This is a genomic window from Psychroflexus aestuariivivens, from assembly GCF_004010055.1.
Classification (GTDB): domain Bacteria; phylum Bacteroidota; class Bacteroidia; order Flavobacteriales; family Flavobacteriaceae; genus Psychroflexus; species Psychroflexus aestuariivivens.
The window spans coordinates 1-41815 of sequence record NZ_RQVT01000046.1 but is presented as its reverse complement, the minus strand read 5'-3'; the positions used below and the strand labels follow the sequence as shown (position 1 = coordinate 41815).

Here is a 41815-nt window from a genome sequence, read left to right as displayed (position 1 = left end):
AAAAACAATAAATTTGTTACTAGATTGGAATAATAAACAGTTCTAATTAAGGGTAGCTTACACTCTAACTCAAGAATTATTTACAATTTCAAACCTACTTGCAATTTCTTTAGATCACATTTTTTCAAAAAAATGAAGTTAGAGATAATTGACCAAGGCGGAAATTTATTGTAAAAAGATATGCAAATTTCTTCAAGCCATGGTTTTACAGTTTTCCTACTAAGCAATATTTTTGTAATATTTAAACGCAAGTTCTACTCTAAAAATCATAAATATTAAAATTAATCGTTTGTAATATTATACCTCCCTGAAAATCTAAAATTTACATTATGAAAAAGCTTGGAATTTTATTATTACTTCTGCTATTGATTATTTCATGTAATTCTAAAACTGAAGATAATACACAGGCTGTATCAATGCGAAAAGACAAGGAAACATCTTCTAACATTGATATAGAAAAACCAGAAGTACCGACGGATAGAAAAATAATTTGGAATGCGGATTTAGAATTCCAAGTAAAAAATGTAGATGAATCGACAAATGAAATTTCAAATTTATGCTCCAAATACAATGCATTTATTTCAAACATGAATTTGACTAGTACCAACTACGAAATTTCGAATCATATTACTATAAGAGTAGATAACTCAAGTTTTAATAAACTTTTGAATGACTTAAAAGGGACGTCAACTTTTATTCGTAAAATAGAAATAAATTCAAATGATGTTACAGAAGAATTTATCGATATAGAAAGTCGATTGAAAACAAAAAAAGAAGTTAGAGAGCGGTATATTGATATTCTTAGAAATCGTTCTGGGGAAATAAAAGACGTTATTGCAGCAGAAGATGCAATTAGGAAGATAACCGAGGAAATAGAAGCAAGAGAAGGAAGGCTAAGGTATCTTCAGAATAGAGTGAGTCAAAGTACAATTGACTTAGAAATTTATCAAAAAGTTGATTTCAAATCAGAACCAGAAACTTTTGAGAAAGGCTTCTTTACCAAGGCAAAAGAATCACTAGAAAATGGTTGGCATATAATTAAAGAAATTCTGCTATTTCTATTAAGTATTTGGCCGATAATATTAATAGTTGTAATAGTATTAATTTGGAGGCGAAAATGGCTGAAAAAGAGAATCCAAAAATAAAAATGCCAGCAATAAATATCGCAAGGTGAAAAAATGGTTTCATTCTGAAAACTGTAAATTGAAAAAATTTTAAGATATATCATTTTAAAATAAAGAAAGAGTTATTATATTTATAACTTAAACTGAACATTATGCAAAAATTTAAATTTTTATTTCTAATTTTAAGCCTTTTTTTATTAAGTTGTGAAGATGATGATTCTGAAAAAGCTATTGATCTATCTGTTGAAGGTAAAACATTCGAATTGTCAAGTTTTATTTTAAGCGAAAGTGTAGATTTAAATAATGACGGTGTATTTACAACTGATGTTTGCGATGAAGATGGAGATTGTTATTATCAAATTTCTTTTTCCGATGGCGGTACTGTGAAACATCCAGCCGCTGTTTCATATCACTTTCGTGTAGAGGAAAACTCAAACGGCGAATTGGAACAAAATTTTCGTTGTGGTCATTGGGATCATTATTTTCCAACTTGGAAACTAGATAACAATACAGTTAGTATAATCTATGATAATGAGGTTGACTTGGAGGGCACTATTACAGATGATGGTCAAACTATTACTTTCGATGTGCCTATCGAAAAATCTCCTTTTTTAAGTGATGGCTCTTATAGAAGTATCCTTACCGAATCAGGGGATGTTATTGAATATGAGGATAGCATGAAGATGATTTACACACTTTCAAATTAATATCAATCATCAGGCATTCATTATTTTTTAAATCCAATTAAAGGAAAACAATCTCATCGTGGATTTGTTTTCCTTCCATTTTTTTTATCACTTTCCTATCTTAGTTATATTATTGCGATTTAAGGATATTATACAATTCTTAGGTTTATTTCAAAGAAATTAATTCTCCTTTTTTGAAATAGATACAATAAAAAGAGTCAGTAATTTTTAAATCAAAAAATTGATTTTGAATTAAAAGAAAATCATCTATTTTTAGCTAAAATTGAAATATAAACTAAAAATAGTTCATTAAGACTTAAGGTTTTGCCTAATATAAAAATCTATTATGTCAATTAATCCGCTAAAAGAGCCAGGTAATATTCAAAATAAAAGGCTTACTGATTTTTATCGTCAATTTGATAAACTTTTGATTGAATTGAGAAAAAAGGAATTAAATACTGACGTCGTAAACTCTATTAATAATGGAATTGAAGAAATAAACGCATTTTCGGGATCAGAAAAAAAATTACGAAAAAAAATTAAAACGGAACAATCTCGGATTCTTAAATTAATTGAAAAGGAGCATAAACTTGTGACTAAAAATCATTATCGAAATATGTGGTTAGCAATTGGTATGGCTGCATTCGGTATTCCTCTTGGTGTTGCATTTGGAGCTAGCTTAGGAAATATGGCTTTTATAAGTATAGGTTTGCCTATTGGTTTGGCTGTTGGAATAGCAGTAGGTACAGAATTGGATAAAAAAGCTTTTGAAAAAGACAAGCAAATTGACTTAGAGATCAAATACTGAATTACTAGCTTAACTTTAAGCTGAAATATTTTTTTGAATCTATAAATCATTGATATGCAAAACTTGATTTTTATGATTTCACTTTATTGAACAATATTCTGAATGGAAATTTCTAATCCATAAAAATTAAGGATATTTAATCTAATATTAAGTTTTACCTTATCAAATTCTAGCTTATTGAAGACAGTAAGGGGAATATTTGGTTTTCTGCTGAAAATTTTGGCGTTTACAAATATGATGGAACAAAATTTACCAATTTCACCAAGGAAGACGGTTTAGCGACAAATACCATCCAAAATATTTTTGAAGATAATAAAGGACAAATTTGGTTTACCACTTGGGAAGGAATTAGTCTTTACGACGGGACGTCATTCATGAACCTTTCAGAAAAAGAGCCTTGGGCAAAATTTAGCCATTAGCCTGTTTAACCTGTGATTTATTTTAAATAACAGAATTCTTAATTTAGTTCTGAAAAATCAACTAAGAAATAATCCAAATTCATCCAAATAAATGAGATTGTTTAGCTTGAAGGCTCATAGTATTTTTCAACAAGTTTAAGTTAAAGAATGCTTAAACCCTTAAGCCAATTGACTTTGATATTTAACTTTAGAATACTTTGAAGTATTTTATTCAACGTTTTTTAAATAAAACTTAATAAGTAAGTAAATGTAATTTCATTTTTAATATGATTGATTGGCTCACTAAATTCAGTTTTTTTCACAAGGGAAATCTTTTCTGCGTGGTTACATTACTTTTCATTTTAAGTTGTGGTCCAAAGTTAGATCAAGCTGAACCTCCTATTCCACAGCCCCAAGCGTTTAGTTATTCTGGAACTGAAGCTATACCAGATCGCTGGTGGACTGCTTTCGAGAATGAACAACTCAACCAAATTATAGATACAGCACTTACCAAAAATCTGAGTTTAGAATCCATATGGCAACAATTCCAAGCTGCTAAATCAAATGTTCGGATACAAGGATCAAATTTGTGGCCGCAAATAGAATCTTCACTACAAAGTGGAATTAGTAGACCAGTGCCTGACTTTGCTGGAGGTGAAAACACACAAGCTGGTCTTTCTGCATCTTATGAAATAGACTTGTGGGGGCGGTTGAGTTCAGCAAAGGAAGCTGAAGCTTTTCGAGCCCAAGCAAGTTTTTACGATTACCAAGCTGGAGCAATGAGTCTTTCTGCTGAAATTAGTATTGCCTATTTCAGAGTCATCACAACCAAAAGACAAATTGAATTGGTAAAAGAGCAAATTGAAATCAACAACAAAATTTTAAAACTAATAAGAGCACGATTTGGCAGTGGTCAAGTAAGAGCGGTTGATATTTTACGGCAAGAACAACTCTTGGAATCTACACGTAATTTACAAATCACTTTTGAGCGTGACTTAAAATTAGCAAAAAATCAACTTTCTTTACTTATAGGAAAACCAGCTCAAAACGAGTTAGAAATCAATAAATTAGACTTACCCGAGTTAGGGGCGCTTCCCAAAAGCGGACTTCCTTTAGAATTAGCCCGTCGTCGTCCAGATATTAAAAATGCCCATGCACGTGTTTTGGCAGCAGATCGTGATTATGCGGTAGCAATAAGAAATAAATATCCAAGGTTGTCGATACGCACTTCTGTTCAAGCGCGATCCAATACTTACAGCAATCTTTTTGATGAGTGGGCTTACAATATCGCAGGTAATCTGGTTGCGCCTCTATTATATGGCGGACGTTTACGTGCTGAAGCAGACCGTTCAGAAGCTTTTAAGAATTCTGCGATGTCAGATTACGGACAGACCGTTTTACAGGCATTCAAAGATGTTGAAGATGCTCTAGTCAATGAGAAAAAACAAAAGGAACGCCTCGAAGTTCTGAAAAGGCAACTAAATCTGACTGATAAAACCAATAGCCAAATACGATTAGAATTTCTAAATGGTCTCAGCAATTACCTCGATGTTTTGTTGGCCTTAGATGAACAGCAGCAATTAAAACGAGACAAGATCGAGGCAGAACAGCGGCTACTTGAATTTAGAATTGGTCTCTACAGATCTTTAGCGGGAGGATTTGAAACTGAACGCGAAACCAAAGAAAAGTCTTAATTAACTAATATGAGTACAAAAAAAATACTATTGATATGCTTTGGAATCATTTTGGTTTCTGTAGCGATTGTTTTTTTAATTTTCAGCACTGAACCTACAGCTAAAAGTGAAGGCAGTGTTAAAGAAAGTGCTATGCTTGTAAGTCTTTCAACAGCAAAACGTAAAGATTTTACACCTAATATTCAGGCAACGGGAACAGTAAGACCCGTAGATGACGTAATGATAAGTCCACTGGTTTCAGGACCTGTTGTAAGTCGATCCGCAAATTTTATACCTGGTAGCTTTGTTGAAAAAGGAGAGCTTTTACTTCAAATCAACCCCGCAGATTATCGAAATCAGCTGGAACTTCAAAAAGGAAATCTTAAGCAACAGAAAACCAATCTGAATATTGAAATGGGTCGCCAGCAGGTTGCTGAGCAGGATCTGGCATTAATTGGTATGGATAGCCTCTCAAAAAATCAGCGGAATCTTGTTTTACGACAGCCTCAGTTAAATGCCGTAAAAGCGAATATTCAGTCAGCCCAAGCCAATGTAAATCAGGCTGAATTGAATTTAAGCCGTACAAGGATTCGAGCACCTTTTGATGCTCATATTCTAAGTCAGAATGTTACAGTGGGTTCACAGGTGGCGCCTGGAGATGATCTGGGAAGACTTATTGGTACGGATTATTACTGGGTAGAAGTCACAATTCCTGTATCCAAGCTGAGGTGGTTGAGCTTTCCAAATGCTGATGAAAAAGGCTCCAAAGTGATACTTCGCAATCAATCTGCGTGGCCTGAAAAAGCAATGCGTATAGGATATTTAGAAAAACAAATAGGAGCTTTAGACACTCAAACTCGACTGGCTCGTATTCTTGTTAAAGTTTCTGATCCTTTGAAAAGATCCAAAAGCATTGATGGTCCAGAATTAATCGTAGGTTCTTTTGTTGAAGTAAATATTGAAGGTAAATCTGTCTCTGATGTAGTAAGGCTTAACCGAGATTATGTCAGACAAAACAATACCGCATGGGTCATGAAAGAAGGGAAATTAGAAATTCGACAACTTGAATTGGAACTAGTGGATGCTAAATATGCTTACGTCAAAAAAGGTCTAGACGAAGGCGATAAAATCGTAATCACTAATTTGAGTACTGTTGCAGAAGGAGTTGCACTCAGAGAGGATAAATCTGAATCTGAAGAGAAATCGTCGAGTAATAAAGAGGAATAATGGGGGAAGAGCGTCAGAATACACCTAGAAAAGAAGGAGCCATAGCTTTTATGGCTCGTAATTCAGTGATTACAAATCTGATTATGATTTTGCTTATCAGTGGTGGAATCTACACCATGGTTAACATTCAGAAGGAAGTCTTTCCACAATTTCAATTGGATTTTGTAGAGGTAAATGTGACTTATCCTGGTGCGGCTCCAGCAGAAGTGGAGCAAGGTATTTTATTACCCGTTGAAGAAACTATTCGAGGTATTCAGGGAATTAAGGAAATTGTTTCCACAGCAAGTGAAGGTACTGGTAACATAACAATCGAGCTAGTGGCTGGTACCGATAGAATGAAAGCATTTCAGGATATCGATCAGGCGGTAAGCCGCATCAACACCTTTCCAGATGATATTGAGCAGCCTCAGGTAAGTTTACAGGCCAGACAGCGGGATGTCATGGAAATAGCGCTTTATGGTGAAGTAGATATTTGGACTCTTCGTAAACTCGCCGAGCAAATGCGTAACACTCTTTTAAGCAACCCAGAGATTACTCAGGTAGAAATAGGTAGTGTGCCCGATTATGAAACCATTATTGAAATCCCTAGGTATAAACTTCAGGAATATGGCTTAACCTTAGGTCAAGTCGCTGATATTATTTCAGAAAGTAGTCAGGATGTGCCTGCTGGAGCTGTGGAAACCAACTCTGGTGAGATCCTGTTGCGGATGAAGGAACGTAAGCAATGGGCAGACGGATTTGAAAAAATCACTATCCTTACTTCAGATTCTGGTGCAAATGTCACTTTAGGAGATCTTGCAGTTTTAAACGATACGTTTGAAGAATCCGGATTTCACGGAAAGTTTAATCAGACGCCTTCCGTAGAAATGGAAATTTTTAGAATTGGCGATCAATCACCTTTAGTCATCGCAGAATCGGTTAAGCAAATTATGGACGAATTTCCACTTCCTCCAGGTGTCAAATTCAGAATAGATAGCAATAGGGCAGAAGACTACAGGGAACGACTGTCTTTACTCACAGAAAATGGAATTCTAGCGATCGTAATAGTTCTGGTGATTCTCACTTTATTTTTAGAATATCGTCTGGCCTTTTGGGTGATGATGGGAATGGCTATCTCTTTCGTTGGAGGTATAATATTATTACCAATGATTGGGGTCAGTATCAATATGATTTCTATGTTTGGATTTCTAGTCGTACTAGGAATAGTTGTTGACGATGCAGTTGTAGTTGGAGAAAATATATACGAAAAACGTCAACAAGGTATGTCCTTTATGGAGGCAGCTATCGAGGGTGCCAGAGATGTATCCAAACCAGTTGTTTTTAGTATCCTTACAACTATTATAGCTTTCTTACCATTGTTATTTATTCCCGGTGAAACCGGTAAATTCTGGTGGCCACTACCTGCTGTCGTTATTGTGATTCTGGCAGTGAGTTTATTTGAGGCCTTATTTATTTTGCCTTCTCATTTAGCTCATCTTTCTACCAAAAAGAAAAAGAAATGGATAGTTAAACTAGAAGGCTATCAGCAATCTTTTGCTAAAGGATTTGAACACATCATTGAGACTTATTATCGTCCTTTTTTAGACTTATGTCTTAAGTTTCGGTACATCACCCTTAGTCTAGCCTTTTCGCTTTTAATTGTTGTTGGAGGTTTTGCATATAGCGATCACATGGGAATGATTTTAATGCCCCAGGTTGCTGCAGAGGAAATTGAAGCTGGTGTTAGATTACCAGTAGGAACGACCCGTTTGCAAGCAGAAGAAGTTGCTGAAAAAATTACTGCTGCAACTCAGCGTATGTTTGAAGAGAATGACCTTTATAAGATTGCCGAGGGTATCAAAACCAATATAAGAGGACAGAATTTTATAGATACTGAAATCGTGCTTCTACCGCCCGACCAGAGAGATATGTCAGCAGCAGAAGTGATCGCACTTTGGCGAGATAATATAGGAGATATAAAAGGGGTTGATCAAATCACTTTTGAAGCAGAACGAGGGCCAGGCAGTTATCGTCAAGACATTAGTGTAGACCTAAGTCATTCAGACAGGGAAGTGCTTGAAAGAGCGAGTATGGCATTTTATGACCGCATGGAAGCCTTGGAAAATTCACGTGATGTGAGTGATAATTACAATAAAGGAAAGTTGCAATACGATTTCAAAATATTACCAGAGGGAAGAATTTTGGGGCTCACCTCAAATGAAGTTGGAAGACAGGTTCGCAACGCTTTTTTTGGTGCTTTAGCACTTAGGCAGTTGAGGGGAATCAATGAAATCGAAGTTCGGGTTAAACTTCCATTAGAAGAGCGTAGAGATATTCAAAACTTAGAAAATTTTATTATCAGAACACCTGCAGGTGTTGAAGTGCCTTTATTAGATGTTGTAGATGTTAGTCAAAGAGAGGCTTTTACCAGCATAAATAGGAGGGATGGACGACGAGTGGTCAATATCGGGTTTGATGTTGAACCTGCAAATGCAGTGAATCGTGTTCTAGCTCGGGTTAAAGAACAAGAACTTCCAAAACTAAAAGCAGATTATCCTGGTGTGACTTGGACATTTGAGGGCGGTCAGGCTGATATGAGAGAATCTACCCAATCGTTGTGGAGTAATTTCATGCTGGCTATACTTATCATTTATGCCTTACTAGCTATGGCTTTCTCCAACTATATTCAGCCTATCATTGTGATGACCGCTATTCCATTTGGTATCGTTGGTGCAGTTTTAGGTCATATTCTTTTGGGCTATGATTTGTCTTTAGTCAGTTTGATGGGAGTTATAGCCTTATCAGGAGTGGTGGTGAATGACTCATTGATCATGATCGATTATGCCAATAAAAAGAGAAAAAAACTGAGCATTTACGAAGCTATACACGAAGCAGGTTTAAGAAGATTCAGACCTATCATATTAACTACTCTAACCACTTTTGGAGGGTTAACACCTATAATTCTTGAAACATCAAGCCAAGCCTTTTACTTAATACCAATGGCCATTTCACTGGGTTTTGGGATCATCTTCGCAACCTCCATTATTCTTGTCATCGTCCCATGTTTGTATCTTACCCTCGAAGATTTAAGATTATACTTGAAAAAAGGTCAAGTTATAAAAAGAGAATCAGATGTGGCAGAAACTTCATCATAGAAAATGTCTCAGGAACTTAGTCAACTTCAATAACAATCTTTGTGAAACTTAACAATTAGAATATAATTATAAAGATAAGTTTTCTCTCAATTTTCTATCATCAAATATCGAGTTAAGAAAATGAAGATTAAAAACAGTATAATATTTTTTGTCTTATGATTAGGACTCTAACACTCCATATATGAAAATAAAATTCTGAGTTTTTAATACGTAGGATTAACGTAAAACTTTCATTTCCATTATAATGATTTTTGTTTAAACATTATTAAATTAATATTAGAATTCTTTAAAACAAATGGTTTTCGTAGAATTTTATGTAAATTGATAATATGATAAAAGAAAACAATTATTCAAAAGTTTTGGTATTTTTTTCGACGCTATTATTTATAGTTGGTTGTGACCAAAGCAAAGAAAAAGACAATTTACAAACGATGACTGTGACTGCTACAGCATACAATTCAGTCGAATCGCAAACTAAAAAAGGCAACATTGGTTTAGCAGCTTGGGGTGATACTTTAGTTCCTGGTGAAAAATCGATTGCAGTATCTCGTGATTTGATAAAAATGGGTTTAGGTCATAATGCAGAGGTTAAAATAAATGGCTTAGAAGGTACCTACATCGTTAAAGATAAAATGAATAAAAGATGGGAAAAGAAAATCGACATCTACATGGGATTAGATGAAGAAGCTTCTAAAGAATGGGGTAAAAAAAAGGTTAAGATAAAATTTGATACAATCAAGAGGAGTGATTAACTAAATTGAATTATAAAAATGAAAAAGACTTTATTGTAAATGTTTAGCTTTTAGCAATAAAAAACATGTTCATTTAGACGAATTGAAAGCTCATAATAGAATAACAATTTATAAAATCAATTTCAGAGCAAAATTGAAATTGCGTCGCTGCTTTGCTAAAAGTTTAGCCTTATAATGATTCATAAGAAGCCTTTCTAAAATTTCAAAAGCCATTTACTTCCAATTTTTCTAAAGAGGAAAAGTAAATGGCTTTTAGATAAACTGTAATAATTAAGAATTTACATCACTCCACAACAATTTTTGAGGTGCCGAAATTTGTAGATGCGCTTGAGATGTTTAAGAAAATTAAACCAGGATCTAAATCTAAATTAAAAAGTAAAGAGTTTCGGCCTTCATCTAATTTTATCATTTCAGAATAAATTTGTTTCCCGGTGACATCATGTATTCTAAGTGTAGCATTTTCAGTGTTTTCACTGTAAAGTAAACAGTTGATGTTTCCTTTGGATGGATTTGGATAAATAACCAATTCATTGGTTTGATTATATAAATTTTGACTTGCCGGTGCAGATTTTGCAAATTTCACATCCTTGATATTCAAATCCAATTCATTAGTGCCCGCTTGCATAGGTAAAAATGTAAATGTAATCATCGATAAATCTTCAGCTGTGATTTTTCCATTTGTTCCGCTTGAAGTAAACGCATCGAATGGAATGTAATAAGTTTGGTTTTCTTCTCCCACATGAACATTTGTTTTGAACTGCTGTTCCCAAGCTTCAATAGAAGATTTTACCAAATCTAATTCAAGTAAACCACTGCCTTTTGCTGTAAAAACTAAATATTTATATTCTGAATAATCTGCTGAAAGGTTACCTGGCAATAAAGATTTATAAAGCGTTAAATAATCATATTCGCTATTGGCTTTTAAATTCACATTTCTATGAATCGGCATTTCATCAGCATGATAAGTTCTGTTGAAATCGTTGTAAATTTCATATTCTTCAATTGTCGTATAACTTGAATCGTAATCCAATCCCCAATTTCCATCGGCATGGTAAAAGACATCTTGAATTTCTCCTTCAACTTTGATTTGACCGTCAAACTCATAACTATCTTTGATTTCCAAACGAAGTGTTTCTTCAGTATTGATTTGATATGGGTTGTACCACAATTCTGAATTTCCTGTTTCACTGTAAACTTCATTCATAGAAATTTCGATATTTTGTGCTTCGGAACTTCTAAGTTTTAGCAACATGTCTTTGCCTTCCCTTGATACTTTAGCAGCGTAAGTATTTGGTAATTTACGGGTTTCAGTTTGTTGAAGCGTGTTATTAACGCGTAAATTATTCAAAATATCCTGAACTAATTTTTCTGTGTTTTCTGGATTAGTAGACCACACCTGAAAATTGTACATATTTTCAAATACGTTGTAATCATGAACGTACCAATTGGATTGAAGTCTATAATTATCTTCGGTTGAATTTTGTCCCACAGCGAAAGAAATAGCATATTCGATTGTGCCGTTTCTTTGTTTTAAAGCTTGCATCAAGAAATGATAACCGTCTAGTTCAAGTTGCCTTACATTAATGATTTCAGCCCCACGAAGTCTATCACAAGAAGCTTTGGTGTGATTGTAAATTCGATCTGTGGTTTTAATTCCTAAAACGACGCCCTTGGTTTGTCCGTTTATAGAAAAATCAACACTCAAGACTTCATCAGCTACAGTGTAATCCAAAATATCGGTAGGTGAAGTGATATGAGCAACATTACCTGACTCCAATTCAGCAGGAAACATTTCCCAAAGTGAAAGCGAATGGCTTGGACGTGCTGAAAATTTGTTTTTTTCAAACCGATTGGCTTCGGTTTTATTAAGTACGGTAGGTTTGCTTTGCATTTTGCGCTCAACATATCTTTTGGAAAGCGCATCGCCCAAACTTTCACTTTCCAAACCACCATCATTTCCTGTATTCACTTCCTCAGATTCAATAACAACTGGAACAATTGTGATATTTTCACAAGTATTTACATCTACAGTGGAAACACTGAGTTCATAATATCCAGCTTCTGTAAATTCAAAATCTACGACGTCTTGATTTGGAAATAAATCTGAGCCAAATTCAGTCATCGACCAAGAGAAATCCGTGTATTCACTTTCATTATTAAGTGTAAACTGTTTGGTTACTGAATTTGACCCTAAACTCAAAGTCGTTACTGAAACATCGGCATCGACTTCTGGGAGAACAATAACTTCGAAACTTTCAGAATCCGTACCATAATCGTTAGTCGTTGTAAGCGTCACCTCATAAGTTCCTGCAGAATCATAAGTTTTACTCGGATTCATTATGTCACTAGTTGTGCCATCGCCAAAATTCCAATTATAAGTTAGCGGCGCTTCAGGTTGAATAGCAGTTCCTGTGTTTGAAGTGTTGGAAAATTCGAAACTATTTCCTGCCAAACATTGTGAGTTTTGATTGACATCAAAACCAGCTACAGGCGGTTCTCCTGTTGGAGCCGAACAACCAGAAATAGATGGTGAAAAATTGGCATAATGCATCTCGCCACCACTATGAATCAATGTTTTCCCGATAACTTGTCCTTCGATATTCGATTGGTTAGCAGTTTTGGTAATATCTGCAAATGGAGCGAAAACTGTACCTTCTATTGTTGAATGTCCTACAATATTCAAGTCTGTGGTATTGTAAAAATTATATAGAATATATGGACACTGATTAAAACCAATACCCGCTTGATTCCAAACATTCCAGTTGAAAGTTCCAGGTGCATCTACATTGATAATTAATATTTTTGAAGCACTTGGCTGTTGATTATAAGTAAAAACTTGAACGTTGTTCATGTCTGAACCTGTTACATTCAGGTAGTTGACACCATCATTCAAATTGATTTTAACTTGATTTGGAAGACTAGTATTAGGAATAGGTTGTCCATTTGGATTGGTTAATTCTGCATTTCCATCACATTCAGAAATACTGGAAGAAGTTGTTCTCATCTCCTGAAAAGCATTCGCAAAATCTATTAAATTATCCTGAAAAACCGGGTTGTTGTTTGCGCCAACACTAAGTTGATTTGAATTGGCTTGCAACATAATTTTTGGAGAAGAATTGTAATTCGAATTTGGCGTAATTCGAATCGGTGAAGCAGCATTGTTTTGGTCATAATACCATACATTAGAACCTTGGCTATTTCCGATTTTTATATACGCATTTTGGTTGACTTGAAGTGCATTTCCAGATTGATAATTTACTTTTCCATTGACAATGAGACCGATTTTCACGCCATTCACCATAAAATTTCCTGGCTGATTGGTCGCAACTTGGTAATTTCCCGCTAATGTCAAATCTCCACCACAAGCGACAGGACCTTCAGATTCGTTAGTCGATAAAATTAGGTTGGATTCGGTAAAAACATTAAATCCCTGTGCAGGATCGGTAGGACTTTGTGCTAAGCCGATAAAGCTTAGAAGCGAGGCAACCGCAAATAAAGCGATTGATTTTTTTAGATAATTATAGGACATTTTAGTTAGTTTTTTTCAGCTCCAAAGATAATATAAAAAATGAAATCGGGAAATATATTTATGTATAAATCGCTTTGAGTCAGTGTGGTATGGTGTGTTTTTGAAGTCGCTTAATTTGATTTATACATTTTTTAAATTATAAATTTATTTCATAATTATTGCTGAAAAAAGTTTTTGTAACTTGAAAATATATAACTATGATTTCAGATTTTTTCCGTTTACTTCGCAAAAGTTAGGGTTGAAATCTCAAACAGTGTCTTGTTAAATTTCATCTTAATTATTTAAAAGATAATACGTGAAGTATTTCACTTTTCAGTTAAATGGAGATGAAGAAAATTTCAAAAAAGCAACAGATTTGCTAGTAATTCAAGTATAACATAGAAATTCTAGTATGAAGAATATAGATCGTCGTTTTTTTATAACTTTAAATTAAAAAATATGCCAGAGCTACCAGAAGTCGAGAATTACATGAAATATATAGACAGCACTGCATTGCATCAGCAAATTGTTGCTATGGATTGTAGAGATGACAGACTGCTCAAGAAGCCTGAATCTGATTTTAACGAGCATTTGCTTCATCAGGAATTCAAAGAAACCCACCGTCTTGGTAAGTATTTATTTCTTAAGACTACTGGAAAAAAAATATTGGTGATTCATTTTGGCATGACCGGACGCCCAAATTATTATAAAAGTGAAGAGGATCGTCCAAAATTTGGACACTTACAGTTAACTTTTAAAAATGGATTTCACTTTGCCTTTGAAAATAAGCGAAAATTTGGCTGGTGGGATCTTGCAGATTCTATTACCGATTTTAAAACTTCACATAAATTAAGTGACGATGCTCGCGACCTGTCGCTTGAAGATTTTAAAAATTCTTTGAACGGTCGTAAGACAGACATCAAAAAAATAATCATGGATCAGAGCGTTGCTGCTGGAGTAGGAAACTGGATGGCGGATGAAATTTTATATCAATCTAAAATTCATCCTCAGAAAAAAGTGGCAAATATGACTGAACATGATATTGAAAGTGTTTTTGAGGCTATGAAAAAAGTGATTGAAGTAGCTATTGAAAAAGATGCTCACTATAGAGATTTTCCTGAACATTTTTTGATGCATTTCAGAAAAGAAGACGAAACTTGCTTTCATACTGAAGCTCAAATCAAAAAGATAAAAGTAGGAGGACGGACCACTTACTTTTCTCCTGAATGGCAGAAACTTTAATAACTGAATTTAGCAAGATAGCTATGATGGGTTTTTAAAATGAAAACTGAAAGAACTCTACGTTTTGTAATGCTTTAATGCTATGGATAATTCAATCTTGATCAATCTCATTTTTCAATATATACAAAACCCCAACTTCTTCCCTGGAAAGGCTCTTCTTAGAATTGAGCAATTTTTCTATTTCACTTTCAAAATAATTCAAGGTTTTTCCATCTACATATTCATCGATAATTCTGGGGTCTATATATGAGTTTCTTGCTACCGCTGGTGTATTTCCAAGCTTTTCTGACACGCGTATCACAGCTTTCCGTATATTTTTGTCCAGCAATTTTTGATCATCTTCTTTAACGGCACCCAATTCATCTAAAGCTATTGCAGCAATCATGGTTCCGGACCAGGTCCTGAAATCTTTGGCGGAAAACTCTTCACCCATATGTTCTCTTATATAGGCATTGAGATCATCGCTTGTAACATTCACTTTATTGCCATCTTCGTCGTAATATTTAAAAATCTCATAACCGGGAATATCATCCAGATCCCGAACGATTTTGGTCAACTTTTTATCAATAATTTCCTTTTCCTGTTCTTTTCCGGATTTACCATCGTAAGAAAAAATCATCTTATCATCATCTATACTCAGGTGTTTGCTGCGAAGAGTTGTCAATCCATAACTATCGTTCTCGTTTGCATAGACTTCACTGCCAGGTCGAAAAAATGCAGTTTCTAATAACCGGACCATAGTTGCCAGGACTCGATTGCGTGTATTTTTCTTGATGCGAAGATGTTGACCAGTGACGCGTCTCATATGTTCCAGTTGGTCAGCAAATTCTATAATTCTGTCAAATTTTTTGGCTTCTTTTCGTGCCCTGAAATCTGGATGATAGATGTATTGTTTTCTGCCTTTCAGATCTCTTCCTGTGGCAAGCAAGTCTGCATCTTTATCTTCAGATATTTCCACATGGGTCCAGGCTGGAGGAATGACTAAAGACTCAAACCATTCTCTCAGATTTTTATTTTTGATGGTTTTCCCCTGTTCATCCTGGTAGGTGAAACCTCTCCCTTTTTTATATCTGTAATACATCTTGAATTATTGATAGAATTCTACTGACCTATGAAACTCAATTATAAAAATAGCGTTTTAAATGACTTCTGAATTTGTTTCTTATATAAATTGAAAGAGTATAATCATTTGAAATATTTTAGTTCACCTAAATCCTGTGTTCAGCTATTTTTACCAAAAGTTAAATAGTGATGATTAATCAATTGCTAATTCTTGATAACTAAATATTTATAAAAAAGAGAAAATAATTATGAAAATCTAGCTTAGATTTTGGAGGTAAGGCTTGCTAAAAAACATATTTTTGGCGCTCAAAAAATTTAAGATATGAGTGTAATTTGGTTTGAATGTAAGGTGAAATACAGAAAAACACACGAAACAGGAGAAAAGAAAATAACCACGGATACTTATTTGCTGGACGCGGTTTCATTTACTGAAGCAGAAACAAGAATCAACGAGGAGATGAAAGCTTACACCAGTGAGGAATTCAGAATCATGAATCTAAAAGTGGCCAATTTTTCTGAAGTTCATCCTTTTGAAAATTCTGACCGCTGGTTCAAATCAAAAGTTTCTCTTATAGCGCTTGATGAAGAAAGCGGGAAAGAGAAAAAAACAAATATTTATCTTTTAGTGCAGGCCAATGATGTTAAAGAGGCTTTTGAAAATACTAATCAGGCATTGGAAGGAACAACAAGCGATTACTCAATTCCTTCTATTACAGAATCTCCAATTCTGGATGTATTCCCATATTTCACAGGAGAAGAAGAACAGTTAGAAAAGTTCAAGGTTATAGACTCAGCTGAAACTGAGGTCATAGAAAATTAATTATTCATTTTGAGAAATAAAAAAGAGCAACAGAAAGACTTCTGTTGCTCTTTTTTATTGGATAAATTTCTAATAATCTTTAAGATTTCTTGTAGTGCGTTGCCCCTCCAAAAAATAATTCGGCGCTTTCCATGATGGTTTCAGAAAGGGTTGGATGCGGATGAATTGTTAGTGATATATCTGAAGCGGTGCTGCCCATTTCGATTGCCAGAGCTATTTCTGGAATCAGGCTTCCCGCATTTTTTCCGGCAACTGCTCCCCCCAGTATAACTTCGCTTTCAGCATCAAATATAAGTTTAGTCAAACCTGTATCTTCTCCTATGGCAATTGCTCTTCCGGAGGCTTGCCATGGAAATTTTACGATTTTTACGTCTCTGTCTTTTTCTTTAGCTTCTTCTTCCGATAATCCACACCAGGCCAGTTCTGGATTGGTGAAGACTATAGCCGGGATCGCTTTGGGATCGTAACCTGCGCCTTTTTTACCAGAAATAACCTCTGCTGCGACTCTTCCTTCATGACTTGCTTTATGAGCCAGCATGGGTTCTCCTGTGATATCACCGATCGCAAAAATATGATCTATTCTGGTTCTGCGTTTCTCATCGACTTCTATAAACCCTTTATCATTAGTGGTGATTCCGATTTTGTCAAGACCCAGATGTTCAGAGTTAGGTCGCCTTCCTACTGCAAGTAAAATACGATCATATTTCATTTCGTGTTCTTCCTTTTTACCTTTCAATACTATATTTATTCCTTCTTCAGTAATGTCAATGTCTTCAGCTTTAGTTTCAAAATAAACTTCTTCAAAAGGTTGATTTTTTTCAAATACTTCAACTAAATCACGATCGGTTCCGGGAAGATAGCTTGGAGTCATTTCTGCTACAGAAACTTTGCTTCCCAAAGCAGAATATACACTTCCCAATTCCAAACCTATATAACCACCACCAATGACCAGTAGCTTTTCAGGTATTTCCTTAAGTTCAAGAGCATCAGCAGAATCCCATATGTTTTTATGATCAATTTCAATATCTGGTAATGAGATAGGAGAGGATCCAGTGGCAATGATCGCGTTTTCAAAATTCAATTTGTATTTATCACCTTCTTTTGGGCTTACTTCCAGTTCATCATCGGTTGTAAACTTAGCTTTCCCCTGGATATACTCTATGTTCCGGGATTTGCTTAACTGACCTAAGCCATTAGTAAGTTTCTTGATTGATTTTTCTTTCCATTTGGAAATTTTCTTAAGATCTATCTCGGGATCCTCAAAGTGTAGTCCCCAGTCTGAGGCTTTTATAGCTTCCTCTTTGATTTTTGCCAGATGTAAAAGTGCTTTGGAGGGAATGCATCCCCTATAAAGGCAAACGCCACCTGGATTAACTTCAGGATCTATTAAAGTAACTTTCAGTCCAAGATCGGCGGCATGGAAAGCGGCCGCATAGCCTCCTGGTCCTGCTCCTATAATAACTAACTCTTTTTGATCATGTTTTGACATTCATTTTCAATTTTCAGATTAACTTAATAAAGCTTCGTACGGATTTTCAAGTGCCTTAACGATCCAATTCATAAATGAAGCTCCATCAGCACCGTCTATTAGCCTATGATCATAGGATAAGCTAAGTGGAAGTATAGTGCGAGGCTCAAATTCGTCATTGATGTAAACAGGTCGGATTGCAGCTTGAGAAACACCTAAAATTGCTACCTGTGGATGGTAAACAATTGGCGTAAAATTGGTTCCGCCAATTCCGCCTAAATTGGAAATAGAAAAATTACCTCCCTCCATATCTTCTTTGGAAAGTTCCTGATCACGTGCTTTCTGCGCTATTTCTGAAATTTCTACAGAAAGATCTTTAATGTTTTTTTGATCTGCATTTTTAATGACTGGGACCAGTAAGCCGTCATCGGTATCCACGGCAATATTGATGTTGACGTATTTTTTAAGAATCATTTCTTCTTTTTCCATGTCTATACTGGCATTGAACATAGGAAATTTGTGCAGCGCTGAAGCTGCAATTTTGGTGAGGATGGAAGTCAGTGTAAGTTTACCTCCGGCTTTTTCAACTTCCTTTTTGTGTTCTTTTATATAATTTTCAATTCCAGAAATATCTGCTTCTCCAAACTGAAACACATGCGGAATGGATTGCCAGGACTGCAGTACATTTTTGGCAGTCGTTTTCTTTATGCTGTTGAGAGGCTTTGTTTCTACAGCTCCCCATTGACTAAAGTCAGGTAGTTCGAGTTGTTTTGAAGTAGATTTTTCCTGACCCCCTTCTTTATATTCTTTGACATCTTTTTTGGTAATTCTACCACTTTCTCCGCTGCCTTCTATGTCCTGAATATCAACATCCAGCTCTCGAGCCTTGCGTCTTACTCCCGGAGAAGCATAGACATCTCCAGAGGATTCTTTTTTAGACGATTTATCTTCTTCAGATTTTTCAGCTGTTTTCTCCTCTTTTTCTTCATCTTTTGTTTCCTTCTGCTCTTTTTTATCTTCAGATTTTTCTTTCTTCTCTTCTTTTGATTTTTTTTTGTCTTCAGTAGATTCCTCTTTATCCTCTTTATACTCTTTGTCCTTTTTCTCTTCTTCAGCATCGTCATCGTCTTCTTCCAATACAAGAATAACATCACCAACGCTTACTTCATCTCCTTCACTTACTTTTATTTCTTTTACAGTTCCTGCAGAAGTCGCCGGGATTTCGGTTGAAGCCTTATCTGTCTCTACTGCAATAATTCCCTGATCTTCTTCAATTTTGTCACCTTTGGAAACTAGTATTTCAGAAATAGTCGCTGTATCTACACCTTCAGATATTTGAGGTACTTTTATTTCTTTTGCCATAATTAAATTTTTAAGCCGTTCTTGGATTTGTTTTCTTTGGATCTATATCGAGTTTCTTAGCCGCTTTTTTCAATTCATCCTGAGTGATTTGTTCCTGCTTTGCCAGTCCATATAGTGCGGAATAAACAATATGTGCTGCATCAACTTCAAAAAATTTACGAAGAGATTCCCTGTTATCACTTCTACCAAAACCGTCGGTTCCCAAACAAATAAGTTCATCGGGAAAATGAGCGGCAAGACTTTTAGGTAAAGTTTTCAGATAATCTGATGCAGCAACAAAGATTCCTTTTTCACCAGCCAACTGCTGTTCTAAATAATTCAGTTCTTTATTGACCTGAGATTTTAAACGGTTGTTGCGTTCGGTATCAATAACATTATCATATAAAGCTTTATAGCTTGTAATACTCCATATGTCAACACCTACATCGTATTCATCTTCAAGTAGTTCAGCTGCTTTAATTATTTCGTTCATAATCGCGCCGCTCCCAAACAAATGAGCTTTTTTAGTTCGCTTACGGGTATTAGATGATTTGAATTTATATAATCCATCAAGAATGGCTTCACGATCCAAATCTTTTGGCATTTCAGGCATTGTATAGGTGTCATTACTAATTGTGATATAATAGAAGAGCCCTTCATTTTCCACATACATTTTTTGAATTCCTTCTTCGATTATTACTGCAAGTTCATAGGCAAAGGCAGGATCATAGGCTCTTAAATTGGGATAGGCCAGGGCATATAGATGACTTTGCCCGTCCTGATGCTGTAGTCCTTCTCCGGGAATACTGGTTCGCCCTGCGATACCTCCCATCAAAAATCCTTTCGCCCCTGCATCTGCCGCAGCCCACATCAAATCTCCCGTTCGCTGAAAACCAAACATGGAATAGAAAAAGTAAAATGGAATGGTATTGATTCCATGGGTGAAATGTGAAGTGCCGGCGGCAATAAATTCTGCCATGCATCCGGATTCAGTAATTCCTTCTTCCAGTATAGCTCCGTTTTTTGCTTCTCTGTAATAGAGCAAACTATCTTCATCAACAGGATCATAGTTTTGTCCGTGAGGGGCATAAATCCCAGCCTGTCTAAACAATGACTCCATACCAAACGTTCTGGATTCATCTGGAATAATAGGAACGATTAACTTTCCAATATTTTCATCTTTCATCAATTTGCTTAGAATTTGAACCATAGCCATGGTGGTCGCGACTTCATCGTCATCAGAACCTTCTAAGAAGCTTTCAAAGATTTCTGGATCTGGCATTTTTATGGTATCACTTTTATCTTTTCTTCTAGGAATAAAACCTCCTAACTTTTCTCTTTTTTCTAAAAGATATTTCAATTCTTCACTATCCTCCTCAGGCTTTATAAAAGGTATTTCATCCAAATTTTCATCGGAAACCGGAACGTCAAAGAAATCTCTAAATTCCTGAAGTTGTGATTTATCTAGTTTTTTGGTTTTATGAGATACATTGCTTGCCTCACCTGCGCTGCCCTGACCATAACCCTTAATAGTTTGTGCTAAAATGATACTAGGTTTCTCTTTGGACTCTGCTGCTGCTTTATAAGCATTGTATATTTTTTCTGAATCATGACCTCCACGAGTTAGGTTTTCCAGTTCCTCATCTGAATAGTCTTCAACCAGTGTTTTTAAATCGTCGTCACTTTCAAATAAATCTTTTCTTATAAATTCACCATCGCTAAATGCATACTTCTGAAGTTGCCCGTCACTTAGGGAGTTTAATTTTTTACTGAGTTTTCCTGTACTGTCTTTTTCCATCAACTCGACCCACTCTTTACCCCATAGTAATTTAATAACATTCCATCCTGCGCCTTTGAAAATTCCCTCAAGCTCCTGGATTATATTTGAATTTCCTCTCACCGGTCCATCCAGTCTCTGTAAGTTACAGTCCACAACAAAAATGAGATTATTGAGCTTATCTCTGCTAGAAATATGTATGGCGCCACGAGCCTCAACCTCATCCATTTCTCCATCACCTAAAAACGCCCAAACTTTACTATTATCCTTATCAATGAGCTCTCGATTATAAAGGTACTTATTAAACCGGGCTCTGTAAATAGCCTGAATAGCTCCAAGTCCCATTGAAACAGTAGGGTTACTCCAGAAATCTGGCATTAAGTGAGGATGCGGGTAGGAGGAAAGCCCTTTTTCTGATTGTGCTTCATGACGGAATTCTTCAAGATGCTCCTGTTCCAAGCGACCTTCCAGATAAGCTCTGGCATAAATTCCCGGAGAAGCATGCCCTTGAAAATATATTTGATCAGCTACATTATTGTCGTGTATTTTAAAAAAATGATGAAACCCTACTTCCCAAAGTTGTGCTATGGACGCATAAGTAGAAATATGACCTCCAATGCCTTCATCGGCCTTATTGGCTTTAACTACCATCGTCATAGCGTTCCACCTTATATAGGCCATAAGTTTTCTTTCAATTTCTAAATCTCCAGGATAATCCTCTTCTTCACTTTTTGAAATTGTGTTCTGGTAGGCAGTATTTATAGATTCTGGAAGTTCAACACCCTTTTGTTTTGCAAGATTTTGTAAGATTTGCAATAATTCACCAGCTCTTTCAGTCGACTTGTTTTCGATGATCCATTTCAGCGAATCTTTCCATTCCTGATTTTCTTTTTGTACACTATCCTTTGCATTGTTACTCATCATTCATTATTATTAAATTCAATACTGTCTGCTTTATAGCTTTGATATTAAGTTTGAAAAGAAACTATTAAATATTTTCTATGTAATTAATTCAATCTTCTGCTTAACATTTTCATTTAGTTCATTATATGACTCCAATTTTATACGGGTTTGTGAGCTTCACAATTAGATTTTTTTAAACGGCTTTATTGTCAAAATTTCAAATAAATTATATTTTAATTTTGAATTGTAAGTCATTTAATTTAAAATTTATCATTTAAAGCATGAATCGATTAACATAAAATTGTGATGATAAGTTCATGATTTGTCATGAAAATGGATCGATTTATTAGGTTTAAAATTATTTGTTTTGAATAGTAAAAGAAAAGAACAATTCTTGAAAATATTTCAATCATCTTTTCCTTTTCGCATATTTTTGTGAGTGTTTAGAACTTTTTAACTATTGAACAACTATTAATTGCATTAAAGCTTTTAAATAAGCATGTTTTTAATAAAATTTGGTTAATTGAAAGGAATGAGTATTCGAAATATTTTTTTTGAAACAACTTTATAACTAGTTTTAGAAGAGATAAAATTAATTTTTAGATATGGATGAAAAAATTGAACATACCAAAACGGGAGCGAGAAATGAAGATAAAGAAGTAGTCATAATAAGTGGAAGTAGTGGTTTAATAGGCTTTCCCCTTATTGAAAAATTAGCTGAAAATTACAGGGTTGTAGGACTTGATCGGGTAGGACCGCCTTACCCTCCATTGAAAGCAGAATGTGTAAACTTCGATATTACTGATGAAAAGGGCATCGATTCAGCTATGGAACGAATAAGATACGGATACGGAAGCAAAATCGCATCGGTCATACATCTGGCAGCATTTTACAGTTTCAACACTGAAGATAGCCCAGGATACGAAGAAATCAATGTTAAAGGCACTCGAAAATTCTTGAGTCAGCTACAAGATTTTGAAGTTGATCAATTCATTTATGCAAGCTCGGATCTTATATACAAACCTGTAGAACCTGGGGTGAAAATTGATGAGGATTCTCCTATTGAAGCCAACTGGGGATATCCAGAGTCAAAAATTAGTGCAGAAAATATCATTAAAGAAAATAATGAAAATATAAAAACTGCATTTCTTAGAATTGCAGGTATTTATAATAATATGGGAAATTCTATTCCCATAAGTCAGCAAATCAAAAGAATTTATGAAGAAGACCTCATCAGTCACTTCTATTCTGGAGATATGAACTTTGGTGATGTATTTGTTCATTTGGAAGATGTCCTGGATGCCATTGTAAAAACAGTGGATAGAAGAGATGAATTGCCCGAAGATCTTGCCTTGAACATCGGTGAACCGACAACACCTACTTATAAAGAACTTCAGGATAAAATAGGTAAACTGATTCATGGAGAAGATGAATGGGAAACTCATGAGATTCCAAAATCCATTGCTAAAACAGGGGCTTGGGCACGCGATCTGGTGGGAGATCCTTTTATAAAACCATGGATGATCGATCGATCCGATGACCATTATGAATTGGACATTAGTAGAGCAAAAAAATATATTGATTGGGAACCGAAACACCGACTTATGGATACACTTCCAGAAATCATAGACAATCTCAAAGAAGATCCCGATGCTTGGTATAAGGAAAATAATCTGAAATAATGGCAAACAATCCAAGCTATATTCCGCCAGGATGGGATTATAATCCAGCAACTTGGGATCAAAGAATTCCTATTGTTATTTTAGCCGTAGTTGGTGTTTTTATTGCGAGTTACCTGGCTTTGTATCAGTTGGAAATTATAGACACAGTATGGGAACCTTTTTTCGGAGATGGAAGTGTCATAATTCTGAACTCTAAAGTTTCACATGTGCTGCCAATTCCCGATGCTGCAATAGGCGCAATAGGATATTTTGTGGATGCAGTTACTGGAATAATCGGTGGAACAAAACGCTGGAAAACTATGCCATGGATTGTTATTGTATTTGGACTGGCAGTTGGTCCTCTTGGATTTGTAAGTGTCATGTTAGTAGTATTTCAACCTGTTTTGTTTTCTGCTTGGTGTACCTTATGTCTTTGTTCGGCTGTAATTTCTATTGCGATGATTGGTCCTGCAATGGATGAAATGCTTGCCAGTTTGCAATTTATGCAAAGAGTCAAAAAATCCGAGGCTTCAACATGGAAAGCCTTTTGGGGAGTTCAGTCTGAAATCGAAAAAGTAAAATAATATGTGGGCAAGAATTATAAATACAATTTTAGGCTTATGGCTGATGATTGCTCCTAGCTTTTTTGAGTATTCTTCCTTAGCTGCAGATAATGGACACATTCTTGGTCCAGTGATTATAACTTTTTCAGTAATTGCCTTTTGGGAGGCCACACGTGTGCTTAGGAAATGGAACTATCCGATTGCAATCTGGCTTATAATCGCACCTTGGGTTTTAGGATATGAAAATAATATAGCAATAATTAGCGATATTGGCGTAGGCGTATTGGTGCTTCTATTTGCTTCAGTAAAAGGGAAAATCGAAAAAAATTATGGTGGCGGCTGGTCTTCATTATGGAAGAAGAATCCAAAACACCTGAAACAGTCAGAGTAGATGCTTTTCTGAAATATTTCTTTTTCCTACTGAAAATCAAAACAATCAGCATCGGAGTGTTCCAAGCAAAATATTCTTATAGAATCACTGCTTGATGATCTTTTTATGGATAGAACGGTTTTTACTTGAAATTTTTAAAATGTAAACGCCATTTTCCAAATCATTCATTAGGATTTGTGAGTTTTTCACAGTACCAATTTGTTTGACCATCTGTCCGTTGAGGTTGAAGATTTGAATATCATCGATTTGAAGAGCATTTTCGCTTCTGACGTAAAGCACATCTTTCACAGGATTTGGCGAAAGACTTAAATCATTGTTACCGAAATCCTCGGAACCTAAGGTGTTGACATAAAATTTAGCAACACTGCCTTCACCGTTTGTGATGTCTAAATAAATCATGTTAGCATCGTAAGAGAATTCATAAGAAAAAGGATTATGAAAATTATCGGCTCCGCCCCAATCGTGAAGAAATTCTTCTGAAAAAAACATTTCTAAATCCATAAGATTGTTTAGCGCTTCAGCTTCTTCTGCGCTAGAACCTTGGCCACAATCTAATGCGCTACTCGATTCAGAAATTGTAAAATTTTGATTCGCATCATCGAAGCTTAGCGTGCCATCAACTTCTAAACAATAACCAAAAATATAATTATTAGCTTGAAATTCAGCAGTGAATACATTATTGCTAAAACTGGTGTTTTCGGGTGGAATGTAGGTCTCGTCTTCAGTGATTATACGATCAATTTTCCATGAATAATCCTGTATTGGACTAATTTGGGCTTGAATGCCATAAAAGCTGAAACAAGTACAAATCACAAAAAATAGTTGTCGTTTCATATTTAATGGTTTTAATTTTGCTAAAGATACTCAAAAATATATATTAAGTCAGAAAATTTTATTTAATAATTTGAATGTCAATTTTGTAGAGCTTTATTGAAAATGACACCTTTTTCAATAAAGAGCGCATCGATTTCAAGTATTGAATTCTTCCACAGCAGCTGTATTCAACAAACTGATATTGGTGTCAATTCAGGAACACTTTTGTTTTCGATATATTTCCTTATATTGTGAGACGCTATGAAATTAAAAACACTCATACTTATCAACAATATTATTTTAAGGCGCATTTTAGCAAGATTGTGTGAACGTCTTGGTTTTGAAACACTAGATATCAACGCATTAAATGAATTGACTGAAGAACAAGCCTTAAATAAATATGACATAGTGATTACAGATATTATTTTTGATGGAATTTCACCTTTAGGACATTTGTCTCAACTTAGTAAATCCTTGTCTTATCAGCGCTTAATTATTGTCAGTGAAATGGAATTGTCTAAAATCAAAACCAATTTGGCTGAAATCGAACGTGCCGATGCCTATTTTGAAACGCCCTTTGATTTGGATGATTTGGAAGTAAAATTAAAAGCTTATGTCAATTAAAGAATTGCTTGTTTTGGCCATTTTTATTGCACTTGCTGTTTTGGTGCTTATTCTCCTGTTGATGTGCTTCAGGCTTATATCCGCCTATTTTAAAACGAAATATCATAAAAAGCTAAAAGCTTTTGTAGCTGATGTGATTAGCGAACACCTTTATGGCGATATTGATGAGCATCATTTTTTAGAAATTCAACGCCAAATGAAGCAATTGGGCGTGGACGAAAAACATCCAAAACGAGTAGAATTGTACGTGGATTTAATGATTGATGCAGGCGGTCTTTTCATAGGCGAAAGTCACGAAAAAATAAATCTATTATACCAGAAATTACCACCTTATAATTTTTCTTACAACAGAACCAAACAAAGAAAATGGTACAATAAAGCTGAAGGCATTCGTGAAATTTATGAAATGAACCAAAAGCAGCACGCCAAACATATTATTAAGTTTCGAAATCATAAAAATATTTACGTTAGACGTGAAGCACAAATCGGAATTTTGATTTTTATGGGTTGGTCGAGTTTAAGATTTTTAGCTTATTTGAAAAACACCATTACACTATGGCAACAAATCAAAATCGTTGAAAAACTAAGCGATTACTATCCTGAAGTTGAGATTGAGCAGTTGGAAAAAGCAATCAACCATCCAGAAATCACAAATTCTGGCATCGAATTGTTGATCAGAATTATAAGAAAGTTCAACATCGAAGAATATATTTCCTTCGTCATTCATCAAATGCAATCCGAAGTTTACGATGTTCGTGAAGTAGCGATTAGCTGTTTAGGCTCATTCGACTTAACAAATGAACACTTAGACCAAATAAAAATTAATTTTGCAGCGATTCCAGAAGATTTTCATAAAATTTTGATCTTAGAAATTCTTAGTCAATATGATATTGGTTCGAATAAAGATTTTTTCAAATCACAATTGACAGCCAGAGATTATATGGTCAAACTCACCGCAGCAAAACACTTATGGAATAGTGGTTTTACAGGTGAAGTTGAAAACCATTTCAGTCCAATTTTGAAACAAAATATTCCAGCTTAAAAAAAATTCAGTTTGGCAGACATATTATTTTATATCATTAGTTTTTTCTTTCTTATTTATGGATTGTCCCTACTAAGTTGGTATTTTGCTTTTATTATACTGGCAAAACGTTCGATTAAAAGAAATAAAAGGAAAGAGCAATTTTTAGAAGTTGAAGACATTTCCAGTGCTACTGATATTCCAACGGTTTCCCTTATAGCACCAGCTTTCAACGAAGGTAAAACCATTGTCTCCAATGTGAAATCACTGCTTTCTATTCAATATCCTTTTTATGAATTGATAGTGGTGAATGATGGAAGTAGCGATGATTCTTTAGAAAAATTGATATCTACTTTTGAACTGGAAAGTCAAAGCATTCAGTTTTTTACAGAATCCATACTTACGGCTGAAGTACGCGGGCTGTATAAAAGTAAAAATCCGCAATACAAACAGATTACGGTTATTGATAAAGCCAATGGAGGGAGAGCAGATGCCATTAATGCTGGTATTAATTTTGCCTCGTCAGAGCTGGTTCTATGTACAGACGCAGATTGCATTATTGAACAAGATGCCATTTTGAAAATGGTCAGACCATTTCTAGAAGAAACCAATCGTGAAGTGATTGCCAGTGGGGCTGGCATTGGAATCGTCAACGATTCTGAAATTAAAAATGGAATTCTAAAACAGCTTAAAGTACCTAAATCCTACCTGACTAGAGTTCAGGTTGTAGAATACATTCGTGCATTTTTGCTGGGTAGAATGGCTTGGAGTCGCGTCAATGGATTGATGTTGGTCTCTGGCGCTTTCGGGATGTTTCCTAGAAATCGTCTGGTTGAGGTCGGTGGATACGACAACAAAACCGTAGGCGAAGATTTTGAATTATGCGTTAGGATGAGAAAACATATGGAGGATTTAAATCTGCCCTACAAATTAGTTTATATTCCAGAAACATTATGTTGGACAGAATCGCCATCAAGTTGGGAGATTTTTGCAAAACAACGCGACCGATGGGCAAGAGGTTTGTGGGAGACGCTTTTCAACAACAGAGAAATCACCTTTAATTCAAAATACGGAAAAATGGGTAGAATTTATTTGCCTTTTTGGTGGATTTATGAATTTGGTGCACCTATAATAGAGTTTTTAGGACTAATTATTATTATCGTGTTCAGTATTTTCGGTTGGATCAATTGGGAAATAACTTTGTTGTTATTTTTGTTCGCTTACATACTTGGCTGCATTTTTTCTACAACAGCCATTTATATGTACACCAAAAATTTCCCGCATTATAATAAATTCAGTCAAGTTGGTAAGCTTTTGATTGCAGCCTATCTCGAGCCATTTTTATTTCATCCGATCATGCTTTTTGCACAAATCAAAGGTTATTATAAAAAGATTTTCAAAATTGAATCTGGGTGGGGAACCATGACAAGAAAAGGTTTTGACGATGATGAAGACGAAGAAAAGGCTACTTAAAATTAGTGCTTAAATTGACTTCGGAGTATCAAATTTTAATACCAATTCTACTTTAGAATGAGACAACAAGAAAAAAAAAGCTAAGAGCCAGAAGCATTATGCAAAAAAGTCTATAGCTCCAATCTGAAATTCAAAACTCAATAACCTGCAACCTATAATCACCAATTCACCAGTAAACCAATTCACCAGTCAACTAGTTTACTAGTCAACCAACTCAAAATTACTAAACCTGCTCCGAACGCTTCAGTGTGATAACAGAAACTTCCGGCCAAATTCCGACTCTTCCTGGATAAGCCAAATAACCAAAACCACGATTTACATTCAGAAATCTTTGGGCTTTTTTATAAATTCCCGCCCATTGTGTATATCGATATTGCACCGGACTCCATTTGAACCAACCCGGAATTTCGATACCGAATTGCATCCCGTGGGTATGACCGCTTAAAGTCAGTTGCACATCTTTTGGATGATTTTTTATAATTTCATCCCAGTGAGACGGGTCATGGCTGAGTAGAATTTTAAAAGATTCTGAATCTACAGATTTTGACGCCAAGTCAAAATCGCCTGCTTTTTTAAAACCACCTTTGCCCCAATTTTCAACACCAATCAGATTAATTTTTGAATCTCCACGCGTAATTTCTCGATGTTCATTTCGAAGTAAATCCCAACCCATATCAAGTTGAATTTGAACAAGATCGTCCAGATTTTTTGCTTTAGCATTTTCATTTTCGAAATCGTAGTAATCGCCATAATCGTGATTGCCAAGTATGGAATATACGCCGTCTTTAGCTTTCAAACTTCCAAAAATATCAGTCCAAACAGACATTTCGGTAGCTAAATTATTGACTAAATCTCCGGTAAAAAAAATAACATCTGAAGCTTGGTCATTGACCAAATCAACTGCATATTCTATCTTCTCTGTATTGTCGAAGCTTCCACTGTGGATATCGCTGATTTGGGTAATCTGGTAACCATCAAATTCGGGAGGTAAATTGTCAAAAGTCAATTCATATTTCAAAACCCTAAAATCATAACGACCTTTGAACATGCCATAAAGCAAAGACAGAAATGGAATAGCTCCCAACCCAAGCGCTACGGTACTCACAAATTTTCGCCGTGACGGAAAGCTTTGCCCTGAATCTGTAAACAGTTTTCTGTATAAATAAATAAAGAAACGCGCAATGTCTTCTCCAAAGACAAAGATTGTCACCACCGCTTTCAAAGTTATTAAACTTAAAATTAGACCAATCATATAGCCGCGAAGTCCACTGAAACCTCCCGCTGGATTGGGCTGATTGAAACTATAAATTGTAAGACCAATTACAAAAATGGTGATGCCAAAATATAAAAACGCTAGATACCGAATTTTGAAAATGGTTCTAAAGGCTTGATAAGCATAAATTTCTATAACAAGCAGTATAACTAAAGTAATTATCCAGCGCATTTTTTTTTGAGCAAATATAAATGACTGATTGTCACTAAGCCGTGATTTTAATTTTAATTAAGGAAATTACAGAACCTGTTGAATCCGATATGTCAAAAGCCTGAGTCACTTCTGAATTACAGGTTATAAGTTTCAAGTTGAAATCAACCCGATAACCTGAAACCTCTAACCCTGAAATTAACACTATTGAGAAAAGAAAAATAAAAAAGGGGGGAAGAGCCATGAAACAGGAATCATGAGCCAAAAAGCCTACCGTTTTTTTAAACTGTCATTCCGTAAAATTTCCAAAGCAATTGATGCGGAATCTCAATACACTGTAACCTGCAATTTTTAATTCAAAATTCAGAATTCTCCCAATCTCCCCCTCACCAAATTTTCAGCCAACAGCCAAAAGCTAACAGCTTCAAATATATGAGTCTGACATCTAAAACCTACCAATCTAAAGAAAACCGGCTTACTTTTAAAATACGCCTGAAATGCAAAAACAAGGCTGCGGCAGGCCGGCGATGGAAGCAGTAGTTTACGGTTGCTGGAATAGCAGGAGGCAGATTTGTTTTTAGGATTTCCAGTATTTTAAAATCGGCCTAGACTTTTTTTGATTCTTTTTTTCGGCAATGGAAAAAAAGAATGGAAAAGCCTTCATTAATGGAAATCGACGAATGAGATTCACGAACACTTAAAACAATAAAAACGAGGGTGAGCTAAAAAAAGAATAGGAGATTCACGAATGTAGAAAAAGGAGAAAAGAACCTAGAAACAGGAGACAGGACACAAGAACCAAGAGTCAATCATAAATAAACTGTCATTCCGCAAAATTTCCCAAGAAATTTATGCGAAATCTTAACAACCTGCAATTTTTAATTCAAAATTCAGAATTCTCCCAATCTCCCCCTCACCAAATCTCCAGCCAAAAGCTAACAGCCAAAAGCCAACAGCTTTAAATCACCAATCACTAGCCAAACAGTTCCAAATTACAAGTTAGAAAGTTCCAAGTTGAAATGTAACCTATAATGTATCTCCAAATCACCTAATCTTCGTACAAAACCTGTAACTTGAAACTAAACCAACCTGAAACCAAAAAAACCATATCTCATAATAATCAAAGACTAATCAAAGTTTACGATATTTGTAAAATACTAGCTTTAAGAATGAATACCAACTAAAGCATAAAATCAAAATCCATGGCAAATCAACTTTCAAAAGCCACAAGTCCGTATCTACTGCAACACAAAGACAATCCAGTGCATTGGCACGAATGGAATGAAGAAGCTTTAGACACAGCCAAAAATGAAAACAAACCTTTACTCATTAGTATAGGCTATGCTGCTTGTCATTGGTGTCACGTTATGGCACACGAATCTTTTGAAGATGAAAATGTGGCTAATTTGATGAATAAACATTTCATTTGCATCAAAGTGGATCGCGAAGAACGGCCAGATATCGATCAAATTTACATGGATGCCGCCCAAATTTTAACTGGACGTGGCGGCTGGCCGCTCAATGCATTTGCCTTGCCCGATGGACGACCGTTTTATGCCGCGACTTATTTCCCAAAAGACAAATGGAAAAAAGTACTTGACAATATTGCCAAAGTCTATGACAAGCAGTATGATCAACTTTTAGGCACAGCAGAAAAGTTAACTGAAGGCATTCGAACCATAGATGAAATTTCACCACAGCAATCAACAGATTCTGTAATTTCTAAAACTGAATATAAAACTTTGTTTCAATTTTGGCAAAAATATATAGATGACGAATATGGCGGTTTCAAAGGCGCACCTAAATTTCCGATGGCAAACACTTGGCTATTTCCTTTGCAATATTATGTCTTAACTGGTGAAAAAGAAGCTTTAAAAGCAGTTCAACATACGCTAGACCACATGAGTTTTGGTGGAATTTACGATCAAATTGGGGGTGGATTTTCCAGATATGCTGTAGATGGCGTGTGGTTTGCTCCACATTTTGAAAAGATGCTTTACGATAATGCATTACTTATTGAATTGTATGCAGAAGCCTATCGTATTCAACCTGATCAGCACTACAAAAATATCATTATGGAAAGCATTGATTTCGTGAAACGTGAACTCATGGACGAGAACACGGCTTTTTGGGCTTCACTTGATGCCGATTCTGAAGGCGAAGAAGGCAAGTTTTATACCTGGAAACATCAAGAATTGGTTGAAGTTTTAAGTTCTAAAGATTTGACTTTTTTTGAAAAATTTTATAATACCAAACCCAAAGGCAATTGGGAAGAAGGTCGGAATATTTTATTTACAAAATCACGACCAGAAGATTTTGCTTTAAATAATGATGAAGCAACTGGTGAATTTTATGCACAATTAAAAAAGATCAAAACTGAATTGTTTCAAAGGCGTTCCAAAAGAGAACGACCAGGGCTGGATGATAAAGTACTTACATCATGGAATGCTATGATGCTGAAAGCTTTGGTTCAGACTTATAAAGCACTTGGTCGATCGGAAGATCTTAAATTAGCAGAACAGAATGCTAAATTTCTGTTGAAGACTATGAAAATTAAAGATGGTCGATTATTCAGAAACTATAAAAATGGAAAAGCCAGCATTTCTGGATTTTTGGACGATTATGCTTTTCTGATTGAAGCGCTCATTGAGCTATATCAAGTGACATTCAATAAAGAATATTTAGACAATGCCCGAGATTTAGCTGAAATTTGTATTGAAGACTTTCAAGACGACCGCAGCGGATTATTTTTCTACACGTCAAACAAAGGAGAACAACTCATTGCCAAGAAAATTGAAATCAACGATAATGTCATTCCAGCTTCCAATGCAGTATTGGCGAAAAGCTTATTCTTGTTGGGGCGTTATTTCGATGAGGAAAGCTACACGAAAACTTCAGAACACATGCTTGCCCAGGTTAAGACAAAACTTCATAAATCTGGACCTTATCATGCTGCATGGCAAATTTTAGCAGGTTGGATGACGCATCCCTTTTATGAAGTTGCGATTATGGGTGAAGACGCTCAGGATTTTGCTTTAGAAATGCAACGACATTATAAAGCCAACGCCATTTATCTTGGCGGAAGTTCAGAAAACCTTGATTTACTCAAAGGTAAAAAACCTTCAGAATCTGCGAAATCAAAAACCTTGATTTACGTATGCGTCAATAAAACCTGTCAACAACCCAAGGCCAATCCTAAAGATGCTCTGGCTTTGCTAGAAAAGTCAAATTAGTTTGAACTTTTTTTAAAGTGCAACAGGATCTAGAAAACCTGAAACCTGAAATCAACAGTATAGAGAAAAGAACCTAGAAACAGGAGACAGAACACAAGAACCACGAGTCAATCATAAATAAACTGTCATTCCGCAAAATTTCCCAAGAAATTTATGCGGAATCTCAACAACCTGTAACCTGAAATTAAAAAACTGATATCTAAAATCTAATATCTCCCGCTCACCAAATCTCCGGCAATAGGCAATAGGCTTTAAGCTTGAATATTTCTAGTGAAATAAATGTCACTTCGAGTGATTTTACGGATGCGGTCAGCAGCAGGAAAATTGTATCGAGAAGCCATTGTAACTCAAATATAAAAAGTTCTCGATAGCTCTACTGAGCATAGTCGAAGTACATTTATCACGCCCTTGCCGGTCGTAATAAACACTCGCCTGAATGAACTTGTCGGGCAGGCTCGAACTGACAGCCAATCGGAAACCAGAAATTCAAAATTCAAAATTTAAAAACCCCAATCTCCCCCTCACCAAATCTTCCTATCTCCAGCTCTAAACAAGTAAGCCAAATGCAAAAAGCCAACAGCTTAAAATTTAAAAGTCTTGTATCTGAAATCTAACATTTACCAATCTAAAGAAAACTGGCTTACTTTTGAAATACGCCTGAAAGGCAAAAACAAGGCTGCGGCAGGCTGGCGATGGAAGCAGTAGTTTACGATTGCTGGAATAGCATGAGGCAGACTTGTTTTTAGCATTTCCAGTATTTTAAAATTTGCCTAGCCCCGACGCTTCGGGGTTTGATTCTCCCGACCCCTCGGGATTTCATCAATGGAAAAAAGAATGGAAAAGCCTTTATCAATAGAGATTGACTTCATGAGATTCACGAACACTTAAACAAAAACAAGGCTGAGCTAAAAAAGAATAGAATGTATATTTGAAGAAGAAAGTTTTTCTTCCGAAAACATCAGTTAATCTAAAACCTAAAATTCTAAACCTCAGATTATTAATCACCAAATCTCCAGCCAACCGCCAATAGCCAATAGCTTCAAATACAGGGTTCTAACATCTAAAATATAATATCTAAGCATCTAAAGAAACCAGCTTCAATCCACACCTTTTCCAAACATTTCAATCTTAATTTCAGATTTCGAATTCATTTGAGCGCGGAACATGCCGGGAGTGTTAAATTCAGCAACCATATTTCCTTTTTGATCAATGCCAATGATGCCACCTTCACCGCCCAAAGCAGCTAATTTTTTCTGAATGACCTGTTGAGCAGCTTGTTTCAAAGAAATGCCTTTGTACGCCATCATTGCTGAAATATCGTAAGCTACCACATTTCTGATAAAATATTCACCATGACCAGTGGCAGAAATGGCGCAGGTTTCATTATTGGCATAAGTGCCTGCACCGATGACAGGTGAATCGCCGATGCGTCCCCATTTTTTGTTGGTCATACCGCCCGTAGACGTGCCTGCAGCCAAATTACCATCCTGATCCAAAGCCACACAACCTACTGTGCCAAACTTTCTATTTTGAATAAAAGTCGCATCAACCTTAGAAATTTTAGAAGATTGTCTTTTTTGAACGGCTTCCAAGGCACGCTGACTTTTAGCGGTAATAAAATATGATTTGTCCAACAAATCGTAACCCTGATCTATGGCAAAGGCTTCTGCACCAGTCCCGCTAAGCATGACGTGTGGTGAGTTAATCATAATATCTCTAGCCAGATTAATCGGGTTTTTGATGCGTTGAACGCCTGCGACTGCACCAGCATTTTTGTTTTCCCCATTCATGATAGAAGCATCCATTTCTACTTCACCATTCGCATTCAGTACACCGCCTTTACCAGCATTGAATAAAGGCGAATTTTCTAAAATATTAATACTTTTTTGAACAGCTTCCATCGCTGTGCCACCGTTTTCTAAAACAAGATGACCGCGTTTAATGGCTTCTTCTAATTTCTGATGATAAGCCTCTTGAAGAGAATCTGAGAGTCCTGATTTGGTAATGTAACCCGCTCCACCATGAATTACAATGCCGTATTTGGCAGATTTAACTTTAGGTTTGCCTTTACTTATTTTTGGACTGTCGTGGCATGCAGCTAAAAGACATAGACTGATAAGTAATATAATTTTTTTCATAGTTAAAGTTTTAAAAGATAATCTAGTGCGGGTTGGTCAATAGCGATTAATTCAGATGCTGGAAGTCGCTTTAAGAGCTCTTGCCATTTTTTATCCTTTTTAAATAAACGTTCAAAAACTGGAATCGAGTTTTTGACCTGTTTGGCATTGACTAAAGCTACCGCTTTCCAAAATTGAATTTCATCTTGATTTGGCAATAATTTTTCAGCCTGATGATAAGCCTCTAAAGCGGATTCTGCATTGCCTTCTTCCATGGCTAAATCACCCTTTGCCATATATTCATAGGCACGATGGACGTTTAGTAAACGTGATAACTCCTGAATCGGTTGGTTGTGATCATCTACCCGTAAATCCACCAACTTATCATTCCACGGCAATTCACTAGGTTTAGAATCAACCACAATCAATGCAGCAGATTGCTTACCGCGAATGTCTCCGCCAGCTGCTTGTCCGGCTTCCAAGGCTTTGACGACGCGTTCTGCCAAGGCTAAATCGGAATGTTCTTCAAAAGCCTGACGCATATTATAAACCACATTTTCACTGACCATCATATTGGCTTGAATAGAATAATTTTCACCTATGATATGCCTGGCATCTTGCACGCATTTGTTGCCAGTGAAGGCTGCAATTTCTCCATTATTAGACATCATAGCGACTTGCCTGAATACTTGGCCTTCGTCCTTGTTGCGCAATTGTTCCAAAACTTTGGCTGGTGACATGTTCTTGGACATGAGTTTCAGGCCTTCATAGCCATAAGCTTCATTGACAAAAGATTGTGTTGCCACTACGCCTACGCCAGACTGTCCCCAGGGTACAACAGTTCCCACGGAAAACCAATGACTTTGGACGCCCACAGCCATTTGACCAGTTTCAGAATCACGAGCTAGAATTGAGAATGTATGTGCAAACGCGTCTGAATTTCCTGGCTTTTGAGCCCATAAACCCATATTTATGAAACAAACTAGAAAGAGGATATATCGGCTCAACATGATTTTTTTTCTAAAATTAAACATATTTTTTGTAGTACACGAATTTAGCAGTCGGCTAATTTGCATTTCAATCCAGAGTAGAGAGAAGAAAGCATAACTTGTTCTCGATACATTTTTAAGTTTCACGATATTTCATATTTTTCATTTTAAATTTGAGTATCTCAATGTCACTTCAAGTGATTTTACTAATGCGGTTAGCAGCAGGGAAATGGTATCGAGAAGTCTTTGTAATTCAAACATAAATAGTTCTCGATACATCTATTATGTCCTTGCCGGCCGTAATAAACACTCGAACTGACAGTAGGATATGTCAAATTTTTCATTTCAAATTCATGAGTCTGACATCTGAAATCAACAGTTTGGAGAAAAGAACCTAGAAACAGGAGACAGGACACAGGACACAAGAACCACGAGTCATTCACAACAAACTATCATTCCGCAAAATCCCCTAAGAAATTTATGCGGAATCTCAACAACCTGTAACCTGAAATTCACCAATCTCCCCCCTCACCAAATCTCCCAATCCTTAGCTTTAAGCTATAGGCAGTAGGCTATAAGCCAAAATATTTCAAATTTATTAGTCTAATATCTGAAATCTAATATCTAATATCTCCTCTTTCTCAATCTCCTCATCTTCAGCAATAAGCTATAAACAAGTAAGCCAAATGTAATTACAGCCTTGAGATATATTGCAATTTGTGCCTCATGCGATAAAACAAGAGTAAAATTTACCTTTTACAACCCGATAGAAGTAAATTTTACTTATTTTTACCCTTGATTAATACACAGATGTAAAATTTACACTCGTTTATGAATAACTTCGATAAATCCAAACCCTTTAATAATCTTCCTCTACTTCCACCCAAAGCAGACTTGGAAACAAAAGAAATCTTAACAAAAACAATTAAAGCGAGTAGAGCATTAGCTCAATTAAATGGAGCAATAAGAAACCTACCGAATCCTAGCTTGTTTCTTGACACCATTCATTTACAAGAGGCAAAGGCAAGTTCTGAAATTGAGAACATCATTACAACAAATGACGATTTATACCGAGCAGTTGTTGCGGATAAAAAATTCGACAACCCTGCAACTAAAGAAGTAATCAGCTACAAAGAAGCTATTTGGCTTGGCTTTAAGAGCCTTAAAAAAAAACCTTTTATCACCACTAATTTATGTATCGAGATTGTTCAATGTATTAAACAAAATACAGCTGGAATAAGAATAACGCCCGGAACAACACTATCGAATACAAATGGAGAAATAATATACACACCTCCTTCAGGTGAAGACGTCATTCGAGAAAAAATGGCCAATCTTGAAACCTTCATAAATAATAATGATACAATCGACCCTTTAATCAAAATGGCAATATCACATTACCAATTTGAAGCCATTCATCCATTTTTAGATGGTAATGGAAGAACAGGTCGGATTCTACTTTTGCTTCAATTAAAATTAGAAGAGCTTCTGGATATTCCTGCCCTATTTCTAAGTGAATACATCATCAAACATAAAGACCAATATTACAAAGGTTTAAGAGCAGTTACTGAAAAAAATGATTGGTCCGTATTCATTATTTACATGCTAGACATGGTAGAGGAAACAGCAATTAAAGGCTTAGATAGACTTGAATCAATTATTCAATTGATGGAGGTAATCGGACAAGAAATAAAAGAAAAACTTCCAAAAATATATTCCAAAGATTTAGTTGAAGTCATTTTCAAGCTTCCTTACACAAAAAGACAAAACCTAATAGATGTTGGCTTAGGAACACCAAAAACAGTTGGGAACTACTTGATGGCGTTAGAAGAAAAAGGCTTTTTGAAATCAGTAAGAGTTGGTAAAGAAAAACTATACCTAAATCAAAAGTTGATGAACATTTTAGAAAATTAAAAAGCATAAAGACATAACAATTTATTATTAACAGTCTTAATCTTTTTAGCTTTAAGCGATAGGCAGTAGGCTGTAAGCTTGAATATTTCAAATTTTCTATTTCAAATTTTTCATTTTAGATTTTTGAGTCTAAGATCTGACATCTAAAATCTCCCAATCTAAATTTGTCACTTCGAGTGATTTTCAATGAACGCTAGTGAATTGGAAAATTGTATCGAGAAGTTATTCTAACTAAATCACGAATAGTTCTCGATACATTTATTACGCCCTTGCTGGTCGTACTAAACACCCACCTGAATGACCTTGTCGGGCAGGCTCGAACTGACAGCAGGATATTTCAAATTTGTGAGTCTAACATCTAAGCATCTAATAAAACCGGCTTACTTTTAAAATGCGCCTGAAATGCAAAAACAAGACTGCGACAGGCTGGCGATGGAAGCAGTAGTTTACGGTTGCTGGAATAGCAGGAGGCAGACTTGTTTTTAGTATTTCCAGTATTATAAAATCGGCCTAGCCCCGACGCTTCGGGGTTTGTTTCTTTTTTGGGCGATGACAAATCGACTTTAGGAGATTCACGAACACTTAAAACAATAGAAACGAGGGTGAGCTAAAAAAGATAATGCTGTTTTTCTTAACAAATCATCAGTTTTATTTAAAAACCTAGAAACGTCAAATCTATTAGCTAAAATGTCACTTCGAGTGATTTTACTGATGCAATCAGCAGCAGGGAAATAGTATCGAGAAGTTATTCTAACTAAATCATGAATAGTTCTCGATACATCTATTACATCCTTGCCAGCCGTAATAAACACTCGAACTGACAGTAGGATATGTCAAATTTATGAGTCTAACATCTTAAATCTAAGATCTCTCACTCTCCCCAAATCTCCCTCTCTTCAGCTATAAGCTTTATGCAATAAACTTTAAGCTAAATGAAAAAAGCCAACAACTTCAAATATATGAGTCTCAAATCTGAAATCTAATATCTAATAATCTAGAAAAAATATCTAATTTCGTAGCCTTGTTTTTTTAAAGTTTTCTTATAAATTCGCCTAGAACTTTTCAATGACAATAACTTAGAAATTATAAACATAAAGTCTATTATCAATTAATGACATCATAATCAAGTACAATGACGAAATCAATTAAAAATATTTGCTGTATTGGCGCAGGTTATGTCGGTGGACCAACCATGGCAGTGATTGCCCAAAAATGTCCGGAAATCAAGGTGCATGTCGTCGATATCAATGCTGAACGTGTGGCTGCATGGAACGACCCGAATGTGGAAAACATCCCAATTTATGAACCTGGACTGTCTGATATAGTGGCAGAAACTAGGGGTAAGAATTTATTTTTTTCAACTAAAGTTGAGGAGGCTATCGATGAAGCCGATATGATTTTTATTTCTGTCAATACGCCAACCAAAACTTATGGAATGGGCAAAGGTATGGCTGCGGATTTAAAATTTATTGAACTTTGTGCTCGTCAAATTGCTCGTGTAGCTAAAGACGATAAAATTGTAGTAGAAAAGTCAACCTTACCAGTAAGAACAGCTGAAGCCTTACAGGATATTCTTCATAACACGGGTAATGATGTCGATTTTCAGATTTTGTCAAATCCAGAATTTTTAGCCGAAGGAACCGCTATTGATGATTTGTTGGATCCTGATCGTATTTTGATTGGAGGAGATATAGATACAGATAAAGGTCAAGCAGCGATGAAAGCTCTGGTTGATGTTTATGCACACTGGGTGCCGGAAGCACAAATTTTAACCACTAACGTATGGTCTTCAGAATTGTCAAAATTGACGGCCAATGCCTTTTTAGCACAACGAATTTCTAGTATCAATGCGATGAGTGAAGTTTGTGAAAGAACAGGCGCTAATGTTGATGAAGTGGCGCGTGCCATAGGTATGGATTCCAGAATTGGTTCTAAATTTTTAAAGTCATCGGTAGGCTTTGGTGGCTCTTGCTTTCAAAAAGATATTCTAAACTTGGTCTATATAGCCAAAACTTTGGGATTGGAAGAAGTTGCTGATTACTGGGAGCAAGTCATTATACTTAACGATCACCAAAAACGTCGATTTGCCAAAAACATTGTCAAAACGCTATACAACACAGTTTCTGGTAAGCAAATTGCAATGTTGGGCTGGGCCTTCAAAAAAGACACGAATGACACCCGCGAATCTGCTGCGATTTATGTGTCAGATCATTTGTTGAATGAACAGGCAGACATCATTGTTTATGATCCAAAAGTCAAAACGGAACAGATTTATGCAGATTTGGAATACCTAGGACATCATAGTTCTGAAGAAATTCGCAGACGCGTGAAAGTCGTCAGTTCAGCGAAAGAAGCCTGCCATAACGCACATGCTATCGCTGTAATGACGGAATGGGATGAATTCAAAACTTTAGATTGGGCAGACATTTACGAAAAAATGTACAAACCAGCCTTTGTGTTTGATGGTCGACGCATTCTTGATCAGTTGAAAATGGAAGAGATCGGTTTCAAAATAAATATTATAGGAAATTAAAAAGTATAAAAGGCGTTTTCAAGTCTAAATGAAAACGCCTTTGTATTTAAATAGAAAACCCATAACCAAAAAAATCAATTATAATGAAAGGAATAATCCTTGCCGGTGGTAGCGGCACTAGACTAGATCCATTAACCCAAGTCGTCTCTAAGCAATTGTTGCCAGTTCACGATAAACCTATGATTTATTATCCCTTATCGACTTTAATGTTAGCTGGAATTAAAGATGTTCTGATTATTTCTACACCAAACGACTTGCCTTTATTTGAAAAACTTTTGGGCGATGGTTCTGCTTATGGCATCAATTTATCTTATGAAGTGCAACCTTCACCAGATGGTTTGGCACAAGCTTTTATCATAGGTGAAAATTTTATTGGAAATGATGATGTCTGTTTGGTCTTAGGCGATAATTTGTTTTACGGACAAGGTTTTGTGCCGATTTTGAAAGCAGCCGTTCAAAAGCTCGAGGCTGAACGCAAAGCAACTATTTTTGGGTATTATGTGAAAGATCCGGAGCGTTATGGTGTGGCTGAATTTGATGAAAACCGAAACGTCAAATCTTTAGAAGAAAAACCCAAACATCCTAAATCCAACTATGCAGTGGTTGGCTTGTATTTTTACACCAATGAAGTGATTCAAAAAGCCAAAATGGTAAAGCCATCACATCGCGGAGAATTAGAAATCACATCGGTCAACCAAGCCTATCTGGACGAAGACAAACTTGCTATTCAACTTTTAGGCCGTGGTTTTGCCTGGTTGGATACTGGCACCCATGAAGCCTTAAGTGAAGCTACACAATTTGTTCATGCCATTGAAAAACGCCAAGGTTTGAAAATCGCTTGTTTGGAAGAAATCGCCTACCGCCAAAACTGGCTCACCAAAAACGACCTCCAAGTTAAAGTTGAAGGCAAAAAAGGAGAATATTACACCTACATCAGGAACTTGATCAGTTAGATTTAAACTACATAAATATGTTTTAATGCTATGCATCTTAAGCTGTAGGCCATAATATTTCAAATTTTCTGTTTCAAATTCATGAGTCTAACATCTGAAATCTAATATCTTTCAATCTAAATTTGTCACTTCGAGTGATTTCAAAAGATTCGATAAGAAGCTATTGAAATAGTATCGAGAAGTT

The 41815-nt window shown here is 35.7% G+C and carries 29 protein-coding genes; 20 read left to right on the top strand and 9 right to left on the bottom strand.

From position 1 onward, the window contains the following. Positions 1-329 precede the first annotated feature (329 nt). From EIG86_RS08085 to EIG86_RS08050, 8 genes are all read left to right on the top strand, one after another. The gene (locus EIG86_RS08085; RefSeq protein ID WP_127845665.1) at positions 330-1145 is read left to right on the top strand and encodes a DUF4349 domain-containing protein; all 816 of its coding nucleotides are present in this window, start codon (positions 330-332) and stop codon (positions 1143-1145) included. A gap of 131 nt (positions 1146-1276) precedes the next feature. Continuing rightward, complete coding sequence (locus tag EIG86_RS08080) at positions 1277-1831, top strand: hypothetical protein (RefSeq protein WP_127845664.1); 555 nt, start codon at positions 1277-1279, stop codon at positions 1829-1831. A 325-nt stretch (positions 1832-2156) separates the two neighbouring features. After that, positions 2157-2618, top strand: coding sequence for a hypothetical protein (locus tag EIG86_RS08075; RefSeq protein WP_127845663.1), 462 nt, complete (start codon positions 2157-2159; stop codon positions 2616-2618). A 176-nt stretch (positions 2619-2794) separates the two neighbouring features. Then, entirely contained in the window at positions 2795-3037 is a 243-nt protein-coding gene (locus tag EIG86_RS14350) for a two-component regulator propeller domain-containing protein (protein WP_127845668.1), read from the top strand. A 320-nt stretch (positions 3038-3357) separates the two neighbouring features. Continuing rightward, on the top strand, positions 3358-4710 hold the full coding sequence (locus EIG86_RS08065; RefSeq protein ID WP_240032194.1) for an efflux transporter outer membrane subunit: 1353 nt from the start codon (positions 3358-3360) through the stop codon (positions 4708-4710). Between the two features lie 9 nt (positions 4711-4719). Then, positions 4720-5916, top strand: a complete 1197-nt coding sequence (locus EIG86_RS08060; RefSeq protein ID WP_127845661.1) for an efflux RND transporter periplasmic adaptor subunit — start codon at positions 4720-4722, stop codon at positions 5914-5916. Continuing rightward, complete coding sequence (locus EIG86_RS08055; protein WP_127845660.1) at positions 5916-9050, top strand: efflux RND transporter permease subunit; 3135 nt, start codon at positions 5916-5918, stop codon at positions 9048-9050. Before EIG86_RS08060 ends, EIG86_RS08055 begins: the two co-directional genes overlap by 1 nt. A gap of 329 nt (positions 9051-9379) precedes the next feature. Next, positions 9380-9802: a 3D domain-containing protein gene (locus EIG86_RS08050; protein WP_157983123.1), complete on the top strand. Its 423-nt coding sequence runs from the start codon at positions 9380-9382 to the stop codon at positions 9800-9802. Between the two features lie 283 nt (positions 9803-10085). On the opposite strand, the gene EIG86_RS08045 is transcribed toward EIG86_RS08050, so the two are convergent. Then, entirely contained in the window at positions 10086-13331 is a 3246-nt protein-coding gene (locus EIG86_RS08045; RefSeq protein ID WP_127845658.1) for a collagen-binding domain-containing protein, read from the bottom strand. Positions 13332-13769: 438 nt separating this feature from the next. Between EIG86_RS08045 and EIG86_RS08040 the strand changes: the two genes are divergently transcribed. After that, the gene (locus EIG86_RS08040; RefSeq protein ID WP_127845657.1) at positions 13770-14552 is read left to right on the top strand and encodes an Fpg/Nei family DNA glycosylase; all 783 of its coding nucleotides are present in this window, start codon (positions 13770-13772) and stop codon (positions 14550-14552) included. A gap of 91 nt (positions 14553-14643) precedes the next feature. Here the strand turns inward: EIG86_RS08040 and EIG86_RS08035 are convergent, their stop codons facing one another. Beyond that, a complete protein-coding gene (locus tag EIG86_RS08035; protein ID WP_127845656.1) occupies positions 14644-15633 on the bottom strand; it encodes a DNA topoisomerase IB in 990 nt (329 codons plus the stop codon). Positions 15634-15936: 303 nt separating this feature from the next. On the opposite strand from EIG86_RS08035, the gene EIG86_RS08030 reads away from it, so the two are divergent. Beyond that, on the top strand, positions 15937-16434 hold the full coding sequence (locus EIG86_RS08030; protein WP_127845655.1) for a DUF4494 domain-containing protein: 498 nt from the start codon (positions 15937-15939) through the stop codon (positions 16432-16434). A 79-nt stretch (positions 16435-16513) separates the two neighbouring features. Here EIG86_RS08030 and lpdA read toward each other — a convergent pair whose 3' ends face one another. From lpdA to aceE, 3 genes are read right to left on the bottom strand one after another with little or no spacing between them, the layout of a single operon-like run. Continuing rightward, the gene (lpdA, locus tag EIG86_RS08025; RefSeq protein ID WP_127845654.1) at positions 16514-17923 is read right to left on the bottom strand and encodes a dihydrolipoyl dehydrogenase; all 1410 of its coding nucleotides are present in this window, start codon (positions 17921-17923) and stop codon (positions 16514-16516) included. A gap of 18 nt (positions 17924-17941) precedes the next feature. Then, complete coding sequence (locus EIG86_RS08020; protein WP_127845653.1) at positions 17942-19264, bottom strand: 2-oxo acid dehydrogenase subunit E2; 1323 nt, start codon at positions 19262-19264, stop codon at positions 17942-17944. A 10-nt stretch (positions 19265-19274) separates the two neighbouring features. Then, positions 19275-21944 (bottom strand): pyruvate dehydrogenase (acetyl-transferring), homodimeric type, encoded by a 2670-nt coding sequence (gene aceE / locus EIG86_RS08015; RefSeq protein WP_240032193.1) that lies wholly within the window; start codon positions 21942-21944, stop codon positions 19275-19277. A gap of 584 nt (positions 21945-22528) precedes the next feature. On the opposite strand from aceE, the gene EIG86_RS08010 reads away from it, so the two are divergent. The 3 genes from EIG86_RS08010 to EIG86_RS08000 are packed head-to-tail and all read left to right on the top strand — an operon-like array spanning position 22529 to position 24538. Further along, a complete protein-coding gene (locus EIG86_RS08010) occupies positions 22529-23605 on the top strand; it encodes an NAD-dependent epimerase/dehydratase family protein (RefSeq protein ID WP_127845652.1) in 1077 nt (358 codons plus the stop codon). Beyond that, positions 23605-24168 carry a vitamin K epoxide reductase family protein gene (locus EIG86_RS08005; protein WP_127845651.1) on the top strand — a complete coding sequence of 188 codons (564 nt, stop codon included), beginning with the start codon at positions 23605-23607 and terminating at the stop codon, positions 24166-24168. Before EIG86_RS08010 ends, EIG86_RS08005 begins: the two co-directional genes overlap by 1 nt. A 1-nt stretch (position 24169) precedes the next feature. After that, positions 24170-24538, top strand: a complete 369-nt coding sequence (locus tag EIG86_RS08000) for an SPW repeat domain-containing protein (protein ID WP_127845650.1) — start codon at positions 24170-24172, stop codon at positions 24536-24538. An 84-nt stretch (positions 24539-24622) separates the two neighbouring features. Here the strand turns inward: EIG86_RS08000 and EIG86_RS07995 are convergent, their stop codons facing one another. Beyond that, on the bottom strand, positions 24623-25372 hold the full coding sequence (locus EIG86_RS07995) for a T9SS type A sorting domain-containing protein (RefSeq protein ID WP_127845649.1): 750 nt from the start codon (positions 25370-25372) through the stop codon (positions 24623-24625). A gap of 240 nt (positions 25373-25612) precedes the next feature. Between EIG86_RS07995 and EIG86_RS07990 the strand changes: the two genes are divergently transcribed. Genes EIG86_RS07990 through EIG86_RS07980 form a run of 3 tightly spaced genes read left to right on the top strand, consistent with a single transcriptional unit; the run spans position 25613 to position 28469 of the window. Beyond that, positions 25613-25975, top strand: coding sequence for a DNA-binding transcriptional response regulator (locus EIG86_RS07990; RefSeq protein ID WP_127845648.1), 363 nt, complete (start codon positions 25613-25615; stop codon positions 25973-25975). Continuing rightward, the gene (locus tag EIG86_RS07985; RefSeq protein WP_127845647.1) at positions 25965-27017 is read left to right on the top strand and encodes a hypothetical protein; all 1053 of its coding nucleotides are present in this window, start codon (positions 25965-25967) and stop codon (positions 27015-27017) included. Before EIG86_RS07990 ends, EIG86_RS07985 begins: the two co-directional genes overlap by 11 nt. 12 nt (positions 27018-27029) lie before the next feature. Further along, entirely contained in the window at positions 27030-28469 is a 1440-nt protein-coding gene (locus tag EIG86_RS07980; RefSeq protein WP_127845646.1) for a glycosyltransferase family 2 protein, read from the top strand. A 223-nt stretch (positions 28470-28692) separates the two neighbouring features. Here EIG86_RS07980 and EIG86_RS07975 read toward each other — a convergent pair whose 3' ends face one another. Then, positions 28693-29913, bottom strand: a complete 1221-nt coding sequence (locus EIG86_RS07975) for a metallophosphoesterase (protein WP_127845645.1) — start codon at positions 29911-29913, stop codon at positions 28693-28695. 1181 nt (positions 29914-31094) lie between these two features. On the opposite strand from EIG86_RS07975, the gene EIG86_RS07970 reads away from it, so the two are divergent. Continuing rightward, the gene (locus tag EIG86_RS07970; RefSeq protein ID WP_127845644.1) at positions 31095-33125 is read left to right on the top strand and encodes a thioredoxin domain-containing protein; all 2031 of its coding nucleotides are present in this window, start codon (positions 31095-31097) and stop codon (positions 33123-33125) included. Between the two features lie 1097 nt (positions 33126-34222). On the opposite strand, the gene EIG86_RS07965 is transcribed toward EIG86_RS07970, so the two are convergent. Continuing rightward, positions 34223-35263, bottom strand: a complete 1041-nt coding sequence (locus tag EIG86_RS07965; protein WP_127845643.1) for an isoaspartyl peptidase/L-asparaginase family protein — start codon at positions 35261-35263, stop codon at positions 34223-34225. 2 nt (positions 35264-35265) lie between these two features. Continuing rightward, entirely contained in the window at positions 35266-36210 is a 945-nt protein-coding gene (locus EIG86_RS07960; protein ID WP_240032192.1) for a DUF1028 domain-containing protein, read from the bottom strand. Positions 36211-37062: 852 nt separating this feature from the next. Between EIG86_RS07960 and EIG86_RS07955 the strand changes: the two genes are divergently transcribed. From EIG86_RS07955 to rfbA, 3 genes are all read left to right on the top strand, one after another. After that, positions 37063-38145: a Fic family protein gene (locus tag EIG86_RS07955; RefSeq protein ID WP_127845642.1), complete on the top strand. Its 1083-nt coding sequence runs from the start codon at positions 37063-37065 to the stop codon at positions 38143-38145. A gap of 1132 nt (positions 38146-39277) precedes the next feature. Next, the gene (locus tag EIG86_RS07950) at positions 39278-40678 is read left to right on the top strand and encodes a nucleotide sugar dehydrogenase (RefSeq protein ID WP_127845641.1); all 1401 of its coding nucleotides are present in this window, start codon (positions 39278-39280) and stop codon (positions 40676-40678) included. A gap of 83 nt (positions 40679-40761) precedes the next feature. Continuing rightward, positions 40762-41631 carry a glucose-1-phosphate thymidylyltransferase RfbA gene (rfbA, locus tag EIG86_RS07945; protein WP_127845640.1) on the top strand — a complete coding sequence of 290 codons (870 nt, stop codon included), beginning with the start codon at positions 40762-40764 and terminating at the stop codon, positions 41629-41631. The last annotated feature ends 184 nt before the right edge of the window (positions 41632-41815 follow it).

Bases quoted from the DNA above. Each gene is read 5' to 3' on its own strand.
- rfbA (WP_127845640.1), top strand. From the start codon at position 40,762: ATGAAAGGAATAATCCTTGCCGGTGGTAGCGGCACTAGACTAGATCCA.
- lpdA (WP_127845654.1), bottom strand. From the start codon at position 17,923: ATGTCAAAACATGATCAAAAAGAGTTAGTTATTATAGGAGCAGGACCA.
- EIG86_RS08020 (WP_127845653.1), bottom strand. From the start codon at position 19,264: ATGGCAAAAGAAATAAAAGTACCTCAAATATCTGAAGGTGTAGATACA.
- EIG86_RS08000 (WP_127845650.1), top strand. From the start codon at position 24,170: ATGTGGGCAAGAATTATAAATACAATTTTAGGCTTATGGCTGATGATT.
- EIG86_RS08010 (WP_127845652.1), top strand. From the start codon at position 22,529: ATGGATGAAAAAATTGAACATACCAAAACGGGAGCGAGAAATGAAGAT.
- EIG86_RS08085 (WP_127845665.1), top strand. From the start codon at position 330: ATGAAAAAGCTTGGAATTTTATTATTACTTCTGCTATTGATTATTTCA.
- EIG86_RS08050 (WP_157983123.1), top strand. From the start codon at position 9,380: ATGATAAAAGAAAACAATTATTCAAAAGTTTTGGTATTTTTTTCGACG.
- EIG86_RS07955 (WP_127845642.1), top strand. From the start codon at position 37,063: ATGAATAACTTCGATAAATCCAAACCCTTTAATAATCTTCCTCTACTT.
- EIG86_RS08055 (WP_127845660.1), top strand. From the start codon at position 5,916: ATGGGGGAAGAGCGTCAGAATACACCTAGAAAAGAAGGAGCCATAGCT.
- EIG86_RS07970 (WP_127845644.1), top strand. From the start codon at position 31,095: ATGGCAAATCAACTTTCAAAAGCCACAAGTCCGTATCTACTGCAACAC.
- EIG86_RS07950 (WP_127845641.1), top strand. From the start codon at position 39,278: ATGACGAAATCAATTAAAAATATTTGCTGTATTGGCGCAGGTTATGTC.
- EIG86_RS07965 (WP_127845643.1), bottom strand. From the start codon at position 35,263: ATGAAAAAAATTATATTACTTATCAGTCTATGTCTTTTAGCTGCATGC.
- EIG86_RS07990 (WP_127845648.1), top strand. From the start codon at position 25,613: ATGAAATTAAAAACACTCATACTTATCAACAATATTATTTTAAGGCGC.
- EIG86_RS08045 (WP_127845658.1), bottom strand. From the start codon at position 13,331: ATGTCCTATAATTATCTAAAAAAATCAATCGCTTTATTTGCGGTTGCC.
- EIG86_RS07995 (WP_127845649.1), bottom strand. From the start codon at position 25,372: ATGAAACGACAACTATTTTTTGTGATTTGTACTTGTTTCAGCTTTTAT.
- EIG86_RS08080 (WP_127845664.1), top strand. From the start codon at position 1,277: ATGCAAAAATTTAAATTTTTATTTCTAATTTTAAGCCTTTTTTTATTA.
- EIG86_RS08035 (WP_127845656.1), bottom strand. From the start codon at position 15,633: ATGTATTACAGATATAAAAAAGGGAGAGGTTTCACCTACCAGGATGAA.
- EIG86_RS08040 (WP_127845657.1), top strand. From the start codon at position 13,770: ATGCCAGAGCTACCAGAAGTCGAGAATTACATGAAATATATAGACAGC.
- EIG86_RS08075 (WP_127845663.1), top strand. From the start codon at position 2,157: ATGTCAATTAATCCGCTAAAAGAGCCAGGTAATATTCAAAATAAAAGG.
- aceE (WP_240032193.1), bottom strand. From the start codon at position 21,944: ATGATGAGTAACAATGCAAAGGATAGTGTACAAAAAGAAAATCAGGAA.
- EIG86_RS07975 (WP_127845645.1), bottom strand. From the start codon at position 29,913: ATGCGCTGGATAATTACTTTAGTTATACTGCTTGTTATAGAAATTTAT.
- EIG86_RS07985 (WP_127845647.1), top strand. From the start codon at position 25,965: ATGTCAATTAAAGAATTGCTTGTTTTGGCCATTTTTATTGCACTTGCT.
- EIG86_RS08030 (WP_127845655.1), top strand. From the start codon at position 15,937: ATGAGTGTAATTTGGTTTGAATGTAAGGTGAAATACAGAAAAACACAC.
- EIG86_RS07960 (WP_240032192.1), bottom strand. From the start codon at position 36,210: ATGGGTTTATGGGCTCAAAAGCCAGGAAATTCAGACGCGTTTGCACAT.
- EIG86_RS08005 (WP_127845651.1), top strand. From the start codon at position 23,605: ATGGCAAACAATCCAAGCTATATTCCGCCAGGATGGGATTATAATCCA.
- EIG86_RS08060 (WP_127845661.1), top strand. From the start codon at position 4,720: ATGAGTACAAAAAAAATACTATTGATATGCTTTGGAATCATTTTGGTT.